Origin of the sequence: Mesorhizobium sp. M0870 (assembly GCF_040319775.1) — a bacterium.
GTDB lineage: Bacteria > Pseudomonadota > Alphaproteobacteria > Rhizobiales > Rhizobiaceae > Mesorhizobium.
Genome location: NZ_JAMYOI010000015.1, coordinates 1 through 57671 on the forward strand (window position 1 = coordinate 1; position 57671 = coordinate 57671).

47 protein-coding genes and 1 pseudogene (1 of these 48 running past the window's edge) are annotated in these 57671 nt (G+C 64.8%); 23 read left to right on the plus strand and 25 right to left on the minus strand.

From position 1 onward, the window contains the following. Positions 1–282 precede the first annotated feature (282 nt). Positions 283–1905: a ribosomal protection-like ABC-F family protein gene (abc-f, locus tag NKH97_RS18905; RefSeq protein ID WP_352773983.1), complete on the plus strand. Its 1623-nt coding sequence runs from the start codon at positions 283–285 to the stop codon at positions 1903–1905. A 3-nt stretch (positions 1906–1908) separates the two neighbouring features. Here the strand turns inward: abc-f and NKH97_RS18910 are convergent, their stop codons facing one another. Further along, positions 1909–2349 (minus strand): lipid-binding SYLF domain-containing protein, encoded by a 441-nt coding sequence (locus tag NKH97_RS18910; protein ID WP_352798404.1) that lies wholly within the window; start codon positions 2347–2349, stop codon positions 1909–1911. 254 nt (positions 2350–2603) lie between these two features. Between NKH97_RS18910 and NKH97_RS18915 the strand changes: the two genes are divergently transcribed. Beyond that, the gene (locus NKH97_RS18915; RefSeq protein WP_352798542.1) at positions 2604–2960 is read left to right on the plus strand and encodes a hypothetical protein; all 357 of its coding nucleotides are present in this window, start codon (positions 2604–2606) and stop codon (positions 2958–2960) included. Between the two features lie 120 nt (positions 2961–3080). Here the strand turns inward: NKH97_RS18915 and NKH97_RS18920 are convergent, their stop codons facing one another. The 6 genes from NKH97_RS18920 to NKH97_RS18945 all read right to left on the minus strand — a co-directional run bounded on the left by NKH97_RS18920 (position 3081) and on the right by NKH97_RS18945 (position 13097). Further along, positions 3081–7958, minus strand: coding sequence for an autotransporter outer membrane beta-barrel domain-containing protein (locus NKH97_RS18920; RefSeq protein WP_352798406.1), 4878 nt, complete (start codon positions 7956–7958; stop codon positions 3081–3083). 606 nt (positions 7959–8564) lie between these two features. Then, a complete protein-coding gene (locus NKH97_RS18925; protein WP_352798408.1) occupies positions 8565–8810 on the minus strand; it encodes a MoaD/ThiS family protein in 246 nt (81 codons plus the stop codon). Positions 8811–8874: 64 nt separating this feature from the next. Next, entirely contained in the window at positions 8875–11136 is a 2262-nt protein-coding gene (locus NKH97_RS18930; protein ID WP_352798410.1) for a xanthine dehydrogenase family protein molybdopterin-binding subunit, read from the minus strand. 1 nt (position 11137) lies between these two features. Then, the gene (locus tag NKH97_RS18935; RefSeq protein ID WP_352773997.1) at positions 11138–11614 is read right to left on the minus strand and encodes a (2Fe-2S)-binding protein; all 477 of its coding nucleotides are present in this window, start codon (positions 11612–11614) and stop codon (positions 11138–11140) included. Further along, positions 11614–12474, minus strand: coding sequence for an FAD binding domain-containing protein (locus NKH97_RS18940; protein ID WP_352798413.1), 861 nt, complete (start codon positions 12472–12474; stop codon positions 11614–11616). The genes NKH97_RS18935 and NKH97_RS18940 overlap by 1 nt, the downstream gene beginning before the upstream one ends. Positions 12475–12668: 194 nt before the next feature. Beyond that, on the minus strand, positions 12669–13097 hold the full coding sequence (locus NKH97_RS18945) for a helix-turn-helix domain-containing protein (RefSeq protein ID WP_502897082.1): 429 nt from the start codon (positions 13095–13097) through the stop codon (positions 12669–12671). On the opposite strand from NKH97_RS18945, the gene NKH97_RS18950 reads away from it, so the two are divergent. Then, positions 12990–14189, plus strand: coding sequence for a flavin-dependent oxidoreductase (locus NKH97_RS18950; protein ID WP_352798415.1), 1200 nt, complete (start codon positions 12990–12992; stop codon positions 14187–14189). The two genes, NKH97_RS18945 and NKH97_RS18950, sit on opposite strands and share 108 nt — an antisense overlap. Before the next feature lie 23 nt (positions 14190–14212). Here the strand turns inward: NKH97_RS18950 and NKH97_RS18955 are convergent, their stop codons facing one another. Continuing rightward, complete coding sequence (locus NKH97_RS18955; RefSeq protein ID WP_352798417.1) at positions 14213–15106, minus strand: LysR family transcriptional regulator; 894 nt, start codon at positions 15104–15106, stop codon at positions 14213–14215. Positions 15107–15205: 99 nt separating this feature from the next. On the opposite strand from NKH97_RS18955, the gene NKH97_RS18960 reads away from it, so the two are divergent. Together NKH97_RS18960 and NKH97_RS18965 are read left to right on the plus strand one after the other, a co-directional pair. Then, entirely contained in the window at positions 15206–15964 is a 759-nt protein-coding gene (locus NKH97_RS18960) for an SDR family oxidoreductase (RefSeq protein WP_352551327.1), read from the plus strand. 54 nt (positions 15965–16018) lie between these two features. Next, positions 16019–16231, plus strand: coding sequence for a tautomerase family protein (locus tag NKH97_RS18965; RefSeq protein WP_352798420.1), 213 nt, complete (start codon positions 16019–16021; stop codon positions 16229–16231). Between the two features lie 274 nt (positions 16232–16505). Here NKH97_RS18965 and NKH97_RS18970 read toward each other — a convergent pair whose 3' ends face one another. Then, entirely contained in the window at positions 16506–17417 is a 912-nt protein-coding gene (locus NKH97_RS18970; protein ID WP_352774011.1) for a transcriptional regulator GcvA, read from the minus strand. Positions 17418–17633: 216 nt separating this feature from the next. On the opposite strand from NKH97_RS18970, the gene NKH97_RS18975 reads away from it, so the two are divergent. Both NKH97_RS18975 and NKH97_RS18980 read left to right on the plus strand, forming a co-directional pair. Then, the gene (locus NKH97_RS18975; RefSeq protein ID WP_128304585.1) at positions 17634–17816 is read left to right on the plus strand and encodes a DUF1127 domain-containing protein; all 183 of its coding nucleotides are present in this window, start codon (positions 17634–17636) and stop codon (positions 17814–17816) included. Next, positions 17813–18703, plus strand: a complete 891-nt coding sequence (locus NKH97_RS18980) for an NmrA family NAD(P)-binding protein (protein WP_128304586.1) — start codon at positions 17813–17815, stop codon at positions 18701–18703. Before NKH97_RS18975 ends, NKH97_RS18980 begins: the two co-directional genes overlap by 4 nt. Positions 18704–18999: 296 nt before the next feature. Here NKH97_RS18980 and NKH97_RS18985 read toward each other — a convergent pair whose 3' ends face one another. Next, positions 19000–20655: an acyl-CoA synthetase gene (locus tag NKH97_RS18985; RefSeq protein ID WP_352798423.1), complete on the minus strand. Its 1656-nt coding sequence runs from the start codon at positions 20653–20655 to the stop codon at positions 19000–19002. A 324-nt stretch (positions 20656–20979) separates the two neighbouring features. Here NKH97_RS18985 and NKH97_RS18990 point away from each other — a divergent pair, with 324 nt between their 5' ends. Beyond that, the gene (locus NKH97_RS18990; RefSeq protein WP_352758582.1) at positions 20980–22074 is read left to right on the plus strand and encodes a KamA family radical SAM protein; all 1095 of its coding nucleotides are present in this window, start codon (positions 20980–20982) and stop codon (positions 22072–22074) included. Between the two features lie 9 nt (positions 22075–22083). Here the strand turns inward: NKH97_RS18990 and NKH97_RS18995 are convergent, their stop codons facing one another. Genes NKH97_RS18995 through NKH97_RS19005 form a run of 3 tightly spaced genes read right to left on the minus strand, consistent with a single transcriptional unit; the run spans position 22084 to position 27313 of the window. Beyond that, positions 22084–22725 carry a 4'-phosphopantetheinyl transferase family protein gene (locus tag NKH97_RS18995; protein ID WP_023813362.1) on the minus strand — a complete coding sequence of 214 codons (642 nt, stop codon included), beginning with the start codon at positions 22723–22725 and terminating at the stop codon, positions 22084–22086. Then, on the minus strand, positions 22725–23210 hold the full coding sequence (locus tag NKH97_RS19000; protein ID WP_023813363.1) for a GNAT family N-acetyltransferase: 486 nt from the start codon (positions 23208–23210) through the stop codon (positions 22725–22727). Before NKH97_RS19000 ends, NKH97_RS18995 begins: the two co-directional genes overlap by 1 nt. Beyond that, complete coding sequence (locus NKH97_RS19005; protein WP_352798426.1) at positions 23207–27313, minus strand: Pls/PosA family non-ribosomal peptide synthetase; 4107 nt, start codon at positions 27311–27313, stop codon at positions 23207–23209. The genes NKH97_RS19000 and NKH97_RS19005 overlap by 4 nt, the downstream gene beginning before the upstream one ends. 381 nt (positions 27314–27694) lie before the next feature. Between NKH97_RS19005 and NKH97_RS19010 the strand changes: the two genes are divergently transcribed. After that, entirely contained in the window at positions 27695–28303 is a 609-nt protein-coding gene (locus tag NKH97_RS19010; RefSeq protein WP_352554584.1) for a BA14K family protein, read from the plus strand. 97 nt (positions 28304–28400) lie between these two features. Next, positions 28401–28748, plus strand: coding sequence for a DUF2934 domain-containing protein (locus NKH97_RS19015; protein WP_352798428.1), 348 nt, complete (start codon positions 28401–28403; stop codon positions 28746–28748). 589 nt (positions 28749–29337) lie between these two features. Here the strand turns inward: NKH97_RS19015 and NKH97_RS19020 are convergent. Genes NKH97_RS19020 through NKH97_RS19045 form a run of 6 tightly spaced genes read right to left on the minus strand, consistent with a single transcriptional unit; the run spans position 29338 to position 34176 of the window. After that, a complete protein-coding gene (locus NKH97_RS19020) occupies positions 29338–30528 on the minus strand; it encodes an arabinose transporter (protein ID WP_352554582.1) in 1191 nt (396 codons plus the stop codon). 29 nt (positions 30529–30557) lie between these two features. After that, the gene (locus tag NKH97_RS19025) at positions 30558–30992 is read right to left on the minus strand and encodes a lipocalin-like domain-containing protein (RefSeq protein WP_206535327.1); all 435 of its coding nucleotides are present in this window, start codon (positions 30990–30992) and stop codon (positions 30558–30560) included. A 60-nt stretch (positions 30993–31052) separates the two neighbouring features. Next, positions 31053–32069 (minus strand): zinc-dependent alcohol dehydrogenase family protein, encoded by a 1017-nt coding sequence (locus NKH97_RS19030; protein ID WP_127296952.1) that lies wholly within the window; start codon positions 32067–32069, stop codon positions 31053–31055. 25 nt (positions 32070–32094) lie between these two features. Next, complete coding sequence (locus tag NKH97_RS19035; protein WP_127296953.1) at positions 32095–32490, minus strand: (R)-mandelonitrile lyase; 396 nt, start codon at positions 32488–32490, stop codon at positions 32095–32097. 19 nt (positions 32491–32509) lie between these two features. Beyond that, complete coding sequence (locus NKH97_RS19040; RefSeq protein WP_352554581.1) at positions 32510–32980, minus strand: cyclophilin-like fold protein; 471 nt, start codon at positions 32978–32980, stop codon at positions 32510–32512. Continuing rightward, positions 32977–34176, minus strand: coding sequence for an MFS transporter (locus NKH97_RS19045; protein ID WP_352554591.1), 1200 nt, complete (start codon positions 34174–34176; stop codon positions 32977–32979). Before NKH97_RS19045 ends, NKH97_RS19040 begins: the two co-directional genes overlap by 4 nt. A gap of 142 nt (positions 34177–34318) precedes the next feature. On the opposite strand from NKH97_RS19045, the gene NKH97_RS19050 reads away from it, so the two are divergent. From NKH97_RS19050 to NKH97_RS19075, 6 genes are all read left to right on the plus strand, one after another. Then, the gene (locus tag NKH97_RS19050) at positions 34319–35212 is read left to right on the plus strand and encodes a LysR family transcriptional regulator (RefSeq protein WP_352798432.1); all 894 of its coding nucleotides are present in this window, start codon (positions 34319–34321) and stop codon (positions 35210–35212) included. A 229-nt stretch (positions 35213–35441) separates the two neighbouring features. Further along, complete coding sequence (minC, locus tag NKH97_RS19055; protein ID WP_352554579.1) at positions 35442–36251, plus strand: septum site-determining protein MinC; 810 nt, start codon at positions 35442–35444, stop codon at positions 36249–36251. A gap of 66 nt (positions 36252–36317) precedes the next feature. Then, positions 36318–37133 (plus strand): septum site-determining protein MinD, encoded by an 816-nt coding sequence (gene minD, locus NKH97_RS19060; RefSeq protein ID WP_013530671.1) that lies wholly within the window; start codon positions 36318–36320, stop codon positions 37131–37133. Continuing rightward, on the plus strand, positions 37130–37402 hold the full coding sequence (gene minE, locus NKH97_RS19065; protein ID WP_024501686.1) for a cell division topological specificity factor MinE: 273 nt from the start codon (positions 37130–37132) through the stop codon (positions 37400–37402). Before minD ends, minE begins: the two co-directional genes overlap by 4 nt. Before the next feature lie 295 nt (positions 37403–37697). Continuing rightward, positions 37698–39902, plus strand: a complete 2205-nt coding sequence (locus NKH97_RS19070; RefSeq protein WP_352798435.1) for a sensor domain-containing diguanylate cyclase — start codon at positions 37698–37700, stop codon at positions 39900–39902. A gap of 326 nt (positions 39903–40228) precedes the next feature. Next, a complete protein-coding gene (locus NKH97_RS19075; RefSeq protein ID WP_352798437.1) occupies positions 40229–41695 on the plus strand; it encodes a coiled-coil domain-containing protein in 1467 nt (488 codons plus the stop codon). A 281-nt stretch (positions 41696–41976) separates the two neighbouring features. On the opposite strand, the gene NKH97_RS19080 is transcribed toward NKH97_RS19075, so the two are convergent. The 6 genes from NKH97_RS19080 to NKH97_RS19105 form a co-directional block, all read right to left on the minus strand. Then, positions 41977–43761: an ABC transporter ATP-binding protein gene (locus tag NKH97_RS19080; RefSeq protein ID WP_352798439.1), complete on the minus strand. Its 1785-nt coding sequence runs from the start codon at positions 43759–43761 to the stop codon at positions 41977–41979. A 9-nt stretch (positions 43762–43770) separates the two neighbouring features. After that, the gene (locus tag NKH97_RS19085; RefSeq protein ID WP_352798441.1) at positions 43771–44805 is read right to left on the minus strand and encodes a glycosyltransferase family 2 protein; all 1035 of its coding nucleotides are present in this window, start codon (positions 44803–44805) and stop codon (positions 43771–43773) included. Between the two features lie 4 nt (positions 44806–44809). Beyond that, positions 44810–45916, minus strand: coding sequence for a glycosyltransferase family 2 protein (locus NKH97_RS19090; RefSeq protein ID WP_352798443.1), 1107 nt, complete (start codon positions 45914–45916; stop codon positions 44810–44812). Further along, on the minus strand, positions 45913–47079 hold the full coding sequence (locus NKH97_RS19095) for an acyltransferase family protein (RefSeq protein ID WP_352798445.1): 1167 nt from the start codon (positions 47077–47079) through the stop codon (positions 45913–45915). The genes NKH97_RS19090 and NKH97_RS19095 overlap by 4 nt, the downstream gene beginning before the upstream one ends. Before the next feature lie 558 nt (positions 47080–47637). Next, entirely contained in the window at positions 47638–48879 is a 1242-nt protein-coding gene (locus NKH97_RS19100) for an ATP-binding protein (protein WP_352798447.1), read from the minus strand. After that, positions 48876–49604, minus strand: a complete 729-nt coding sequence (locus tag NKH97_RS19105; protein WP_127296965.1) for a response regulator — start codon at positions 49602–49604, stop codon at positions 48876–48878. The genes NKH97_RS19100 and NKH97_RS19105 overlap by 4 nt, the downstream gene beginning before the upstream one ends. Before the next feature lie 210 nt (positions 49605–49814). On the opposite strand from NKH97_RS19105, the gene NKH97_RS19110 reads away from it, so the two are divergent. From NKH97_RS19110 to NKH97_RS19140, 7 genes and pseudogenes are all read left to right on the plus strand, one after another. Continuing rightward, positions 49815–50534 (plus strand): hypothetical protein, encoded by a 720-nt coding sequence (locus tag NKH97_RS19110; RefSeq protein WP_352798450.1) that lies wholly within the window; start codon positions 49815–49817, stop codon positions 50532–50534. A gap of 140 nt (positions 50535–50674) precedes the next feature. Then, positions 50675–50902, plus strand: a complete 228-nt coding sequence (locus NKH97_RS19115) for a hypothetical protein (protein ID WP_352798452.1) — start codon at positions 50675–50677, stop codon at positions 50900–50902. Between the two features lie 112 nt (positions 50903–51014). Beyond that, entirely contained in the window at positions 51015–51161 is a 147-nt protein-coding gene (locus NKH97_RS19120; protein ID WP_352798454.1) for a hypothetical protein, read from the plus strand. Beyond that, complete coding sequence (locus tag NKH97_RS19125; RefSeq protein ID WP_031213976.1) at positions 51145–52416, plus strand: efflux RND transporter periplasmic adaptor subunit; 1272 nt, start codon at positions 51145–51147, stop codon at positions 52414–52416. The genes NKH97_RS19120 and NKH97_RS19125 overlap by 17 nt, the downstream gene beginning before the upstream one ends. Before the next feature lie 3 nt (positions 52417–52419). Then, positions 52420–55562: pseudogene (locus NKH97_RS19130) on the plus strand (efflux RND transporter permease subunit). Positions 55563–55574: 12 nt separating this feature from the next. Further along, positions 55575–57065, plus strand: coding sequence for an efflux transporter outer membrane subunit (locus NKH97_RS19135; RefSeq protein WP_352798456.1), 1491 nt, complete (start codon positions 55575–55577; stop codon positions 57063–57065). 166 nt (positions 57066–57231) lie between these two features. Continuing rightward, positions 57232–57671, plus strand: the 5' end (the start) of a protein-coding gene (locus NKH97_RS19140) for a sensor histidine kinase (protein ID WP_352674166.1). It continues 643 nt past the right edge of the window; only the first 440 of its 1083 coding nucleotides appear in the window; the start codon lies at positions 57232–57234; its stop codon lies off the right edge, out of view.

The window sequence follows — 57671 nt, forward strand, 5'->3', positions numbered from 1 at the left end:
CCCGTTTTTTTTTTTTTTTTGGGGGGGGGGGGGGGGGGCCGCCCCCCCCCCCCCCCCGTGGGGGGGGGGGGGCCCCCCGCCCGGGGGGGGGGGGGGGGGCTCTTTTGCAGCGCCGCGCCCCCACCCCGTCCCACCGACCTTGCTTCGCAACGCCGGTGCGCCGACCCTCCCCACAAGGGGGAGGGTGAAGCGCTGCGGCGCTTGCGCCTCTTTCTTTGCGGCCATCCTTCGCGTAAGGCGCCGGGCAAATCCTTTCACGCAAGCATATGGCCCGGACACCGCATGATCAGACTGGAAAGCATCAGCAAGCAGAACGGCCGTCAGCTTGTCTTCATCGAAGCGTCGGCGTCGCTGCAGAAGGGCGAGAAGGTCGGCCTCGTCGGGCCGAACGGCGCCGGCAAGACGACGCTGTTTCGCATGATCACCGGCCAGGAGCAGCCCGACGAAGGCCAGGTGCAGGTCGATCGCGGCGTCACCATCGGCTATTTCAGCCAGGATGTCGGCGACATGGAAGGCCACAGCGCCGTGGCCGAAGTGATGAACGGCGCCGGGCCTGTCAGCGAAGTCGCGGCCGAGATGGCAGCCCTCGAGGCGGCCATGGCCGATCCCGAGCAGGCCGACCGGATGGACGAGATCATCGAAAAATATGGCGAGGCTCAGCACCGCTTCGAGGAACTCGACGGTTATGCGCTGGATGGCCGCGCCCGCGAAGTGCTCGACGGTCTCGGCTTTTCGCAGGAGATGATGGACGGCGATGTCGGAAAGCTGTCCGGCGGCTGGAAGATGCGCGTGGCGCTGGCCCGCATCCTGTTGATGCGGCCCGACGCCATGTTGCTCGATGAGCCAAGCAACCATCTCGACCTGGAAAGCCTGATCTGGCTGGAGTCCTTCCTGAAGAACTATGATGGCGCGCTGTTGATGACCTCGCACGATCGCGAGTTCATGAACCGCATCGTCAACAAGGTGGTCGAGATCGACGCCGGTTCGCTGACCGCCTATTCCGGAAACTACGAATTTTACCAGCAGCAGCGGGCGATCGCCGACAAGCAGCAGCAGGCACAGTTCGAGCGCCAGCAGGCGATGCTGGCCAAGGAGATCGCCTTCATCGAGCGCTTCAAGGCGCGCGCCTCGCATGCCGCACAGGTGCAGAGCCGGGTGAAGAAGCTGGACAAGATCGACCGCGTCGAGCCGCCGAAGCGGCGCCAGACGGTTTCGTTCGATTTCCTGCCGGCGCCGCGCTGCGGCGAGGATGTCGTGACGCTGAAGAACGTCCACAAGGGCTATGGCAGCCGCTCCATCTATGAGGGGCTCGACTTCCAGGTCCGCCGCCGCGAGCGCTGGTGCATCATGGGCGTCAACGGCGCCGGCAAGTCGACGCTCCTGAAGCTGGTCGCCGGCGCTTCCGAGCCCGACACCGGCACGGTGGCGCGCGGGCCAAGTGTCAAAATGGGTTATTTCGCCCAGCACGCGATGGAGGTGCTGGAAGGCGAGCGCACTGTGTTTCAGACATTGGAGGACGCGTTTCCGCAGGCCGGCCAGGCGCCGCTCAGGGCACTTGCCGGCTGCTTCGGCTTTTCCGGCGACGAGATCGAAAAGAAATGCCGAGTGCTGTCAGGCGGCGAGAAGGCGCGGCTGGTGATGGCGCTGATGCTGTTCGACCCGCCCAACCTTTTGGTGCTGGACGAGCCGACCAACCATCTCGACATCGCCACCAAGGAGATGCTGATCACGGCACTGTCGCAGTACGAGGGCACCATGCTTTTCGTCTCGCATGACCGGCATTTTCTGGCGGCACTTTCCAACCGCGTGCTGGAATTGACGCCCGAAGGCATCCACACCTATGGCGGCGGCTATACGGAATATGTCGAGCGGACGGGGCAGGAAGCACCGGGGTTGAGGAGCTAGCCCTTACCGCAGCGAGATGCTCATGCCGCTGAGGTCGGCGTTGACCTGCAGGCCGACCTGCCTGCCCGTCAATTCGAGCCGGGCGCCCTTGTCGTTGCTCATGACGATCACCTGAGCCCCTTTGCCAAGCGCGCCGCCACCGCCTGCCGCACCATAGACCCCGGTCACGTCGCGGGCGCGTCTGATGTGACGCACGGTGCCGCGGAAATATGTCTTGGACACGCCGAAGGCCAGGCCTCCGGACACGGCGCCGATCGAGATCGGGTAGCTCTTGCCATGGAATGTGAAGGTGCCCTTGCCTCCGGAACCACCGACGAAGAAGGCCGCCTTGTAGACGGAGAAGCGGATCGTGCCGCTGTCGGCATGCGCGGCGCTGGCAAAGCCGATGCTCGCGGTGGCGATGGCGGCAACCGCGATGGAACGAAATCCGGATGAAATCTTCATGGTGAGAACTCCTCAATGTCGCCGCTTTGCCGGCCGCAGCGTGGGATCAAAGTTACAACTGAACAGTCTCGCCCGTGATTTGGTTCCAGGCCCCGCGATTTGGTTCCAGGCATGGGTTCGAATCCGGGCGGGCTGGAGGGCCGGGGAGAGGGCGGCGGGTTGAGGAGGGTGGGGAAGGCGCCCGACCGCAGCTATCGCCTTGTGGGATGAAGAGGTCTATGCAGGCCCTCTACAAGGCTCAGGAGAGGCTTCGGATGAGAATCGCAATCTGCCTCGCATTGACTGCGGCAGTGGCCGGATGCGCGACCTCCCCGGTCGACTATGAGGCGTCGCTTTCGCAGCAGGACCAGAAATGGGCTTCGCCGGCATGCCAGCAGGCCCGCATGGCGGCTTCGGATTACGAGGCTCGCGAGAAACAGCATCCGGGGTGGGGATTCGGCGTCTTGCTTGGTCCATACTCGATGGGGCTCGTCGCAGCCATCAAGGAGCATGAGCAGAAGCAACGAAAGCTGTTCGCCCGCGAAGTGCACCTGCAATGTTCAAGCTTGCCGCTGCCGAAGGAACTGCAGGGCGATTTGAACCCTGGCGTGCCGCCGACGAAGTATCCATAGCCCTGCCGCGCCTTCCCGGCCCCAAAGGCACCGGGGCTGCGAAGCGGCGCGAGTGGAGAGCCGCCGTTGGACCTAAGCAGTCATGGCGCGATCAACATCAGCCAGTAAGTGCCAAGCAAGTCACCACTTGACCCGCAAGCCCAGTGAACCGGTCAGCGCATGACTGTCACCGAAGTCTTTGAGGCCCGTCCGGGCGGCGGCTTCGCCGAACACCGAGAACCTGTCGTCGGCCCAGTTGATCGTGCCGCCAATACCGAGGCCGCCCCAGAGTTGCTCGTTGCGGTTCGAAAGGGTGCTGCCGGCGAGGTCGACAGATGAGCCATCCTCAAAGTCGTAATAGAGGTTGGCGATGCCGTAGAGATTCGTGTGGCCGGCGCGGCCCGTGCGGTCCTGCCACTGCGTCTGATGGCCGAGCGAGAGGCCGAGGCGGCCAAGCAGGCTGTCGTTGGTGCCTGGGGTGACCCTCGCGCCAAAGGCGTCGGTGAAGGCGTCGAGGTCGACCGACGACCAAGCCAACTGGGCTTGCGGCGTCAGCGACCAATTGGGATCGAGCATGATGCGTTTGCCCGCTTCGACGCCGAGCGCGTAGCCGACACCGTTGTTGCCGTCGACGAGCCGCTGTCCGGCGGTCGCCGAATCGAGATTGCTGTCGTACCAGATCACCTGCGCCTGGCCGTCGAGGTAGAAGCCTTCCGCGCCGTACCAGGTCAGCGAGCCGGAAACCCCGGTGCCGGTGCTGTCGATCGACCCGCTGCCGAAGACCGACGAGACGTCGGCGGACACGGTGCCATACTGGAAGGCGACGCCGCCGATGAGCTGGCCGGCCGCGCTATCGGACAAAAGCATGTCGGCGCCGGTCTGCAGCCTCCAGGTCGATGTGTCATATGTCGTTGCGGTGGTGGAGCTTTCCGGATCGTAGGAGCCGCTGGTGCCCTCGATCCTGCCCCACAGCCCGATACCGGCCTCGGCCTTCACCTCGTCGGAGATTCCGTCGGCGCCTTGCGCTTCGATGGTCCAGGACCGGTTGCCGAGCCGCTGCTGCAGCGTGCCCAGCTGGTTGAAGGTCTGCAATACGCCCGCATAGGCCTCATAGAGCGGTGCGCCTGCCTGATAGAGCGGAGTTCCGGGTCCACCGCCATCGATCAAGGCAGAACGCAGATACCAGTCGCCGTCGCCGGTCGTGCTCGTGCCGTCCTGGTAGAGCCTGTAGGCATAGGCGCCGCCGACCACCGCCTGATCGCCTTCGAAAGTATAGTTGCCCTTTAGCGAGAAGCTGCCATTCGAGACGCCGCCGACATCGACGATCTTGATGCCTTCGACCGTCTGCGCCCCGCCGCCGCCGAGATTGACAACCTGGAGCGTACCCGTGCCTGACGTATCCCCGGCGATAACCAGCATGTTGGTCTGCGAGTTGTCTGCACCCAGGGCGGTGCCGATGAGAATGTTGCCGCCATTGCCGACATAGTCGCCGCTGACGGTCAGCTTGCTTCCAAGGCTGCCGGCAATGCCCACGGTCCCGGCATTGGTCAGGCCAGCAATGGTCTGCGAAGTGCCGGCGAGATCGAGCGTGGCGCCTGAGGCGACCGAGAACTGCGAGGAGGAACTGAATGCGTTTTCTGCGCCTGCGGCAAGCGTGCCGCCGCTGACCGATGTGGCGCCGGTAAAGCCTGAGTTGCCGGACGCGAGCACCAGGGTGCCCTGGCCGTCCTTGATGAACGTGCCGGCACCCGAGAGCACGCCGGCATAGCTGGAGTTGGCGACCTGGTCGAAGGTGAAGGAGTTGCCCGCGCCGATAGAGACATCGCCACCGAAGCGCTCGGCCGCCGAGACGAGGCCACCCTGGTCGACGGTCCAGTCGAGCAGCGAGGTGCCGGCTAGCTTCAGCGTGCCGGCACCGTCCTTCACCATCGTGCCGGTGCCGGAGATATCGCCGGCAAAGCTGGCATCCGCCACCTGGTCGAACACGACAGTGCCGGAATTGCCGATGTCGCCACGGATCGAAGCCGCGTTGCCGACCAGCGTGCCGGCACTCACCAGCGTGTTGCCGCCATAGCTGTTCGTTTCGGTCAGCGTCAGCGTGCCGGCGCCGGTCTTGGCAAGATTGCCGGCACCCGAGATCGCGCCGGACAAAGTGAGGTCGGCCAAGGTGTCGAAGGTACCGCCGGGCGCCGCAAGCGTGATGTCTCGCGCCGAGGAGAAGACGGCGGTGTTGCGCAGCGTACCGCCGGAGAGGGTCAGGTCGCCGGCGGCGTCGCCGAGATTGTTGTCGGCCGCAACCGAAAGCACGCCGCCCGAGACGGCCGTTCCGCCTGTGTAGGTGTTGGCGCCCGACAGCACCAGCGTGCCGGCATCGGTCTTGGTCAGGCTGCTCGCCCCGGTCAGCACGGAGGCGATGGTGGCGGTATAGCCTGCTCCGGCCAAGGTGCCGTCGCCGACCCGAATGATGCTCTCGCCGCCAGCGCCGGCAAGCGTGATGGCGTCTCCCTCGATGCGATAGCCGTCGGCGGCGAACTGCATTCCGGTGACCGCAAGCTCGCCAGCGCTGTCGTCGGCGCTGACGGTACCGCCAAGTGTCTGGAAGATGGCGAAACCGGGCTGCGGCTTCATCGCGCCTGTCACCAAGCCGGTGCTCGTCGTCCAGTTCGGGCTCGTCGCCGTCCAGGTGCCGTTGCCACCGTCGACCAGATTGTTGTTGGCATTCCCGGCCGCGTCACCGTCCCAGAACAACAGGTCATTGCCGGCGCTGCTGACCAGATTGACCTGGTTGGCGACCGAGGTCTGCACCGTCAGGTCGGCTGTCGTTACGCCGGCCGGCAGATTGCCCAACTCGAGGCCGTTGTCGGTCAGCGCGCCGCCATAATTGATCAGCCGGTAGACACCGGGGCCGAAGCCGCCGACATCGGTAATGTCGAGGCTGCCGTCCAGCGTCAGGTTTCCGGTCACCTCAATCAGGTCATTGACGCCGCCGCCGACAATGCCGGCTTGGCCAAGCTCATAATCAAGGATCGAGCCGGAGCTCAGGCTGAGCGATCCGACCGTGAGGGTGCCAGGGCTGGACCCCGGCGCCAGCATGCCGCCATCGGCGATGATGACCGCGCCGCCGATCGAGCCGGAGCCGCCCAGCGTCGCACCGCTGTTGACCGTCGTCTGCGAGCTGCCGAGCGAACCCTCGACGACAAGCTTGCCGGCCTCGACCGTCGTCGGGCCGCTGAGAGTGCTGGTTCCCGTAAGGCTCAGATTGCCAAGACCCTGCTTGGTAAGGGAGCCGCTGCCATCGATGGAGCCGGCAAAGGTGGCGTCGGTCGGCTGGTCGAAGACGAGCGCTCCGTCGTTGAGGATTCCGCCGGTGCCGAGGCTCGAGGCTTGACCGATCAACGTGCCGCCGGTGATCACCGTGCCGCCGCTGTAGCTGTTCAGGCCGGTCAGTGTCGTGCTGCCCGAGCCCTGCTGAACCACCGCGCCGCTGCCTGAGATCGTACCATCGACGATCAATGCATCTGAGCGGTTGAATGTCAGCGTGCTGTCGTCGAGGACATTGCCGACAATGCTGCCGCCATCGCCGACTTGGAGCGTGCCGTTATTGATGACAGTGCCACCGGTGTAAGTGTTGGCGCCCGACAAAACCATCGTGCCGCCACCGGCTTTCGTGAGAGCGCCTGCGCCGGAGATGACATTGCTGAGCGTGAGGGTCGTGCCGACATCAGTCAGAAACGTTCCGCCTCCTGTCAGGGCGATTGTCCGGCCGCTGGTGATGTCGGCGGTCGTCTGCAGCGTGCCCCCATTGAAGGTCAATCCGCCGGAGGCGGCGCCCAGATTGTTGTCACTCGAAATTTGCAGGGTCCCGCTGCTCAAAGTCCACGGCGTAAGGGCGGTCGTCGTCCCTGTCAGGGTCCAGGTGCTGCTTCCTGTCTTTTCATAGAGCCCGAAGCCGTCGTATTTGGCGCCAGCGCCGATCTTGGACACATCGAAACTGGCGTTGGTACCGCCGCCCAGCTTGAAAGTATCGGCAGTGCTGAATGCAACCACATTGCCGCCGATTACCGAGCTCGCTTGAAGCTCCAGAGAATTAACTCCGCCTGTGAACTCGATAGCCTTGCCGGTGATCGGAGTTCCACCACCGGCGCCGACGGCGCCGCCGCTGATCGTGCCCGCATTGATAACCGCGATGTTGGAGCCCTTGATCCCCGCGGCGCCATCGCCGCCGGCCAAGGAGCCCTGACCGCCACTGCCGCCAATGATCGTCGCACCTTGATTGTTGATGACGGTTCCACCTGAAAGCAGCAGAACAGCGGCGCCACCGTCGCCACCGCCGCCGAGAGTAGTTCTTCCGCCGGCGCCCCCGAGCAGATTCCCGCTGTTCTGGATTGCCCCGCCGCCGATCAGGACGATGGCAGCTGCGCCGCCACCACCACCTGATTGGACCCCAACTGTGGAGAGACTCGTGCCGCCGGTAACGCTGCCGCCCGCCTCTACAAACACGTTTGCGGACGAGAATATGCCGACGCCGCCACCACCGCTGCCGCTTTGGCCACTAGTCCCGCCTCGGCCGCCAGTGCCGCCACTTACCGATCCTGTACCAGTGACGGTAACGTCGGCCGTCGCACTGACGCCCACTCCGCCACCGCCACCGCCGCCGCTCCTGACGACGCCGATCGTACCAGGTGAGCCTGATGCGCCCGCCCCGCCGCTGATGCTGGTGGAAATAGTACCGTCTGTGGAGATGACCAGACCCGTAGCACCAGTCGCACCGGCAACGCCATTAGGATTGCTGGCTGTGGTAGTTAACGATCCCGATCCCCCAGGCGCACCGTTGCCCGTCGTGAGGTCAATGCCGCCGCCACCACCACCGGCAGCCGCCCCATTGGGGATACTCTGACCCGTGGCGCCCGCTAGTGCACCGTCCACACCCCCTTGTCCGGCCCCTACGCCGACGCCATTGCCGCCATCGGCCCGAGCCGGCGCGGCGCTCAGTGCAAGGGCAACAGTTAGGATCGTCAAGGCAGAAGTGCTGGAGCGAAGCGACACGACCTGCTGCAAGCGCGCGAGATGCAAAACCCAAATCCCATCGCGCGCCAACATCCGCTCCGCCATGCCAAAGCTCCCTGATTCCTGAGTGCGCCGAAAGCAGCATGAAAGCTATTCGCCCGCAAGACGTTTATAGTCATGAGAGCTACCAAGAAGCTAACAGTGACCAGTAAAATCAAGTCTGCGACGTTTGAGTGACAGATAATACGTCGATATTAGATCTAGCTTATCAAAGAGACCTTACGGAATCGCGAGAACAATCTCGCCGCATGGGTCTGCAGGGAAATTTTCGGAGCTCCTGGCCCTCAGCGATCCCATCGAGTGAGCTCGAAGGCTGCCCAGCGCAAGCCGGGTGGACAGAGCGTCATCACTGGACCGGGATTTCCCTCTCACGCCATACCCCTGTCGCCGCGGGGGCCTCAGCGATGTCAGCTACTGGGATGCGGCTACAGTCTGTTCGATGACCGACATGAGGCGCGAAGCAGACTTCCTCCCGGTCGGACGCAATAGCGCTTCGTAGAATTACGGTGACAGTGTAAATTACGGCGGCAGTGCACTTTTGCCCCGCCAGCTATCCGCCTACCCCCCAACCAACCTCGGCAACAAAAAAATCTCCGCCCCCTCCGGCAGCTTCTTCGACCACGTGTCCCTATAGATCGTCCCGTCGATCGCAACCGCGATGCCTTTGTCGATCCAGGGCTCGAGGCCGGGATACTGTTCAGCCAGCTTCCTGAACAGCTCCCTTATGTCCTTGGCCTCGATCTCGACCTTGCTGTTGCCTCCGGCGGTCGCGGCGAGCGAGCCCCAGAGCGTTACTTCGACCATTCGCGAGACCCCTATTCGGGATGGAGCATGATGTTATCCGAAAACCGCTCCGCACTTTTCGGCATCATGCTCTAGCCGCCTCGATCGCCGCCAGGATACGCGGCGGCGACATCGGGATATGCGTCATGCGCACGCCCGCGGCGTTCGACACCGCGTTGGCGATCGCCGCCAGCGGCGGCACGATCGACGTCTCGCCGACGCCGCGCACCCCGTAGGGGTGGTTGGGGTTGGGAATCTCGAGGATCTGCGTGTCGATCATCGGCAGGTCCGAGCAGACCGGGATGCGGTAGTCGAGGAAGCCGGCGTTCTGCAGCCGACCGTCCGAGCCGTAGATATACTCCTCGTTGAGCGCCCAGCCGATGCCTTGCGCGGCGCCGCCCTGGTACTGTCCCTCGACATAGGTCGGGTGCACCGCCTTGCCGGCGTCCTGCACGACCGTGTAGCGGATGACCCTGGTGGCGCCGGTATCGGGATCGACCTCGATATCGCAGATATGGGTGGCGAAGGAGACGCCGGCGCCATCGGCGACGAGTTCGCTGTGGCCGGCGATCGGTCCGCCGGTCTTGCCCGACTCGACCGCGATCTCCTTCAGCGACAGCTTGCCGAGATTGCCGTGCTTCTCGCCCTTGGCGATCGCGTGGCCCTTTTCCCAGACCACGTCGTCGACGGCAATGTCCCACATCTGCGCGGCGCGCTCGCGCAGGATCTTGATCGCATTGCGGGCGGCGGAGATCGTCGCCATGGAAGACGAGAAGGTGCCGCGGCTGCCGTCCGTCATGTCGTTGTAGCCGAGGCTGGACGTGTCGGCGACGATTGCCTTGACCTGGGAATAGTCGATGCCGAGCTCTTCCGCCGCCACCAGCGACAGCGACGCGCGCGAACCACCGACGTCGACCGTGCCGACGGCCAGCGAGACAGAACCGTCCATGCCGATGTTGAGGTCGGTGCAGGTCTGGCCACCGAAGTTGAACCAGAAACCGCAAGCCATGCCGCGACCCTGGTTTTTACCCAGCGGCGCCTTCATGTGCGGATGGCTCTTCACCGCCTCGAGCGTCGGGCCGATGCCGATCGGGCCGTAGACCGGACCGTAGGAGGATCTTGTGCCTTCCTGTGCGGCGTTTTTGATCCGGAAGTCGACCGGATCCATGCCGATCTTCTTGGCCAGCTCGTCGACCGCGCTTTCCACCGCGAACGCCGCCATCGGCGCCGAGGGCGCGCGGTAGGCCGCGGTCTTCGGCCGGTTGACCAGCACTTCGTAGCCGACCGTCTTGACGTTATCGAGCTTGTAGCAGGCGAACGCGGTCATGGCGCCGATCTCGGCCCAGGAGCCGGCATACGGGCCGCAGCTGTAGCGAAGCGTCGCTTCGGCGGCGGTGATCGTGCCGTCCTTGCGGGCGCCGATCTTGACGTCGATCGAGGTGGCGCTGGTCGGGCCCGAGGCGCGGAACACCTCGTCGCGGGTCATCACCAGCTTCACCGGCCGTCCGGCCTTGCGCGACAGCGCCAGCGCCACCGGCTCGGCCCAGACATGGGTCTTACCGCCGAAACCGCCGCCGATCTCCGAGGAGGTGACGCGCAGTTTCGAGGCTTCCATGCCAAGCAGCTGGGCGCAGTGCTGGCGGTAGACGAAATGGCCCTGCGTGCAGACCCAAAGGTCGGCGGTGCCGTCGGAACTAAAATTCGCCACGCAGGCATGCGGCTCGATATAGCCCTGGTGCGTCTGCTCGGTCTTGAAGGAACGCTCGACGATGAAGTCGGCGTGGCCGAAACCCTGATGGACATCGCCATGGCCAAACTGGCTGCGCTTGGTGATGTTGGAGGGTTTTACCGGCTTTTCCTCAAGGCCCTCGGTGAAGATGGCATCATTGATCAAGGGCGCCGTGTGCTTCGCCGCCTCGTCGACATCGGTGACATGCGGCAAAAGCTCGTATTCAATCTCGATGAGCTTCAGCGCCTGCCTGGCGGTGCGGGCGTCGATCGCGGCGACCGCGGCCACCGCGTGGCCGTCATAGAGCGCCTTCGTGCGCGCCATGCAATTGTCGAGAACGTCGTACATGGCGGCATCGCCATCGGTGAGGTCCGGCAGGTCGGCCGCGGTGATCACCGCCTTCACGCCGGCGAGCTTCTCGGCCTTCGAAATGTCGATCTTCACGATCCTGGCGTGGGCGTGCGGGCTTCTCAGAACGCGCCCGACCAGCTGGCCGGCCATGTTGAAGTCGGCGCCGTAGCGCGCGCGGCCCGTCACCTTGTCGATGCCGTCGGGACGGATCGGACGCGTGCCGACGGAGGTGAATTTACGTCCGGAAAAACGTGGATCGAAATTCATCTCAGGCTCCCTTCATCACGATGGCCGCGTCCTGGACGGCGCGCACGATCTTGTCGTAGCCGGTGCAGCGGCAGAGGTTCCCGGCAAGGCCGAAGCGGATTTCTTCCTCGGTCGGGTCGGGGTTCTTGGCCAGGAGGTCCTTGGCCGCGATCAGGAAACCCGGCGTGCAGATGCCGCATTGCAGCGCCGCATGCTCGAGGAATTTCTGCTGCAGCGGATGCAGCGTATCGCCATGGGCCATACCCTCGATGGTCTCGACGCGGCGGCCTTCAGCCTCGGCGCCTAACACTAGGCATGAACACACCAGCCGGTCGTCGAGGATGATGCTGCAGGCGCCGCAGTCGCCGGTGCCGCAGCCTTCCTTAGCGCCCGTCAGCCCCAGCCGATCGCGCAGGACGTCGAGCAGCGTCTCGTCCGGCTGGCACAGGAACTCGACGTTGTCGCCGTTGATTGTCGTTGAAACTGCTACACCAGCCATCATTTGCCTCCTGCACGTGCATAGGCGCTCGTGGCGGCCCGCTTGGCCAGCACGCCCGCAACTTTCCTCCGGAATTCGATGGTGCCGCGCTTGTCGTCGATGGGACGGCAAGCCCCTGCGCAGACCTGGGCGAGCCGCTCCAGCGTCGCCTCGTCCAGCTTGGAGCCGATGAGCACCTCCGCCGCCTCTTCGACCAGAAGCACCGTCGCCGCCACGGCGCCCAGCGCCACGCGGGCCGATTTGACCACACCGTGCTCATCGAGCGTCAGGTTCACGCCGGCGCTGACCACCGCGATATCCATTTCGGTGCGTGGAATGAAACGCAGATAGGCATCGCCCGAGCGCGGCGCTTGGCTGTCGAGCAGGATCGCCTCGATGATCTCGCCTTTGGCGAGTGACGTCTTGCCCGGCGCGGTCGGCACGCTCTGCACGGGGATCGTGCGCCGGCCCGCCGGCCCGACGACCACTGCCTTGGCGCCGGCGGCAACCAGCGCCGGCACGCTGTCGGCGGCCGGCGATGCGTTGCAGAGATTGCCCACGATGGTGCAGCGTCCCTGCACCTGCTTCGATCCGATCAGCTTGGCCGCCTCGACGACACCGGGCCATGCCTTCCTGAGCGCGGTGTTCTCCCCCAGGACGGCGCAGGGAACCGCCGCGCCGATGCTGAAGCCTTCAGCCGTTTCCCGGATCTCGCTCAAGCCGTCGATCGCCTTGATGTCGACGATCAGCTCTGGTTCGGCAAAGCCGCCCTTCATTCTGACCAGGAGGTCGCTGCCTCCCGCAAGGATGGCGGCCGTACCAGCCGACCCGGCCAACTGGCCAACGGCATCTTCTATTGAAAGCGGACGTATGTAGCGCATCGTCTCCCCTTGGTCATCGCGATTTCAGCGACCGTTATAAACAGTCTCCTCATAATGGCTATCCGGTTCCTCATCTGCGGCGATTAGGCCAGGCGCCGCAATATCCAGTCCAACAGACGGAAGGTGGCGCGCTGAATGGCAGCAACCGGCTTTGAGACGAGTTTCGTGAAACTTCGGTTGTGGATCAAGTGCGCTCATTCGCTTTTGTCCGCCATTGGACCGGAACGTCCTTTAAGCCGGGCAGAGCCGCTGCCTGGCCGCCCCGGCTGAAGCCCCCTGTGTTCGGCGGCCGCCCGAAACGCCTGCGGCGGCTGGCCAAGGGTACGCAGGAAGGCGCGCCGCATGCGGCCGGGATCGCCAAAACCGGCGGTTTCGGCGATGCGCTCAAGCGGGAGATGGCTGGTCTCGATCGCCGTTCGGGCCGTCTCAAGGCGCATGCGCTCTACGGCTTTTGCCGGCGTGACGCCGGTCTCGGCGGTGAAGGCGCGGGCGAAGTTGCGGGGACTCATGGCCGCGTGATCGGCCAGGCATTCGACGGTCAGCGGTTCGGCCAGGTTTGCCCGCACCCATTCGATCAGCGCGGCGAAGCGGCCGGTGGCGTCGGCATCAACATGCTCCCGCACGCTGTCAAGGAGTTGGCCGGGCTTGGGCTGATGCCGGCGCTCGACGCGGAGGGGGTGAGGACACGCGAGCTTGTCTACACCAACCGCTTCGGCCAGATCGTATGGCAGGAATTGCGCGGCATCGATGCCGGCTATGAGGTTCCGCAAATCAGCATTCATCGCGGCAGACTGCTGGGGCTGATCCACAGGGCCGTGGTGAACAGGCTTGGCGGCGACATCATCAATACGGCAAGCCTTGTCGATGCCTTCGAGCAGAGCGAAGGCGGGGTCGTGGCGCATTTCCGCCGGCATGACGGCTCGCGAGGCGAGGCGCATGGCGACCTGCTCATAGGCGCTGACGGGATCCATTCCGCCGTCCGGGCCGTGCTCTATCCCGAAGAAGGGCCGCCGATCTGGAACGGCACGATGCTGTGGCGCGGCGCCACGCCATGGCCGGTCTGGCGCGACGGGAGCACCATGGCGGTTGCCGGCGGCAATTTCGCCAAGTTCGTGTATTATCCGATCGAACCGGATCGCGAAGAGCCGGAGACCAGGCTGACAAACTGGGCGGTGATGGCCAATACCGGTGATAGCGGCACATCACCGCTGCGTCCCGGCGACTGGAGCCGCCCGGGCGTGATCGACGATGTGCTGCCCTTCGTGCGCGACCGGTTTCAGCTTGATTTTGTCGACCCTGCCTCGATCATCCAGGCAACGGATGGCTTCTACGAATATCCGAACTGCGACCGCGACCCGCTGCCGCGATGGTCGTTCGGGCGGGTGACGCTGCTCGGCGATGCGGCGCATCCCATGTATCCGGTCGGGTCGAACGGAGCCAGCCAGGCAATACTCGACGCCGGTTGCCTCGCGATGCATCTGGCCGCGGGACCAACCGTCGAAGCCGCGCTCGCGCGATATGATGGGGAGCGGCGGCCGGCCACATCGGCCATCGTGCTGGCCAATCGGCAAGGCGGGCCGGAAGCGGTCATAGACTTGGTCGAGGCCCGGGCGCCGCATGGCTTTGATGACATCGACGCCGTCGCTTCGCGCGAAGAACGCAAGAGCGTGGTACGCGGCTATGCGTCCCTGGCCGGGTTTGCAAAACCGAATTGACCGGGAGCGGGCGTTTTTGCGCCCTAGAGATCGGCCTCGGCGAAGATGCGCGAGGCCCAGTCGAGGAAGACGCGCAGGCGTGGCGAGAGCTGACGGTTCTGCGGGTAGAGCGCCGACAGCGGCGTTGGCGATGGCGGATAGTCGACCAGCACCTCGACGAGCGTCCCATCCGCCAGATCCTTTTCGAAGCGATAGCGCGGCGCCTGGATGAGGCCGAGGCCAAGCCGCGCCAGATCGGCGGCGGTGTCGGAATTGTTGGCGGCGACGCGGCCTGGCAGCCGCACCTCACGGATATTGCCGGCGACGGTGAATTCGAACGGAAGGGTCTCGCCAGTGCGCGACGAAACAAAGCCCACCGCCTGGTGACCGTCGAGCGCATCGGGGGAGGCGGGCGTGCCGTGGCGTTCGAGATAGCCAGGGCTGGCGCAGGTGATCTCGCGGATGACAGCCAGCCGCCGCATGATCATGCCGCTGTCGGGTAGCTCGCCGACGCGGATGACACAGTCGACGCCTTCACGCACGAGATCGACCAGCCGGTCGCTTTGGCCGATCTGCAGGTCGATTCTGGCATAGCGGTCGAGGAACTCCGGCAGGCGCGGCAACAGGAATGTGCGGGTGAGCAGCGTGCTGGCGTCGATGCGCAGCAGCCCGAAGGGCTCCGCATTGCGGAAGGCGGCTTCGGCATCCTCGATTTCGGCCAGGATCGACAGGCAGCGCCGATAGTAGGCTTCGCCGTCCTGGGTGGCGTTCACCTGCCGCGTCGTTCGTTCCAGAAGCCGCGCGCCGAGATGCTCTTCCAGTCGCCGGATGGCTTCCGTCGCCGTTGAACGCGGCAGGCCGAGATCGGCTGCGGCAGCGGTGAAGCTGCGCCGCTCCAGAACGCGAACGAAGAGCCGCATCGTGTCCAGTCGATCCATGGCCTTTGTTCGCAGTTTCCGAATAGTGATGTCAATAGGTGGCTATTATCCGGAAAGCGGGCCGGCCTATATCCGTGTCACCAACACGGAGAGACTTCCATGACATCCAATCAAACAGATACGGGTGGCCAAACCAGAACCGCGATCGTGACCGGCGCCTCCAAAGGCATCGGCGCCGCCATCGCACAGCGGCTCGCCCGCGACGGCGTCGCCGTCGTCGTCAACTATGCACGGGGCCGCGCCGAGGCCGAAGAGCTTGTGCGCAGCATCGAAGCCGGCGGCGGCAAGGCGATCGCCGTTCAGGCCGATATCGCCGATCCGAATGGGATCCCGGCGCTGTTCGACGCCGGCGAGAAGGCGTTCGGCGGCATCGACATCCTCGTCAACAATGCCGGCGTCATGAAGACGTCGCCGATGGCGCAGACCGACGATGCTTCGTTCGACACGCAGATCGCGATCAATCTCGGCGGCGTGTTCCGCGGCATGCGGGAAGGCGCGCGCCGGCTTCGCGACGGCGGCCGCATCGTCAACTTCTCCAGCAGCGTCGTTGGCCTCTACCAGCCGGGCTATGGCGTCTATGCCGCCACCAAGGCCGGCGTCGAGGCGATGACCCACATCCTGGCCAAGGAGCTCGGCGCGCGCCGTGTCACCGTCAACGCGGTGGCGCCCGGACCGATCGAGACCGCGCTGTTCACGGACGGCAAGAGCGAGGCGCAGATCGAGGCCATCGGCAAGATGATCCCGCTCGGCCGGCTCGGCCAGCCCGACGACATTGCCGGGCTGGTCTCGTTCCTGGCCGGTCCGGACAGCTTCTGGGTCAACGGACAAATCATACGAGCCAATGGCGGCGTCGTCTGAGCCGTCACCGACCGCTCCACCCCGAACCTGAAATTCCACAGAAAGGAAAAGATCATGCCATTCGCCAACATCAAGTTACCGCAAGCGGCGCTCTCCATGGCGCAGAAGGAAGACCTCATCCATCGAACCACCGCCATGTTCGTCGACTTTTTCGGCGAGGGTGTGCGCCCCTTCACGATGGTGCTGGTGGAGGAGGTCGCCGACGGCGGCTATGGCCGGGCCGACGAAGTGTTCGTCGTGCCGGAAGTTTTTCGTACGAAGGAGTAGCGCAAAGGCCAGCGACAGCTCTGGCAAAACGGGGACCTGAATCCAGATTCTTCAAGATTTGCGCCAGCACCCCCACCCGGACCTTCGGTCCGACCTCCCCACAAGGGGGAGGTAGGGAGCCCAGCTTTTCCGCATTTCCAAAAAGGCGCTGTTCGGCAGGCGGGCAGGGCGCCTTCCTCACCCTCCCCCTTGTGGGGAGGGTCGATGCGAAGCAGCGGGGTGGGGGGTCTGCGCGGCGCTGCAGCGCTTGGGTTTGCAAGCGTAGACCTCCGCTTCAATCGCCCTTCGTCGCACCAATCCAGTCAGCCGCCATTTCGGCAAACAGCCAGTCGCGGAACGCCCTGATCTTCTTCTGACGCAGCGCGCCGTCGCGGTAGACGACGTAGTAGCGCGAGGCGGATTTCAGCGCGCGGTCGAAGGGACGAACCAGCCGCCCGGCGGCGAGGTCGGCCGAGACCAGCGCGCTTCGGCCCAGCAGCACGCCTTCGCCATGCACCGCGGCCTCGACGGCGAAGGTGGCGGAATCGAAGCGCACGCCGCGCTTCGGATCGACATCTGCCACGCCGGCATGTTGCAGCCATGTCGCCCAGTCGATGCGAAAGGCATCATGGATCAATTTGTGATGCCTGAGATCCGCCGGCAAGCGCAGCGGATGTTCGCCTTGCAGCAGTTCCGGGCTGCAGACGGGGAAGACCTCTTCATCGGCGAGAAATTCCGCTGTCACTCCGGCATAGCCGCCCTTGCCGTAGCGGATGGCGATGTCGATGCCGTCGCTGACGAAATCGGAAAGCACGCCGGAGGTCGACAGCCGCACGTCGATATCGGCGTTGGCGCGGTGGAAACGATGCAGCCTCGGCACCAGCCAGCGGCCGGCAAAACCGTCCGAAGTGCTGACATTCAGGATGCCTGTCGTGCGGTCGGGCGTGGCGGCGATGGTGGCGGCGGCGATCTGGTCCAGCGCCGTCCTGACTTCCGATGCATAGGCGGCGCCCACCGGCGTCAGGCGAACGGACCGCGTTCCCCGATCGAAAAGCTGGATGCCCAGCCTGTCCTCGATGTTGCGGATTGCGCGGCTGACCGCGCCATGGGTGACGTTGAGTTCAGCCGCCGCCTTGGAGAAACTCAGATGCCTGGCGGCGGCCTCGAAGGCGGGCAGGGCAGTGAGGGGCGGTAGTCTGCGCGGCATGATCCACCTGTGAGCGTTGCTCACAAATCCTGCACAAAGAGTCGTTTGTCGTCCAGCCCAGAAATGTTCAATCTGTTGGTGTAGCAGCGCATGCAGATCGGATTCTCCATCTCACCGTTGCGCTGAACGACCAGAAACAGTGTGAGCAATCGTCATGCTCGTCCTCCGCGGACGGCGTCGGCACGCTTGCGCCTAGGCAAATACAGGAGACGGACAATGAACCCGACCTTCGAATCCATCGGCGCCGCGATGAGCGGTCTTGCACTCAGAACCGCTGCAGTCGTCGAGCGCCGCCGGGTGCTTCGCCGAGTTTCACGCTTCTCGAATCCTCGCTTGCACGACATCGGCTTCGAGCGCGACTGGGACGGTTCCATCCTGCGCAATGGGAGGGCGATATGACCAGCACCCTGATCATCGGCGCGACGGGGCTGCTGGGTGGCGAGATGGCGAAGGCCAGCGCAGGCAATGGCGATCGCCTGCACGTTCTGGTTCGTCCGGCAACAGCCGGTAATGAAGAACGGCTGCGTTCGCTGAAGGAGCTCGGCGCCAAAATCCATGTCGGCGATCTCGACGACTATGACAGCCTTGTCCGCGCCGCCGGTGCGGTGGATCGCGTCATCAGCTCGGTGCACGTGGATTCGGCCAGCGAGATGACGCTGGTGCGCGCGCTCAGAGATGCCGGCGTCTCCCGCTATGTACCTTCCGCCGGCTTCGGCCTCGACTTTGCCGCCGCTGCACCGGGCTCGGTTCCGCCGCTCGACCTCAAGCGAGCCGTGTTCGACGCGATCAGGCAAGCGGATCTGCCCTATACGGTGATCTACACCAACGGCTTCTTCTCGACCTGGGTGACGACGCTGGGCGACCTGATGCGCTTCGGCTCGTCGCCCTTGCCGTCCGAAGAGGTGACGCTTTATGGCGACGGCAATGTGCCGGCGACGTTTGTCAGCGAGAAGGACATCGCCGCCGTCACCTTGCGCGCGTTGAACGACCCCAGTGCCATCCGCAGCGAGATCCGCATCGCCCAGAACGAGATCACCCAGAACGAAATGATCGATCTGTGGCGCCGGGTGAGCGGCCGCTCGCCGCGCATCGTGCCCCAGAGTGCGGCGGAGCTTGAGGCGATGATCGCATCAGCCCCCTGGCTCGGACTGCTGCGGGCGTTTTGGATACGCGGTGAGACGGCGCTCGAAACGGCCACGCCGGAAGCCGGCGCGCTCTATCCGGAGCTGACGTTCGAGACCATCGAGAGCGCCTTTGTGGCGATGGCGGGCACCGCTGGGCGGTAGGAGCAGAAGCGCGGCGGCGCAACTGCCGATCTCCCCCACTTGTGGCAGGGCTATCGCATATGGAATTCCTGAGATGTCTGCCCGGCACGGACCCCCACCCCTAACCCCTCCCCAAAAGGGGAAGGGAGACTTCCGTTGGCGCTGACCCAGAAGCATCGCCTGTCTTTTCGGCGCCAACAAGAATTAAAGGCACGCGGCAGCATTCCCTCCCCCTTGTGGGGAGGGTTAGGGTGGGGGTTCTTCTTCGCAAGAATCCATATGCGATAGCCCTGCCACAAGTGGGGAGATCGGCCGTGTCACTCCTTCCGCTTCTCCACCTCGGCCTTCCTCAGCAGGAACCGCTGGATCTTGCCGCTCGGCGTCTTCGGCAACTCGCTGACGAACTCGACTTCGCGCGGATAGGCGTGGGCCGAGAGGCGCTTGCGGACATGCTGCGCCAGTTCCTCGGCCAGCGCCTCGCTGCCTCGAAAGGCGGGCGCCAGAACGACGAAGGCCTTGACGATTTCGGTGCGCTGCGGATCGGGCACGCCGACGACCGCTGCCTCGTTGACCGCCGGATGCTCGAGCAGCGCGCTTTCGACGTCGAACGGGCCGATGCGGTAGCCGGCCGAGGTGATGACGTCGTCGGCGCGGCCGATGAAGGAGATCGAACCGTCGGGCTCGAACTCGACCGTGTCGCCGGTGCGGTAATAGCCACCCGCAATGGCAGGGGTTTCGGCCTGATGATAGCCGCCGAACCAGCGCAGCGGCGAGTTGGCGATGTCGACGGCGAGAATGCCGGGCTGGTTGGGGCTAAGCTCGTTGCCGGCCTCGTCGAGCACGACGACGCGGTAGCCCGGCATGGCAAAGCCGGCCGAGCCGTGGCGTACGGGGTGCGACAGGCCGTGATGGTTGTTGACCATCATGCCGTTCTCGGTCTGGCCGTAATGGTCGTGGATGGGGGCGGCGAGATGAGCGTCGAACCAGCGGATCACCTCCGGGTTGAGCGGCTCGCCGGCGCTGCTCACCACACGCAGGCGGCCCTTGACGCGGGCGGCGGCCTCGGGTCCTTCGGCCAGCAGCAGGCGGAAGGCGGTGGGCGAGCCGGCAAGGCTGGTGACGCCGAGGCGCTCGATGATGTCGTAGGTGCTCCTGGCGGTGAAGGCGCCCTCGTTGAAGGTCGTGGCGATGCCAAGCAGCAGCGGGCCTGTTATGGCGTAATAGAGGCCGTAGGCCCAGCCGGGATCGGCGATGTTCCAGAAGACGTCGGCGGGCCGCAGCCCGATGGCATCGCGCATATAGGCGCCGAAGGCCAGCAGCGCGCTGAGCGGCACCGGAACGCCCTTGGGGAAACCTGTCGTGCCCGAGGTCGACATCATCATGAACAAATCGTCGCCCTTGCGCATCACCGGCTGGCAGTCAGGCGAGGCGGCGGCGAAGTCGGCGCGGAAATCGATGTCGCCGGCCGGCAGGGCTTCGCCTGGGGCAAGGATGGTTGCAACCCGAGGGCAATCCTCCACCTGGTCGAGTTTGCCGCGATTGGCAATGTTGGTGACGACGAGCTTCGCGCCGCTGGTCTTCAGCCGGTGGTCGATGGCCTTGGGGCCAAAGGCGGTGAACAGCGGCTGGTAGACCGCGCCGATGCGCCAGGTGCCGAGGATGAGCGCCACCAGTTCGGGAATGCGCGGCAGCATGCCGGCGACGATGTCGCCGGAGCCGACGCCAGCCGCTTTCAGCATGTTGCCGACGCGCGCCGACATCTCCTTGAGATCGTCGAAGCTGAACTCCCGCAGCTCGCCACCGGCGGAGATGGCGCGCAGCGCCAGCCGGTTCTGGCCGGTATGGCGATCGCAGCATTCGATGCAGGCGTTGATGCCCGTCGCGGGATCGCCGTGAAGTCTTGCGATCTCATCGTCGATGCGAAAGCGTGCAATGGCATCGGTATAGCGCGGCAGCGCCGGTGTATTGGTCATGGCAGTCCTCCCTGGCTGCGCCGCATCTCCCCATGCGGCGCTGTCGCGTGTGAACTTGCCCGAAATTGTGGGCGTGGTCGATGCGGCGAAAGTTGGTGGGTGGGAAGGTTGGCGCTTGAACACCCCCCTCTGCCCTGCCGGACATCTCCCCCGCAAGGGGGAGATCGGCGCCTCAACGACATCCAATCTCCCCCCTTGCGGGGGAGATGTCCGGCAGGACAGAGGGGGGTGTGAAGGATCACAGCGCTGACAATCTGCGTGGTTGACCTAATCAGTCATCCAGCGGATAGGTCCGGCCCAAATATACCCGCCCGAGAAACTCCGATGACCACAGACACCAAATTCCACCCCGATACCGCCTGGCAGGCCGAAATTCGCGCCGGCGTGCGCCACGTGCGCGATCTTGCCTCCCTGCCGTTGTCGCCAGCTGAGCGCGCGGCGGCGCAAGCGGCGGCCGCGAACCACAAGGTGCGCGCGCCCAAAGCCTATCTCGACCTGATCGACTGGAACGACCCGGCCGATCCGATCCGGGCGCAGGTCATCCCGTCGCCTGAGGAACTGGAGGAGGTGGAAGGGGAACTCGACGATCCGATCGCCGACCACGACTTCAGCCCGGTGCCGCGATTGACGCATCGCCATGCCGACCGGGTGCTGCTGTTCCCGACCTATCAATGCGCGGTCTATTGCCGGTTCTGCTTCCGCAAGGAATCGCTGACCTCGATCGGCAGGGGTTATACGCGCGAGGCGTTGGAGCCGGCGCTGGCCTACATCGCGGATCACCCCGAAATCCGTGAGGTGATCCTGACCGGCGGCGATCCGCTGTCGCTGCCCGACAAGGTACTGGCTGAAATCTTCGCGCGCATCGAAGCCATTGCGCATGTGCGGCTGCTGCGCATCCATACGCGCGTGCCGGTGGTGCTGCCGTCGCGCATTACATCAGGGCTCGTCGCGGCGCTGCAGGGCCGGCTGATGGTCACTGTCGTCACCCATTTCAACCACGCGCGCGAGATCACCGACGCAACCGAGGCCGCCTGCCGCACGCTTCGGCAAGCCGGCTTCGTGCTGCTGAACCAGAGCGTTCTGCTCAAGGGCGTCAACGACAGCATCGAGGCGCTGGAAGAACTCTGCCGCGAGCTGATGTACCGCCTCGGCGTCAAACCCTACTACCTGCACCATGGCGACCTCGCGCGCGGCATGGCGCACCGACGCACGACGATCGCGCGGGGACAGGCGCTGACTGAAGCGCTGCGGGCGCGGCTGTCGGGCATCTGCAACCCCGTCTATGTGCTCGACCTGCCGGAAGGCGGCGGCAAGGTGCCGATCGGGCCTTGCCATGTCGAGGGACGGGACGGCGAGAACTGGCGGCTGCGCGGGCTCGATGGCGAGGTGAGGGCGTATACGGAGATCGTTGGCGAATAGGGCTGCGCGCTACCGCGCGTTTTTCTCGACAAATGCCAGCACCACCACGCGCGGGGCAACGCAATAGGCGAGGCTGGCCTTGCGGCGCGTCTTCGTCGTTGCGCGGCCTGCGTTCAGGTCGATGGCGATGTCCTCATAGCCCAGCACCTCGCGATCGAGCGGATAGACGGCCTTGTAAACGGCTTCCTTGGCGGCAAAGAGGATGCGGCCGGCAAGATGCCGGTCGGCTGCGTCCGTGCGGTCCGCGGGTGTTGTCACGAGCGCCAAAATGTCATCCGGGAGAGGCTGCGCGGGCTCGACGTCGATGCCGAGCGAGGCGATATCGCCAATCGGTGCAATCGCCGCCACGGCCATGTCGTCGTCGTGCGCGAGCGAACCGGTTATTCCGTCAGGCCAGACCGGCGCGCCGGTTGGCGAGCGCAAGATGGCGACGTCGCCAACGCCAAGCTCCGCCAGCAGTCCGTGCGCGATCCACCGGGCCGCGCCGCTGGCGCGCCGCATGCCAGGCTGACGCGCGGGGATGGAATGCGCTTCCCCAGGCAGCAGATGGGCGTCGTCGCCGTCGCGGATCATCCGGCATCCGATCCGGACTCCCGATGGTGCGATGGCGGCGATCGCTTCGGCCAAGGCGATTTCCTCGGGCAGCCGCATCACGGCTCGTGCGTCCGGGCCGGCAAAGCGAGATCGGCGATCATTTCTCCGTCCTCGTCGAGCCCTTCTTCGACGAAACCGGCGCTGCGATAGAGATTTCGCGCCGCATCGTTCTCCGGTTCGTAGCAGATCGAGACGTGGCTGATGTGGCCGAGCCCCTGTATTTCGACCAGCACTTCGAGCAGTGCGGCCTTGCCGTAGCCTTTGCCCTGAGCGGCGCGGTCGATCATGAAGCGATAGATGCGTGCCTCGTCGTCATCCTCCGGCGCCTCGTACATCAGGAAGCCGACAACACGATCGCCAGCCATGACGACGCGTGGCCTCGCGTCTTCGTCAGTCCCGGCTTCTTCCAGCGAGTCCGCATTGCCGGCGACGAAATCCCTCTGCTCCAGCGCGAGTTCCAGGGCCATGACCTGGGCACGGTTGGCCTCGGTCACGGCAACGAGACGGATATCTCCGGTGTTCAAGCCGATGCCCTTCTTCAAGCCGATACCTTGGAGCCATCGTCGGTGATCGGCTCGACGAAGCGGTGCAGCTTGGCCGGGTTGCCCCGCCATATGGAGTTGGGCTCCAGCTCTTCGCCCTTCATGACGAAGGAGTCGACATCGACCACCGAGCCTTCGCCCATCACGACGCCGTAATGGACAAAGGCTGAAGGTCCGAGCGTGCAGCCCTTGCCGATGCGGATGAAGTCGGACTTGAAGGCGCCTTCCTCCAGCGAATGGGCCTGGATGACGCAGCCTTCGTTGAGGGTCGCGTCGTCGGCGATCTCCACCAGCGAGCGTTCGGTGAGGTTGCTGCCGCCGTCATAGACACGGCTGCCGATCTTGACGCCCAGCATGCGCAGGATCATCGGCCGGAACGGCGTGCCGGCGAACAGCCGCACGATCGGCGAATCCGCCAGCTTCCAGTGGCGTTCGTGGCGCCAGAACGTGACGTCGTAGATCGTCGTCATCTGCGGCTTCAGCCGGCCGAAACCAAGGCTCGCCCGTTCCACGAAGATGTAGAACGGAATGGTGATCGCCGAGGTCAGGAGCACGGCGACGAACAGTGCGACTTCAGCCCATTCGGTATAGTAGTTCAGCGCCCGGTCCCAGATCGCCAGCGTGGCGAACAGCATGACCCATTGCGTTGCCACGAACAGCAGGATCGTCACCAGATTGTGGCGGTTCTTCAACGGGATGCGCCGGCGCCGGTCGTCCTCGTCGATGCCGGCGATGAGTTCCTTGTCGCGGTTCACCATGCGCGGGATTTCAAAGGCTGGCGAACCCAGAAGCCCGACATTCTCGCGCAGCGGCCCGTCGATGGGGATCATCACCTTGGTGCCGAGCAGGACGTTGTCGCCGGTGCGACCGTCCGGCGGATAGTAGATGTTGTTGCCGAGATAGTTGCGCTCGCCGATCCTCGTCGGCTCGAGCCTGAAGGCGGCGGCGGATTTGTGCATGTTGATCATGAACAGCCCGTCCGACACCATGGTCTCGGTGCCGATCTCGCACAGAAGCGGGTTTTCGTGCTGCTGGTTGGAGCCGAAATTGGAGCCGGTCTGCACCACCTTGTTGAGGTTCCAGCCGATCGCTCGCATGTAGTGCACGATCGCCGAGCTGTCGCCGGCCAGCAGGCCGAGCACGCGGGAGTTGCTCGAGAATTCGGCGACAGTCTGCAGCCAGTAGCGGAAGCCGTACAGCGTGTAGGTGCGGCCGGGCTTCAACAGCAGGCTGACCAGGCGCGGCACCAGCGTCGCCGCCAGGAAGGATGCGGCCATGTAGCCGAACAGCGTGACCGTGGTGCCGATCGCGACGACGCCGATGGTTTCCTGGTAGTCGTCGCCGACGTTTTCCCAATAGCTGTGGAATAGCAGCGGCAAGGGAGTGACGATGGCAAACAGCCCGATCAGCTGAACCGCTTCGAACAGGAAGCGCCGGATGTTGGAAGGATCGACATTGCGCACCTTGCAATAGTCGGCCGTGGTCGGCACAGCCGGCGAGCCATGCCAGCGTTCGCCGTCGGGGATGCTTTGGCCGCGGTGCAGCGAGGACGAATGGCCGAGCTGGGCGCCATCGCCGATCCTCGTGTCGATGTCGAGCGTCGAGCCGACGCCGACGAAGGCATCGCGGCCGATGGTCAGCGGCCCGGTGTGGATATAGCCGGACTGCGCCCGGAAGCCGAGGATCATCGATTCCTTGCGCAGGATGGTGTTGGCGCCGATCGAGATGAGATCCGTGCAGACGGGCACGGATTTCGATTCGATGACGGCGTTCTTGCCGAGCCTGGTGCCGAGAAGCTGCAGATAGATGCTGTAGAGCGGGCTGCCGCGGAACAGCACGACCGGCGCGGTGCGGATCAACGTCTTGACCACCCAGAAGCGGAAGTAACGCACGCCCCAGATGGGAAACGCCTCCGCCTTCCAGCGGCCGACCAGCACCCATTTGGCGATAACGGCAAAGCCCGACATGCCGAAGAACACGGCGGCCGAAAGTGCCACGCAGCGCAGATACAGCTGCAGCGGATCGTCGAGCGCGTCATACATCCAGTTGAGGCCGTCATTGACCGCCCACAGGGCGCCATAGCTGTAGAGCGCGTAGAACAGCAGCTGTGCGGCGCCGCAGGTCCAGTAGGCAAGATTCGAGGCCCGGCGGGTGAGGACGGGCTCGTTGGTGGCCGTCGCCATCTCGTCCGCCACGCCCAGGTGAAGCGCCAGCCGCGCCACGGTCGGGTGGAGATAGATGTCGCGCATCGACGCCGTCGCCCATTCCTTCCTGGTGCGCACGCGGGCGCAGAAATGCGCCATCAGCAGCGAGTTGGCGCCGAGATCGTCGAAGAAATTGTCCTCGACGGACACGTCTTCGAATTTCAATACGGCGGCCAGTGCGTCGGCCAGGAAACGCTCGTCGTCATTGCCGGGCGCGACCATGGCGCGATCGCCCGAAAGCCGCACGCTTGTCGGCTTCGGCAGCTGGCGCAAATCCACCTTGTTGGAAACCGTCATCGGGATAACAGGCAGCTCCTCCAGATAGGAGGGCACCATGTAATCGGGCAGGCGCCGCTTCATGGTCCTGGCGAGGTCCGCGCGCGAAATCGCCTTCTGGCCGGCCTTCGCTGCGAAATAGGCGACGAGTTCGACGCGGCCGGGCTCGATCTCCCAGGTGGTGACCGCGGCCTGCGCGATTTCGGGCTGGTCGAGCAGCACCGCCTCGATCTCGCCGAGTTCGATGCGGTAGCCGCGGATCTTCACCTGGGTGTCGATGCGGCCGGCATACTCGATCTCGCCCTGGTCGTTGATGCGGCCAAGGTCGCCCGTCCGGTAGATGCGCTTCGACGGGTTGTTCGGCAGGCCGACGAAATCGGCGATGAATTTCTGTTCGGTCAGGTCCGGCCTGTTGAGATAGCCGACCGCGAGCCCGATGCCGGCAATGCCGATCTCGCCCAGTTCGCCCGGCTCGGCGAGCTGCGGCAGCGAGGCGTCCAGAATGACGATCGAGTATGTCGGCAGCGGCGCGCCGATGGTGACGGGACTGTCCGGCGTCAGCGCGCCCATTGTGGCGGTGACGGTCGCCTCGGTCGGGCCGTAGGTGTTCAGGATCTGCCGCCCCGGCTTCGACCAGCGCACCACCAGATTGTGCGGGCAGGCCTCGCCGCCGACCAGCAGCGTGCGCAGGCTGGGCACATCCGATGTCATCGACGACAGCAGCGTCGGGCTGCAGGCGATGCAGGTGATGTCATGGAGCCGCAGGAAATCGGCCAGTTCCTCGCCCACCAGCGGCATCTGGCCCGGTGCCGGCACCACCGTGGCGCCGGCGACGAACGGCACCCAGATCTCTTCGGAGGAAAAGTCGAAGGCGATGGTCATGCCCTGGTAGACGCGATCGCCCGGCCGGTAGCCGTAGGAGGCGGCGGCGACGCGGATGAAATTGACGAAACTCTGGTGCTTGATGACCACGCCCTTGGGCTTGCCTGTGGTGCCCGAGGTGTAGAGGATGTAGCAGGTGTCGTCTGATGAAGCGGCCTTCGCATTCGGCTTCAGCGGCGCGCCGGACTCTTTGGAGATTTCGGCAGCAGTGCTGTCGATCAGCAGATGCGGGACCGGCAGCTGGCCGGCGCGCGACGCATAGGCGGCGATGGTGACGATCAGGCTGACGCCGGCGTCTTCGATGATGAGCGCCATCCGCTCCTCGGGGAACGCGGTGGCCAGCGGCACGAAGGCAGCGCCTGCCTTCATCACGGCGAGCAGCGCGACATAGGTCTCCGCCGAGCGGTCGAGGATGAGCCCGACGCGGTGGCCCGGCCGCACGCCGCGCTTGACCAGCAGGCGGGCGAACTGGTTGGCCCGGCTGTCCAGTTCCCGATAGGTCCAGACACGCCCGTCGGAGATCACCGCCGGCAGCGCTGCGAACATTTCGGCGAGCTGCTCGAAGACGGTGTCGAGCCGCTCGCCGGGCAGGCCGTGCCGGGCAAAGTCGGCGCCCGTCAGGATCTGCCCGCGCCTGGCTGTCGCGGGGGCCGTTCTTACCAGCGCATCGACACCTGCCAGGCCGCTTTCCAGCCCCGATCGTTCCGCGTCCAGTTCGGCGATATCGACACCGTGATCCATTCCATACTTTCCCGTCCAGGCCGGGCATCGCCCGGCACGGCCATTTTTCCAGTTGTTGTGGGATGCTTATGCCATCCGATCTTTTCGCCAGTTTTTCCGAACTGTTGAATATTGTTTCTGAACTGTGTCTGGGCGGGGGTTTTGGCCCTCTTTGACGGGGCTTGCGGGGGAGGGAAGCCTCCGCCCGTGCGCCCTACGGCGCCCCCCTCTGGCCTGCCGGCCGTTCGTCGTTGGGAAAGCCAAGCAATTGGCTTTCCGTCCGCTACGCGGACCACTTCTCAACCCCCACTTATGGGGAGATTGGCAGCTTCGGCGCCGGCCTTTTTCTGGAACCAGCCTTGAGGCCCCGCATTCTATGAGCAGGGACTTAAGGAGCGTGTCGTGAAAGCGGTTTTGGGACTGGTCTGCGGCTTCGTGCTGACCCTTGCGGTCTTCGGGAGCGGACTGGGCTTCGCCGCCTGGCTGCTTGCCGCGAAGCCGCCGCGCCAGGCAACGGCTACTGTCAGCGTGGCGGAGCTGTGGACCAAGAAGGCGCGGCCGGTGAACAAAGCCGGGCAGGGCCTCGAACGCCTGCCGGCCAAACAGTCCGCGCCGCCCGACATCCCCGCCAAACCGCAGGAAACACCGCCCGACCCCACCGTCACCGGCGCCATCGCGCCCAAGACGACCGAATTGCCGCCTCCGCATCTCGCCTGGTGCGCCAGCCGCTATCGCTCCTACCACCCGGACGACAACAGCTATCTCTCCTACAGCGGGCAGCTGCGCCCCTGCATCTCGCCCTATCTCGAAGCCGCCGGCCAGCTCGTCCAGCCCACTGCCGACGATGGCGACGAAAACGGCGCCGGCCTGGGGGTCTACGCTGCCGACGATGGCGGCGAAGCACTTTCGGCCGACCATGTCGATTACTGCTTCAGCCGCTACCGCTCCTATCGCCCGGAAGACAACTCCTACCAGCCATACTCCGGCGGGCCGAGACGGCAATGCCAGTAGAGCCCGCGCGCCGCCCGGCATGGCGATCCGATCGCGCGGATTTTCCGGAGCGTTCGCATTGGCGCGACGTTCAACCCTGACCTAAGGAGGACTGACCATGAGCGACGACCGGGACGACAGAATTCGTGAGCGCGCCTACCAGATCTGGGAACGGGAAGGCCGCATGCAGGGCGACCCCGAACGGCACTGGCACCAGGCCCAGGCCGAGATCGACCGCGAGGCGGCCCTGCCGCTGACGGCGGACGATGCGCTGCCTCAAACCGGCGAGATCGCCAGCACCGACGTGCTGGAGGTCGAGGCGCTGGCGGTGCGCACCGGCATATCGGGCGACGAGGCACAGGAACTGCTCGACCGCCTCGGCAACGACCGCGCCGCGGTGGAGCAAGCCGCCCGCAGCCTCAAGGCCAAAAGGCGGCGAAACCCCGATGAGGGACTGGCCAAATGATCGAAAGCTGAAGGACGGAAATACCGGCTCCATTCACTCAAGAAGGGCGAAAACGGCGACGCCTCATCATCTTCGGCTCTGTCGCCAATCTTTTTCGCCATGGCCAGAGCCTTGGACTGGTCGTGAGCACGGCCCGCCAACGCGGCTTCTCGAATCGCTCAGGTTGCGACGGGCTGGTCGGTCATCACTTGCGCTGGACCGCGAAAGCGAAAGCCCGCGCCTCTGGCGGAGGACGCGGGCCGATCGGACGGCCGATCTTCGGCAGGCGGTGGAGGGCACCACCTGCCGCACATATCAACAATTAGCTATGACTAATGTTCCGTCAAGCTGGATCTACTTTCGTTCGAATGTCGGCATTGACTGCGATTGCGCCGCTGGCCTGGGCGGGCAGCTTGCGTCGATGCGATAGGAATTTTTTCTTGACCTGTGAGGGCAGTTATGCTACATTTCTGTCTATGGTGCTGACTTGCACCAGCGACCCGCCGCACAGGCGGGTTTTTTGCGTTTTGGCTGGCGCTGCGCCAATTTTCAACGTTGCCAGCGCGAGGTGATCGTAGTTGCGCAACATCCGAGCACAGAATACCCGGCACTAGCGTAGAGCGTTACGGCGACCCAGCAGCAGAGCGATGCCCAACGCCGGAAGCGTCGCCACCGCGACGGCGAAGAAGACGAATTGCAGCCCGGCCGACGCGGCGACCAAGCCGAGCGCTGGACTGCCGAAGCCGAGCGCCACGTCGAGGAAGACGGTGTAGAGTCCCATGGCCAGGCCGCGGCTGCGCGACGGAAGATGGCTTACTGCCTCGGCACCGAGACCGGGATAGACCAGCGAGTAGCCAAGGCCAGTGAGACCCGCTCCAATTGCGGCGACAACAGGCCCGGTCGCAAGCCAGATCAGCATTAGCCCTGCGGCCTCGACGGCGACGAAGATCACAGCGACGCGTGCGCCCCCAAGCCTGTCGGGCAGGTGGCCGAAGCACAGCCTTGCCACGATCAGCGCCGCGGCATAGGCCGTGAAGGGAAGCCAGATCGGCTGCCATCCCCGTTCGGCAAAGAGCAACGCGGCAAAGGCCAGGATTGCGCCATAGCCGAGGCTGCTGAAAGCTGCTCCCACTCCGGGAAGCCAGACCGCTTGAGCCACGCTCGTCCATGACTGCGGCACGCTGCTCGCGGCGGTGCTGGTGCCACGCATCGGCAGGATGGCAAGCAGCGTCGCAAGCGGCAGGACGATGGTCGCGAGTGCGATCGCGGTGAAACCGCTCGCCGCATAAAGCGCAGATCCGACCGGCGCTCCAAGCGCGAGCGCCGCAAACATCGCCGTGCCCACCCAGGCTATGACTTTTCCGGAGTTCTGTCCGCCCGCAAGGGAGAGGCCCCAGGCGACGCCGCCGGTGATGATGAAGCTCTCCGACGCGCCCAATACCGCCCGGCCGGCGAAGAGCGCCGATGCGGACGCTACCGGCCGGTCGAGCAATGCCAGTGAGCCGAGGTAAAATAATCCCGCCAGGGCAGCGGCAATGAGGCCGACGACGACGGCCCGCTTGCCGCCGCGCCCATCGGCATAGTTTCCGGCCCCAATGCGCGACAACATCGAGGCGACGAACTGGCTGCCCGTCACCAGTCCGACCGCGAAGGGGCCGAAGCCGAGTTGCTGATGAAGATGCAGCGGCAGGACGGGTAGCGCCAAGCCGATCAGAAGGAAGCCGGCGAAGACAGCCGCCATGATTGGCACCAGTTCCGCCATCGCTCCATTTCGGTCTGAAGTCCCCGCCACTTTGGCCATCGGCAACACCTTGAACCCAACAGTTCAGATCAGTAGCGTTCGTAGGTCACACGCCAGCCTTCGGCCGGATTGTCCGGCGTGAGGACCAGTTTGTTGTCCGAGACTTCGAATTTGCGTTTCATGCTCTTCCCGACAAGGTTGCGGACTAGGGAGGACTCGATCGTGATGACGAAGGTCTTGTCCTGGTCGTTGATGGCGACGGGCCCGTAATAGGCTTCGTAGCCATTCGCTGTGTAAGGCGTGTCCGGCGCCTTGGCGTCGGGGTTCTGGGCCTGCACCGAGAGGGAGCCGGCCTCGGTGAAGATGACCTGGCCGGAATACGGCACTGGCTTGAGGTTTCCCTCGGCACCGGCCTCGAGCGACCTCATGCGCCATGCGCCAATGATCGGGGACTCTTGCGAGAACGCCGGCGTGGCGACGGAAAGCGCAAGCGCAAGGGCGGCGATCTTCGATCTCATAGTCATATGTCGTTGTTCCTTTTCTGATTTGGCGGGGGGCGGACAGGCCGTCCGCCCAATCTTCGCTCACACGGAAAGCATGACCTTGATGGCACGCCGCTCGTCCATGGCGCGGTAGCCTTCAGCGACCTCTGCCAACGGCAGCTTGAGGTCGAAGACCTTGCCGGGCTTGATCCTGCCTCGCAGTACACGGTCCATCAGGTCGGGCAGGAAGCGGCGCACTGGCGCTGGGCCGCCCATCATTCGCTTTTGGCCGAAGAATAGTTTTTGGCCGTCGAAGCTCACGCCATGCGGCACGCCGACATAGCCGATGGTGCCGCCGGGACGAGAGCAGGCCAGCGCCTGGTCGAAGGATTCTCCCGTGCCGACGCACTCCAGCACGGAGTCCGCGCCGACGCCCTTGGTGAGTTCCTTGATGCGCGTGACGCCTTCCTCGCCACGCTCGGCCACAATGTCGGTGGCGCCAAACTCGCGGGCGAGCTTTTGGCGGCTGGCGTGCCGGCTCATGGCGATGATGCGCTCGGCGCCCATCTCCTTGGCCGCAAGCACGCCCATCAGGCCGACCGCACCGTCGCCGACCACCACCACCGTCGATCCTTCTCGGACCTCGGCCGCGTCGGCCGCATACCAGCCGGTGCCGAGCACATCGGACACAGCCAGCAAGTCAGGGATGAGTTCGGCCGGCGGCACCTCGGCGGTGGCGACCAGTGTGCCATCCGCCAACGGCACGCGAGCGTAAGGCGCCTGCGCGCCCGACATGAATTCGCGCTGCACACAAGACGACTGGAAGCCGAAGCGGCAATGCGGGCAGGTATTGTCGGAAAGGCAGAACGACCCGACGACGAACTGGCCGGGACGGACCGTGCGCACCTCTGCGCCGACCTCGACGACGATACCACAATATTCGTGGCCCATGTGCATCGGGCCGTCGACCGGCTGCAGCCCGCGATAGGGCCACAGGTCCGAGCCGCAGATGCAGCTTGCCGAGAGCTTGATGATTGCGTCCGTCGGCCGCATGATTTTCGGATCGGCGATTTCCTCGCAGCGGATGTCGCCCGGTTTGTGAAGAATGGTTGCGATCATTTTGGTTCCTTTCGAGTGGAGAGAATCAAGCGCCGTAGTCGGCGTCGCTGACATGTTCCAGCCAGTCCACGACCTTGCCGTCCTTGACCTCCTGGAGGGCAATGTGGGTCATGGCGGTCAGAGGCGACGCGCCGTGCCAGTGCTTCTCGCCGGGCGCGAACCAGACGACGTCGCCGGCACGGATTTCCTCGACCGGACCGCCCTCGCGCTGCACGCGGCCAAGGCCGGAGACGACGATCAGCGTCTGGCCGAGCGGATGCGTGTGCCAGGCGGTGCGGGCGCCGGGCTCGAAGGTCACCTGTGCGCCTTGGACCCGCCCGGCATCGAAGGGATTGAAGAGTGGATCGATCCGCACCGTTCCGGTGAACCAGTCAGGTGGTCCCTTGCCGGAAGGCCTCGTGCCAGCGCGAAGAATGTCCATGGTGATCTCCTTTGCGACCTCAAATGCGTTCGACGCGAAGCGGGAACTCGCCGCGAATGTGCAGGGCCTGCTCGCCCTCATCGAAGCGGCCGAGCCTGATCAGCCCGGGATGGCGATAGTCGGCGTGGAACATGGCCAAATTGCCCCAGGGCATGAAATAGCACAGGTCGTAGGGCTGCTCGTTGGCGAACGGGCCACTTCCCTCCTCAGTCAGCTTGCGCGGCAGATAGGCGATCTTCTCGTTATGCGCGTAGTCCTCGATCTTGAGATCGAGCGGCAGCATGGAAAAGAAGTCGCGCGCTGAGGGATTGTCGTAGAGGGTGGCGGTCATGAGGCGGCCGTTGAAGGCCATCCTGATCTTCATGTCGGTGGGCTCCTGGCTGACGGGAGATTGGCCTTCCTGGCTGGCGGCTGCGCGATGCAGGGCCGCCACCGCGAGCGCGGCGCCGAGCAATGTCCGGCGGCTAAGCGGCGCACGCTCGATGGTCATGGCAAAGACTTCCGGGCCATATGGGACGCGGCGAGGGCGGCGAGCGCCGATCCGCAGAGCAGCACCGCGCCTAGAGTGAACGCTCCCCACCAGCCGACCGTATCGAAGAGCGTGCCGCCGATTGCGGCGCCGCCGGTGATGGCTAGCTGAATGACGGCTACCTGCAACCCGCCGCCGGCCTCTGCGTCGTCCGGCAGCGTTCGGCTGAGCCACGTGCCCCAGCCAACGGGCGCGGCCGTGCCGAAGAAGCCCCAGGCAACCAGCAGCAGTGTTGTGGGACCCGGGAGTGCACCGAAAGCGATGAGTGCAGCGGCCAGCGCGGCCATGACCAGCGGGATAACGATGAGGATGCTGAACAGGCGCGTGCGCAAAAGCCGGCCGACGCACCATGTGCCGAGCACCCCCGCCAGCCCCATCGCCAGCAGGACCGCCGAGAGGGCAGCGATGTCGAGCCGGGTGACGCTCTCGAGGAAGGGCCGAAGATAGGTGAAGAGCGCGAACTGGCCCATGAACAGCATCATGATCGACGCCATGCCGATGGCGACTGAAAGACGACCGAGCAGCGCCAGCGGATTGCCAGGGCGCTTCCTCCGGCGCGGGGGCAGCGCCGGCAGGCTGGTCCACTGCCAGGCCAGCGCCAAGAGCCCAAACGGCACGACGAGGAAGAAAGCGCCGCGCCAGCCGACATAGGCGCCAAGAAAGCTGCCCAGCGGCGCCGCGATGGTGGCCGCAATGGCATTGCCCGCGTTTAGCATGGCGAGACCCTTCGGAACCATGTCTTGCGGCACGAGGCGCATGACGATCGCGGTCGACATCGACCAGAACCCGCCGATCGCGATGCCGAGCAGTGCCCGGCCGACCATGAGGAACGCGTAGTTCGGCGCGAAGGTCACAGCCAAACCGGACACGATGAGGAGGAGGGTGAAGCCAGTCACGACCAGTCGGCGGTCGATGCGGCGCGTGAGACCGGCGACCAGCAGGCTGGTCACGACAGCGAAAACGCCCGAAATCGAGATCGCCTGTCCCGCGTGGCCCTCGGTGATGCCGAGATCGGACGCTAGCGGCGACAGCAGGCTGACCGGCATGAATTCAGACGCGATGAGCACGAAAACACACAGCGCCATCGACAACACCGCGCCCCATGCGGCGCGGTCTTCGACAAGCCTTGTGTCGTACGTCGTTTCCACAATTGGCATCCTTGCAAGGCGACCGGGCGGATCAGCCGCCAATCCCTGTCGCGATGCCAAGAAGATATTGCAGAGGAACCCATTTTATTAGGCTAAGTAATCCGCATGGACTTATCTGCTCGTGATATAAATGCCCGAGGGGAGGTGCCCTATGCAGCGCGATGGCATGAAGGATCTGCTATGGTTCGTGGCGGTCGCGCGGGAGCGCAGCTTCACCAAGGCGGCGGCCAAGCTCGGAACCTCGCAGTCGACCCTGAGTTCGACAATCAAGGAGCTTGAAGCTCGTCTTGGCGTCCGTCTGCTGACACGTACGACGCGGAGCGTCGCACCGACCGAGGCCGGCGAGCGACTTTTCCAGTCTCTTGTTCCCCGCTTCGAGGAAATCGAAGCCGACCTTGCAAGCCTGGTGGCCTTTCGCGACAAGCCCTCCGGAACGGTCCGTATCACGCTGTCCGACCATGCGCTCCAGACGACCGTCTGGCCGAAGCTGCAGCCTTTGCTCAGCGACTATCCTGACGTGTGCGTCGAACTCTACAGCGACAACGGCATGAAGAACATTGTGGAGGAGCGCTTCGACGCGGGCGTGCGGCTAGGTGAGAGCATCGACAGGGATATGATCGCGGTTAGGATCGGGCCGGATTGGAGGCTCGTGGCCGTGGCTTCGCCGGAGTACTTTTCCCGCCATCCGGTTCCGACCGCGCCCCAGGGCCTGGTCGATCATGACTGCATCAATATGCGGCAGGCGACGTTCGGCGGATTATATGCCTGGGAATTCGCCAAGCAAGGCCGCGACCTGCGTGTGCGGGTGCAAGGCCAGCTCACCTTCAATTCGTCCATACCCATGATCGAGGCTGCGATAAGCGGTTTCGGGATCGCCTACGTCCCGGAAAACCTCGTCAACCACCATATCGCCACGGGATGCCTTAGGCTCGTGCTTGACGATTGGAGTCCGCCATTTGCGGGCTATCACCTCTACTACCCGAGCAGGCGACAGCTCTCGCCTGCGATGGCGATGATCGTCGAGGCGCTTCGTCATCGCATCTGACCCCCAAGATTGCGCATTGGCAAATGGTGTCCCGCGCGCAAAGCTTTCGTGGCGCGCTGCTGCCTCAAAAACCCGCAGCGCATTGAGTGAAGGAAACGGATCGACTGTCACTGCCTTGGCGTTGGCTGACCTTCCAACTTCTCGCAAATTGGCCCTCATCCCCCTCCCATTAACCTTTCATTAACCATCCTCCCGCTAGCGTTTACCTCTCAGTAAGGATTCGCCAGCCGTGACCTTTGCCGCCCCCCTCGAGGCCAAATCCATTCGTTTTCGTGCCCGCTCTTTCGTCGCTTTCACGTTGACTCCGGAAGCGCCTTTGGACGTGTGGCTCGAGGGGCTGGATCACTGGATCGGCAACTCGCCCGGCTATTTTGCCGGCCGCCCGGTGGTGCTTGATCTCAACACCTTGAAGCCCGATGTCGCCGCGATCGAATCGCTGGTCGGCGTGCTGGGCCATCGCGGCATCCGCATCTACGCCATCGAGCTCGACGGCCACACCGCACTCGAGCCCAACCTGCCGCCGGTGCTGGTCGGCGCCAAGGAAGCGACCACGGATGGGTTGCTGCCCCGCCAGGCGCGGGCGGAGGGTTTCGACAAGGCCGAGGGCAAGGCGCCTGACCAGCACGCCGATGCGGGCAGCGCGGCCAAGGTCGGCGACGGAAAGGCTGGCGCAAGCAAGGCCGGCGATAGCGAGCCGCAGGTTGAAGCTTCGGGTACGCTGATGATCAAGGCGCCGATCCGCTCCGGCCAGGCGATCGTGCACCCGCATGGCGATGTCATCGTGCTGGGTTCGGTCGCTTCCGGGTCGGAGATCATCGCGGCGGGCTCGATCCATGTCTACGGCACGCTGCGCGGGCGCGCTTCGGCGGGTGCGCTGGGCAACAGGGGCGCGCGCATCTTCTGCCGCAAGAACGAGGCCGAGCTGCTGGCGGTCGACGGCTGGTACGTCACCGCCGAGGAGATGGAAGGTGTTTCGCGCGGCAAGCCGGTGCAGGCATTTCTCGACGGGGACGCGCTGCGGGTTTCGACGCTGAGCTGACATTCCTTTCGATATTGGGGCGGCCGATGGCCGCTCGACCAAGAAAACAACAACGGAGGCTTTTCAATGGGCAAGGTAGTGGTGGTCACCTCGGGCAAGGGGGGCGTCGGCAAGACGACCTCGACGGCGGCCCTCGGGGCGGCCGTGGCCAAGACCGGCAAGAAGGTGGCCTTGGTCGACTTTGACGTCGGCCTGCGCAACCTCGACCTGATCATGGGCGCCGAGCGGCGCGTGGTGTTCGACCTCGTCAACGTCATCCAGGGCCAGGCCAAACTCTCGCAGGCGCTGATCCGCGACAAGCGGGTCGAGACGCTGTTCCTGCTGCCGGCCTCGCAGACGCGCGACAAGGATGCGCTGACCGAGGAAGGCGTCGGCGAAGTCATCGACAAGCTGCGCTCGGTGTTCGACTACGTGTTCTGCGACAGCCCGGCTGGCATCGAGCGCGGCGCGCAGCTCGCCATGCGCTTTGCCGACGAGGCGGTCATCGTCACCAATCCGGAAGTCAGTTCCGTGCGCGATTCCGACCGCATCATCGGCCTGCTCGACGCGCGCACCTTGCGGGCGGAGCAGGGCGAGCAGATCGCCAAGCATGTGCTGGTGACGCGCTACGATGCGGCGCGTGCGTCGCGCGGCGAAATGCTGTCCATCGACGACGTGCTGGAAATCCTGTCGGTGCCGCTGCTTGGCATCATTCCGGAAAGCCAGGACGTGTTGCGCGCCTCCAACCTCGGTTCCCCGGTGACGCTGTCGGAGCCGCTCAATTCCGCTGCCAAGGCCTATATCGACGCCGCCAGGCGGCTGGAGGGCGAGGAATTGCCCGTCATCGTGCCCTTCGAGCGCAAGGGCTTCCTCGATCGTCTTTTGGGAAGGAGGGCGGCATGAACCTGCTCGACATCTTCAAGCGGCGCTCCAGCGCGCCGGTGGCGCGCGAGCGGCTGCAAGTGCTGCTCGCCTATGAGCGCCGCAACCGCAGCCAGCCAGACCTCGTCTCCATCCTGCGCGAGGAGATCATGGCCGTCATCGCCAAGCATGTGCAGATCGACCAGGATTATCTGCAGGTCTCTATGGACCGCGGCGAGACCATGTCGACGCTGGAGATCGACATCCAGATCCCCAACAAGAGCGCCGTGCCGCTGGCCATGGCGGGGTGACTTTACCTTCCCCCTTGTGGGGGGCCGAAGGACGGGCGAGACCGGTGGCTCGCCCCGGCAAGTCGATCCGCAAAGCGGATCGGGGTGGGGGTTGGCGCCAGCACCCCCACCCGGACCTGCGGTCCGACCTCCCCACAAGGGGGAGGTGGGGAGCCCAGTCGGCTCCCTCCGCGTGTGGAGCGGCTTCGCCTGCCATCGTTAGGACGTTGATAAGCATTTGGTAATAAAAAGCCGGAAATGAGATGCTGGCTCGATTTGACATGCGCAATGCTGTCGTTCTCGGCGGAGCCATGACATGCGTATCAAGAGCCAGATCATTCTCTCCATGGTGGCCGCCGCGGCCCTGATCGGGCTGGTCGGCGGCGTTGCGATCTTTACGCAGATAGCGGCGACCAAATCGTTGGGGTTGACCGAAGCGACCAACGTCGCGCGGGAATTGGCCGACACCATCGTTTTCAAATCATCCGATGGGACGCCTTCGCTGCTCGAGCGGCCCGAGGCGCTCAAGCAATTCATGGAGCACCAGCACCGCCGCCTGCACCGGGATTTCCTGGTCCTCGACAACAACAAGACCATCCTTGTCCATGCCGCCGACGAAGAGCACCAGGTCGGCGACAAATTCGGTCACGACCCCGGCAACGAAATAGGCCAGACCTTGGCGGATGGCATTCCGCGCAGATTTGTCGACCCGGAGGAAGTCAACGCCATACTGGCCGTTCCGATCGAAAATCCCGAGGATACGATCATCGGCGCCGTGCTGCTGGAATATGACCCCGTTCTGCAGGCCGCCGAACAAAGCACCAACAGCCTGCTCTGGCTGGTTGGCCTCAGCGCGACGGCCGCCGTGCTGGTCGCGGTCGGCTTTGCATGGCTGCTGCTCCGTCGTTTCAGCTCTGGCCTCGGGGACATGATGCGCGGCATGGAAGCGCTGGCGAAAGGCAACGCCATGACGCGCATCAGCCACGCCCGCAACGATGAATTCGGGCAGCTGGCCGATGGTTTCAACACGATGGCGGACCAGCTTGCATCGGCGCGTGCGCATGTCGAGGACATCGTCGAAACGGCTGCCGAAGGCATCGCGGTTCTGAACGGCGACGGCCGCGTCGCCAGCGCCAATCCAGCGGCGGCAACGATGATCGGGCGGCGCGCCGACAAGATCGTCGGGCAGCAATGGGATTCGGTGCTGACGGTTCGCGACCCCAGAGGCGGTGCGTTCGCCGCTGGCGCTTCTCCCATCGAAATGGCGTTAGCCACGGGCCGGCAACACCAGGGCGAAGTGCGCCTGACCAGATCCGACGGCTCGCATCTGCCGGTCATCGCCAGTTGCAGTCCGCTCAGCAGGTCCGAAGGCGGCCTGGTCCTCACGCTCAACGATATCAGCGAGTTGCGCCGCGCGGAAGGAGTGGTCAACGAGCGTGCCGATCAGCTGGCGCTTCTCAACCGCGAACTGCACGACAAGTCCGAAACCACGACCCGTCTGGTGAAGCTTGGCGAACTGCTGCAGGCCTGCGTCACCTTCCCGGAAGCGTTCTCGGTGGTCGGCACGGCCATGGCCGAGTTCCTCGGTGGCTTGAGCGGAACCGTCCACTTGACCAGCGCGTCGCGCAACCTGGTGGAAGAGATGGCGCATTGGGGCGACGTCCGCTCGAGCGCCACGCAATTCGCGCCGGAAGACTGCTGGGCGCTCAGGCGCGGCCAGGAACATGTCGCTGGCCCCGGCATGCTCACGCCGCGCTGCGCGCATATCACCGAGAACGGCAAGAAGGGCTATGTCTGCATGCCTCTGGCGGCCCAAGGCGAGACGCTGGGCATCCTTCATCTGTGCGAGCCGAATGCGGCCGAGAAGCCACAATGGCTGACTGAAAGACAGCAGATCCTGCGCGGTGTCGTCGACACGCTGGCGCTCGCCCTGGCCAATCTGCGCCTGCGCGAGACGCTGCGGCAGCAGTCGATCCGCGATCCGAACACCAGTCTGTTCAACCGGCGATATCTCGAGGAGACGAGCAGCCGCGAACTGCGCCGGATGGAGCGCTCGGGCCAGCCGCTGGTGATCATCATGCTCGATGTCGACCATTTCAAGCAGTTCAACGATACGTTCGGCCACGAAGCCGGCGATCTCGTCCTGAAGCAGGTCGCCGCCACCTTGATCGAGCACGCCAGGGATAGCGATGTCGTGTCGCGCTACGGCGGCGAGGAGTTTGCCCTGGTCATGCCGGGAAGCTCGGTCCAGGAAGGTGCCGAGCGGGCGGAAGCGCTGCGCCAGGCAATCAGGAAGCTTCATTTGACGCATCGCGGCCGAACGCTGGGCACCGTCACAGCCTCGTTCGGTGTCGCCGCCTACCCCGAGCATGGCGTGGGCTGGGCCGAATTGACCAACGCCGCGGATCACGCGCTCTACGAGGCCAAGGGTAGTGGGCGCGACCGCGTCGCCATCGCGCTGGGCAACGCGTCCGGCGAGCGACCTCCGATCCAGTTGGTACCAGCCCCGAAAAGCAGCTGAGACCGTTTGGGGTAGAGCACTCGGCCCGGCCCGCGATAGTCATCCTGCGCCTGCCAAGAGGGATCAGGCAAGTTCTCTCTGCCCTCGAGGTCTCGCGCGCGGGCTCTTCCTGAGCGGCCGCGGTCTTGCCGTCCTTCAGACCTCCACACTGTCAGAGGATCCGGCTCTTTTCGGCTGCGGCATTGGTTGTTCGGGCTATTTCAACCCCCAAATGTCCCAAATTTACCTTTGTGCCGACGGGGCTTCCCCTGCGCAAGCAGCGGATGTAAGGATATATTAGCAATTTGTTAAGTTCGAAGCGAGGTATGCGTAAGGGGAGTTTGGTGATGAACTTCAGAGGCCTGATCAAGCGTGCTGAAGACGTGGATAAAGCGATCCAGGACCTGCAGATCGATTTGGCGGACGCGCTGGATGCAAGTCTCGACGCCGACGACCTGGTGCCGTCGGAGAGCGACGATGTGCCGGATGCCCAGGCGGCACCCGATGACGGGCCACCCCAGGCCGACGCGGCAAATGACGACAACGCCAGCAAGGCCGACGCCGCGGGCGATGCGGACAGTTCCGAAACCGCGCCACGACTGACGGCCCATACACAGACCCGGCTGGCTGCATTGAGTGCCTTCGAGGGTCTCTTCCATGACGCCAGGGACTATCTGGAGGAGATCAACGACAAGCTGTCGGAGATCGGCACCTCACACCATCTGACGCGTGAATTCCTCAACATCCTGCACAGCGACATCCTGCGCGCCAACGAGCTGGAGGTCGCCAATGCCGCCCTGGCCGCCGAACAAAGGGCGCTGTCGGAGAAGCTGCACGATGCGACGAGAAAGCTGCGCGAGCGTGAAGGCGCTTTCGAAGCGCTGCAGCAGCGCGAGACAAGCCTGGTTCAGGACCGGGAGACGCTTCGTGCGGCACTTGCCGCGGTAAGGCTGGAACTCGTGGAGACAGCCAATGCGAGCGCCAAGCGCGAAGCGGAGTTCGGCGACATCGCCAAGCGGCTGACCGCCAGGACAGTCGAGGCCAACAGGCGCTTGCGCGAAAGCAAGATGCTGCGCGAAAAGCACGTCAACCTGTCGCTCGAACTCGACAAGGCGCTGAAGCGGGAATCGCAGGCGCGCCACAGGCTCGACGAGCTGTCGGCGGTCCATGCCAGCGAAGCAGCGCGGCTGGCGGAGCTGCTGGCCGCGCTCGGCAAGAGCGAGAAAGAGGAGATGCGGCTCCAGAAGTCGCTCGAGGCCGCACAGGCGAAGCTGTCGGAAACGAACGAAGCAGCACGCATGATGGAAGGCGACAAGGAAGCCGAGCTGGCTCGCAGCCAGGCGGAAATGCGCGGGTTGAGCTCGGAGATCCAGAACCTGCAATCGCGGCTGGAGCAAACCTCGACCGAAAACAGCGAAGCCGCAGGCGAGATCGCCAGGCTCAAGAGCGAACTGAACGATGCCTTGGCCGAAAAGAAGATCGCCGATGAAAGATTGTCGGCGCTGACCCAGGAGAGCGAAAGCGACAAGATGAGTCTTTCCAAGGTGAACGCCAACCTTTCTCAGCTGACGCTGCAACAGGCGTCCGAACAGATACAGTTCGACGTGCAGAGTCAGGAATGCGAGGACCTCAAAGCCGAAATCGCATCGCTCAATGCCCGGATCAAGGAACTGCTGCCCTACGAGCGGCTCCACAAGGCCACCAATGGCAGGCCGCGCGAGGACGGCGTGGTCGAGATAGCCGGGGCGATGGCGAAGAAAGCACGGACGACGGGCAGGCGGCGCATGCGCAGGAATGTTGGCGCCGTTAGCTGAAGTGTGGCGCTGAAGGGCTTCAGGTGACCCGCTTCAGGTCTTTTGTGCATGGGAGGCCGGCACCTCACCCGGAGAGTAAGCCCAATGGGGCACCGGCCAGGCGGATCGACAGGTCCGCCGCACAGGCAAGGTAGCGCGCCTCGGTCCCGCACGGCATTGGTGCGATCACGGAAGGTGCCAGCGGCACTTCCCCAAGCTTCTGATTCGAACCTTTGCGACGACCCGCCGGCCGGAGGCTGCAAACACGCCCGGGAAACGATCGCGGCCGGCCCGGTGCCTCCTCAGTCGAGCGGCTCGTGCTGATAAAGCTCGTCCATGCTGAGCGAGGCCAGGGCGCCGAAAGGGGCCTGCTTTTTCACGCGGCCGCCGCTCAGGATGACCACGTCGTCGCAGAACGAGATGGTGCTGTGGTGGTGGCTGATGACGATGGTCGTGCGGCGGCCGGCTCTCGACTTCAGGGTCTCGACGATGGCCGCTTCCGACAGCCCGTCCACCGCATTGGTGGCTTCGTCCAGGATGAGGAGATCGGGATCGCGGACCAGGGCTCTCGCCAAGGCGATCCGCTGCCTCTGTCCCGCCGACAGATTGACGCCCCTGTAGCCGACCAGCGTCTCGTAGCCCTGAGGCAGCCTTTCGATGAACTCGTGCGCTTCGGCCAGTCTTGCGGCGGCCTCGGCGTCGCCGGCTGTCGCCGTATCCTGCCCGTAGGTTATGTTTTCAAAAATGCTGCCATCGACCAGTTCCAGTTCCTGACTGGCCAGGGCGATGTGCCGTCGCCACTGGCTGGCGTCGATCCCGTCGAGCGGCGATCCATCGACGAGGATGCTGCCAGTGTCCGGTTCGACGAAGCGGCACAGGAGATTGACGATCGTCGTTTTGCCGGCGCCCGAGCGGCCGATCAGCGCCGTCGAGCGGCCGCCGCGGATTTCGAATGTCGCCGCATGCAGCACGACCTCGCGCCGGTCCGTACCGGAATAGGTGAATGTCACATCGTCGAACTTGATGCCCTGGCGCAGGCCGTGGAACGGCTCGTCGCCTTGCGGCGGTTGCGGCTTGCCGGCGGGATCCAGCAGCCATGTCACCTCTTCGAGCGATCCGCTCAGGCCCTGCAACTGGCTCCACGACCCCTGCAGGGCCCGCATATGCGGCTGCAGCCTGTAGAGCAGGATGACGAAGGCGATGATCAGCGGGAAACTCACCTGCGCCAGCCAGGCGCCGATCACCACCGCCAGGAACAGCATGGCGTGGAGAACCTCCGTCAGCGGCGGCAGCGCTCCCTGGCGCACGAGCAGCGCGAAGGAGGCGCGGCGAACCGCATCCGACGCCGTGTCGAATATCGCCTTTTCCCGGTTCTCCTGTCCGAAGATGCGGATCAGCCGTCCGGCATGCACAAGGTGAAGCATCTGCGAGGCGAGGTGGCCGTTGCGCGAAGCGACGCTGCGGCTGGGCTCCTTCAGATTGGCAGAGAGGATAGCGTGCGCGATCTGGACGAGCGCCAGTCCGAGCGTGACCAGAAGCGTCATGCGCCACGAAAGCAGCAACAGGAAAGCCAACAGGATGATGGCGGCCGATGCGCTGACGATGGCCGACAGCATGATCTGGATCGCATCGGAGGCCCGCCAGGACTCGTTGGAGATGATGTTGAGCAGGCGTCCGGGGCTTTGCCGCAGGAAGAATGGGTAGCCGACCCGCAACAGCTGCTCCGACAGGGCGCCACGGATGGAATGGCTTGCCTTGCCGAAGATGAAGGTCGTCAGCAGCGTGTTGGCGAAGGCGAAGACGTTCTTCAGGATGATCGAGCCGAGGATGGCGACCGAAATGACGATCAGCCGGTCGCGCTCGCTCAAGCCCGATCCGACATGCTGGAGGACAGCGGAGAAGCCGCCCATTCCGGCCGCATCCCCATGTCCCATGATGATGCCCAGCAATGGGATGATCAGGCCGATGCCGAACCCTTCGAGGACGGCGCTGAGCAGGCCGAGTACCACCACCGCCGGAAGCAGGCGCAGTTGCCGCTTTCCGCACGCCCGGAACAGCATCGGCAGGCTTGGCGGCAGCATCGGCATTATAGCGTTTCACCTCGCCTGGGCATTGGCTTGCTGATCTTGCCGCACTGGCTCGGCCCGCGGCCGTCTGGCCAGAAGGAGAACCGCGAACCTGGCCGCGCCGAGCAAATTCATGGCGACGATCGGCCAGTGCGGCAGGTTGAGTTCACGATCGAAGGCGGGGCCTCCCGCCAATTCCCGGATAGCCCCTCTTGCGGCCCAGTAGAAATGGCGAAGCAGCCAGGGCGCATGGCGAATATGCTTCAGGCAGAGCCCGCCATTGCCCAGGCTGTAGTCGCGGTGGAGCTTTTCGATGGCTTTGCGATCCCGCCGGCCATGATGATGGAATATCGTCATATCAGGCACATACTCGACTGCGATGCCGAGCAGCATCGCGCGCACGAGATAATCGGTATCCTCGGCCGACCGCAATGGTCCGCCGGCGCCGAAGCGTTCGTCGAAATAGCCGATGCGGGCCGCGACGTCGCGGTGCATCGTCATGTTGCAGCCCAGCACGAAACCGCCGGGATGAACATCTGGCGTCAGCCGCTCGCGCGCCCACGACCGCTTGATGGTGAACGGCAAATCCCTGGCATCGCCAAGCTCGACACGTCCGCCCCGGATGAGCCATTGTTCCCCGGACGCATAGTGTCGCTCCAGATCGCGCAAATAGTCGCGATGGACCGCGCAGTCATCGTCGACGAAGACCAGCACACGGCCGCGCGCGCGCCGCAGCCCGGCGTTGCGCGCGGCCGCCAGTCCGGGGCGCGGCTCGCAGACCGGCGTGAACGGAATGTCCGACGCAGCGGCGATGCTGGCCAGGCGTTCGGCCGTGCGGTCGCTCGAACCGTTGTCGACGACCACGAGTTCGGCGGCGAAGCCGGCATGTGCGCGGCACGCGGCTTGCACCGACTTGATACAGGCATCGAGCACGGCGACGCGATTGCGCGTGCAGATGATGAAGCTGACTTCCGGCGCCGCTCGTTCCGGGCGGGGACCGGCCGGGGCAGGGCCAAGCGCCGTCGAACGATCGCGCTGCAGAGGTTGGTTGGCTTTGACGATCATGCCCCTAACTCAACCGATGAGACGCCAGAACCGCCGCGGCGGGCGCGGATTTGAAGAAGTATGCCATGGCATCGGCTTGTCTGGCGGCCGACAGCGAGGCAAGGCTGAGCCAGGGCGCCCAGGCGCCGGGCCGCAGCGCATATTGCTCGCGGCGCCGGATGGCATTCCATTTCGCGGTCCGCGTCAGCAATTCATGCGTCAGCGCGGGCTGCTTTTCGTCGGCCACCAGCTGGTAAAGGAAATAGAACAGGTTCAGCGCGCCAGCCTCGAAGCTCGGCCGCGTCGCCGCCGGCAGCGAGCGGATTTCCTCCTCCAGCGCGACGATGAAGCTGGCCGCACGGGCGACCGTGTCGTGGCTGACCGCATCGCCGATGTCGCGCAGGTCCCGCGTGGCCTGCGCCAGGCCCTCGCGCTCGAGGTTCTCGGCCACGATGCGCAAATGCGTCCTGCGCATCTCCTTGACGTGCCGGCTGGTCACGCTTGCCTCATGGACGCGGTAGACGACCAGGTTTTCGGGCATCATGGCTGCCGGGTAGCGGCTGGCCAGCCGCCTGAAAAGATCGAAGTCCTCGGCGTGCCTGTAGGTCTGGTCGTAGTGGAGAACGCCGTCGTCGATGACCTTCCTGTTGTAGACGACCGTCGGGTGCATGAAGATCGTGAAGAACATCGCCAATACAGGGATGCGGCCGAACTGGAACACCGGATCCGGCCTGCCGATGTCGATGCGGCCGCGGATCAACATGTCGACGCCGGCGCCGCAGAAGCCCAGTTCGGGCCGCCGCTCGAACAGCGCCACCTGGCGCGACAAACGCCAGGGATAGGCGACGTCGTCGGCGTCCATCCGCGCGACCAGTTCGCCCCGGGCGAGCGCCAGCCCTTCGTTGAGCGTCGCGACAAGGCCGCGGTTTTCACGCGAGACGATCGAAATGCGGCTATCGGCCTTTTGGCAGCGCTCGAGTATCTCGAGCGAATTGTCGGTCGAACCGTCATCGATCGCGATGATCTCCAGGCGGCCGTAATCCTGCCGCAGGATGCTTCCCAGCGCGGCGGCGAGATAGGGGCCGGCATTGTAGACCGGCAACAGGACCGAGACGAGCGGCGCGGCGGTCATCGTCTTGTATCCGTGCGCTGGAGTTCGAGCGCCGGTGTGCGGTCATCCGGCGGTCCGACGGCCGCCGTCGCGAGCCAGCCGCCATGGCTGCCCTGTGCGGGGCGGGTGCGCGCGACATAGGGGAAGTGGCGCTTCAGGCTGTTGAGCGGCCTCTCGAAAACCACCCAGGAAATCGAGGCCGCGACAATCGTGGCGGCGCTCGCAACCAGGAATCGCCCTGGCCCTTGCTCCGAGACGTTGAGCGGAATCCAGGGCTGCGCCTTGACGGCGAGCGACAGCAATATCGGATGGTAGAGATAGATGCCGTAGCTGATGCGGCCGAGGCCAAGCAGCGGCGGCAGTTCGGCAAGCTTGCCAAGGGGGCCGCCAAGGCCGCGCGAACAAGCCGCGACGATAGCCATCAGCGGCACCAGGGGCAGGACCTGCCGCACGAGCCAGTGGGTCCATTCCAGCATCGGATCGGCAGGCGCTGGCACAAACCACTCGATGACAAGGAATGCGGCCGCGAAGCCAGGCCAGCCCAGTCGCATCCAGTGCGGCAGGGCCGCCCTCCTGGACCGCCAGCAGGCAAGCAGCGCGCCCGTCGCCAGCGCATCCATGGACGCCGGCGGCAGCAGGTCGCGCGCCAGCGCCGGCGTGGCGGTGATCGGCCAATAGAAGCGATAGGCCAGCGACAGCGCGATGACGCCGATGCAGATCTGTTCGAAGCGGCGGCGTGGGGCCAAAAGGACGACCAGCGGCCAGGCAAGATAGAACTGCTCCTCGATGCTCAGGCTCCAGAAATGGCACAGCACCCAAGGGTTCCAGTCATTGCGCAGCGCATACCAGAAATTCGACAGGTAAAGCGCATGCCAGACCAGCGATCCCCTGGATTGGTCCAGGTCGACCAGCCAGACGAAACCCAGGACGGCAAAATAGGGCGGAAATATCCGCAAGCCTCGCCTGATATAGAAGGATCGCAGCGCGGGGCCGGTCTCGAATTCGGCGGCCGAACGCGCCTCCAGGAGCAGGCGCGTGATCAGGAAGCCGCTCAGCACGAAAAACAGCCGCACGCCGATATGGCCCCAGAACGAAGGTCCCTCCGCGAAGAAATGGGAATACAACACCATCGTTACGGCGATGGCTCTCAACGCATCAAGTTGGATGTCACGGGCGCTTCCCATCAGCGGCTTCCGCGGCATTGATGTCCGCGACGTATCCGCCAGCCGGTCGTTTCGGGCACCAGGCCGACGAGATCCGCCAGGGCACCGGCACCGTCAAACCTTCGCTTTGCGGGTCCGATCGCGGCGAGTCCGATCGAGCCGGGCTCGAAATCGACGGACGAACAGCACAAATTGGTCAACGTGCCGGAATCCTCCACAGCGTATGTCCAGTCGCAAACGAACCCCAAAGGAATGGTTCGGCCACCCTATTGTGCGGCGCAACACAAAAAATCTACCGGGATGAAATACTTATGTGAGCAAGCGCTAAAGATTCCTGCTTCGGCTGATTGGAGGACGTCGTAGGCTGACGCAATAAGATAGGCCTAATCATTTGTTAAACCAGGCGAAATTTCGGAGTCTGTGTTTTTTGCCGAGTGGATTGGCTCTGGTTGCGCCGAGAAATGGGCTGGAACCATTGGCTTTGCGCGGTGCAGCATCGTCGCCGTCTTTTTCTTGCCGCAAGGCTCACTGCTCCCGAGGCAGGCATTCTGCCCAACGGGAACTCGCACGTAACGCCCCTCACACTGCCTCGAACACCACCGTCTGTTCCAGCCCGCCGCCCCGGCGGTTTTGCAGCGTCACGATGCCGCCGTAGCGCTCGATGATTTCCTTGGCGATGGCGAGGCCAAGACCGGCTCCGGGGACGGATTGCAGGCGGCCGGGGTCGACGCGGAAGAAGGGCTCGAACGCCTTGTTCAGGAGTTCCGTGGGTATGCCCGGGCCATGGTCAGATATGGTCAGCACGGCGCGATTGTCGGCTACGGCCAGGTCGATGCGGCACGCCTTGCCATGGGTGGCGGCGTTGACGATCAGGTTGCGCAAGGCGCGGCGCAGGCCAAGCGCGCCGGCCCGCACGCAAACCTTGTCCAGGTGCCCGATCGAGACGGCATGGCCGAGCGATACCATCTCGGCTTTGATATCGCGCACCGTCTTTGCCAGGTCGACCGGTTCGACGGCGTCCTGGTTCACTTCTTCGCGCACCAGGCGGATGGCGCTATCGGCGATGCGGTCGAGTTCGTCGAGGTCGTGAAGCCATTTGTCGCGTTCGTCGTCGAGGAATTCGGCGCGCAGCCGCATGCGCGTCATCGGCGTTCGCAGATCATGGCCGGCGGCGGCGACCAGCCGCATTCGGCTTTCCATGGCGGTCCGCAGCCGCGACGAGAGCTGGTTCAGCGCATGCGCGGTGGCCTTGACCTCGGCCGAGCCCACTTCCGGCACCGCCGCCAGCACGCCGTCCGATCCGATCTTGGAGACGGCGGCCTCCAGCATCTCGAGCGGGCGGATCAGCACCGAGGTGAAATAGACCGACACCGCCGTGGCGCCGGCGACGATCAGCGAGATCCAGCCGGCCAAGACCAGCCATTCGCGCCTTGGCGGCTTGAGATGCGGCACCTCCATGATCGCCCAGCGGCGGTCAGGCAGGTGCATCGATGCGATCTGGCCGGGTTCGCCCGTCTTCTCGTTGACGACCGCCGGAAAGTCGAGGCCACGGCGGTGCAGGATGTCATTGAGCATCGCAGTTTCCGCACGAGCCACCTTGCCGCCCGCCGGATGGTCGGCGAGTTGCACCCGCAGGACGTCGGGGATCGGCCCCGGCAAAAGCCGCACCACCAGTTCCATCTGTTGGGCAATCCAGGGCACGGTCAGTTCCGGCGGCGGTCCGCCGCCGCGCACGCTGATGACGGCGGCCGTCGCCAGGCCGACGACGCCGACGATCGAGGCGACCAGCAGCAGGATGAGACGGCGGCGCAGCGAGTTCACGCGTGGCTCTCCACGGTCTCGACGCGCGCGGTGAGTTGGTAGCCGCCATTGCGCACGGTCTTGAACAGCGGCCCGTCGCCGGTGTCGGAAAATTTCCGGCGCAGCCGGCTCACCAGCACATCGACCGAACGCTCCAGCGGGTCGCGCTCGCGGCCTTGCGTCAGGTCGAGAAGCTGGTCGCGCGATAAAAGCCGGCCGGGGCGGTCGAGAAACACCTGCAAGAGGTCGAACTCGGCGCCCGTAAGGTCGACGGCCACGCCTTGTGCATCCGTCACCTTGCGGGTGTCCGGCTCCAGCCTGTAGCCGGCGAAGCGGTAGGTACGCGCGCGAGGGGAGGCGGGCGCCTCCTCGGGAGCCGAGCGCCTGAGCACGGCACGGATGCGGGCAATGAGCTCACGCGGGTTGAACGGCTTGCCGAGATAGTCGTCGGCGCCGAGTTCCAGGCCGATGATGCGGTCGACATCTTCTTTCAGCGCCGTCAGCAGGATGACCGGGATATGCGGCTTGCGGTCACGCAAGGCCCGGCAGATATCGAGCCCCGAGCCGTCCGGCAGCATGACGTCGAGCACGATCAGGTCGAACTGGCCCGCGCCCAGCCTCTGTTCGCATTCGCGCCGGTCCGCCGCAGCTGTGACACGAAAGCCCTGGCTGTCGAGATAGCGCTGGAGAAGCGTCCTGATCTCGCGGTCGTCGTCGACGACGAGGATATGGGGTTGTGACTGCATGACCGTGCCCTTGCCTTGGCCGCGATTATAGGGAGAGCCGCGTCCAAGCGGCACGGAAAATTGCAACTGAATGTTTCCGGCAGGCCGTGGGAAACATTCAGTTACAAATTGCCCTCTTGCGGAAACCTTCGGCAATACGCCGACGCGAAGCGGACAAATACGCTTCCTATCCTCTCATTTGTCCGAAGCATGAGAGAAAGGAACACCGTCATGCGAAGCAGACTTCTTGCGCTCGGCCTGTTTTCCGTCGCCGCAATTCACCCCGTGCTGGCGGCACAGCGCGATCCGGGTGCCGCCCCCGGCGAGCCGCCACCGGTCATGGCCCAGCAGAGTGGGGCAATGCAGGATGGACCCGATCATGGCCCGATGGCCGGACCCGGCCCGCACGGGCCGATGCGGCATGGTCCGCAGGGTTTTGGCCCGCGAGGTTTTGGACCGGAAGGCTTTGGCCCCCGCCGCATGGGTCCGCCGCCGGAATTCATGCTGGCCGCCCGGCTGGCAGCGCTCGAGACCCGCGTCGGCATCCGCTCCGAACAGCTCGACGCCTGGCGCGACTACACCAGCGCGCTGCAGGCCGTGCTGGCGCCGCCACGGTCCGATCATGGGCGGCCCGGTGGTCCTGATGGCTCCGGCAGTCCTGAAGCGAAGGGCTCCGACTCAGCCGGCCCTGACGGCAAGCGCGATCCCTTCGCCTTCCAGGAAAAACTGGCCGACGACGTCACTTCCCGCGCGGTTTCGGCCGGCAAGCTGAAAGACGCGATCGCGGCACTGCGCGCCAAGCTGACGCCCGAACAGCTCGAAATCCTCGCTTCGGCGGAACGTCCCCACGGACCACCCCCCGGTCCCTGGGGCGGTCCGCCGGATGATGCAGCCGGCACCCGAGGCCTGCCCAACGATGGCAGTCCGCCGCCCCAGCCCGGGAACGGCTGAGAACTCTGACCGGCTGCGCCGGCCGGCCCGGTACCCAACCCGTTCTCGGGCCGGCCGGTCTCTTTCAGGGATGGCGGGCGTATCTTCGCCATCCCTGTTTTTCAAATCATGCCCAGTTCAAATCAAACGGAAGCACGACAATGTGGGAAGCCATGATACTGCTGCGGCTGCTCGCGTCCGCCAGCCCGAGATTGTCACTCGACCACGCCGGACGCGGTCTTCCGCTGTCCGGACGCGGCCTGCCACTGGCTCTGCCGGCCGACACGCTGAAAGGCGCGATCCGCCTGCGCTTCGCCGCCTGGCGGCTGTCGCTTCCGCTCTCGCAGCCGCTCGACAACCATGGACATCATGACCGCAAGATCGCGTGAACTCCGGCAAGGCGCTTGGCATGTCCTCGCTGATCGGCATAATGATGTTGGTGGGCATCGCGGCCAGCTACTCGACCTTCGAGCAGCTCCGGCCGACGAGAAGGAGCGCGACATGAGCCGCTTCGAAGCATTGCTCGTCGCCGCCCGCCGACGGGTGCGGCCTATCATCATATGGATCGGCATGCCCTCGACCAAGCGGTCCATTGCCAGCGCGTACGCAACTCCAGGGAAAGATCCAGGCCATGATTTCCAAGTCTAGCCAGCCTCGTTTTTCGGCACGCCGTCTGGCGCCCTGGGCCGCGATGTTCGCCGCCACTCTTCTGCTGGCGTCCTGCTCGCAGGAGGGCAGCGCCCCCGCCGGCATGGGCGCGCCCGGCAAACCGGAAGTCGGTGTCGTCACCTTGCATCCGCAATCGGTGGCGATCACCGCCGAGCTGTCGGGACGCACGGCGGCCTCGCTGGTTGCCGAGGTGCGCCCGCAAGTGAACGGCATCATCCAGCAGCGCCTGTTCAAGGAGGGCAGCGAGGTGGCGGCTGGACAACCGCTCTACCTCATCGATCCGGCGAGCTACAAGGCGTCGTATGACAGCGCGGTCGCCGCACAGCAGAAGGCGCAAGCGGCGGTGCCCACCGCACAGGCCAAGTTCGACCGTTATGCCGGTCTGTTGAAGCAGAACGTTGTTTCCAAACAGGATTATGACGATGCCGCCGCCACGCTGGCACAGGCGCAAGCCGATGTCGCCTCGGCCAAGGCCAGTGCCGAGACCGCGCGCATCAGCCTCGACCGGACCTCGATCACCGCGCCGATCGCCGGGCGCATCGACAAGTCCACGCTGACGCCGGGTGCGCTGGTGACCGCCAACCAGGACACTGTGCTGACGACCATCCGTGCCCTCGATCCCATCAATGTCGACGTCACACAGTCGAGCACCAACCTGCTCAACCTGCGCCAGGCGATCTCGGAAGGGCGGCTGAAGTTCAGCGGCCCCAATGTCAGCGTCAAGCTGAAGCTCGAGAACGGCACCATCTACACACAGACCGGCAAGCTGGAATTCGCCGGCGCCAATGTCGACCAGACCACCGGCACCTTCGCGCTCAGGGCCGAATTCCCCAATCCCGACCGCCTGCTTTTGCCCGGCATGTATGTGCGGGCGCTGGTTGAGGAGGGCGTCGCGCAGAATAGTTTCCTGGTGCCGCAGCGCGCCGTCAGCCGCAACACCAAGGGTGAGGCGACGGCGATGGTCATCAATGCGCAGGGCAAGGTCGAGACGCGCGTGCTCGCAGTGCGCAACAGCGTCGGCAACAACTGGCTGGTGGATTCGGGTGTCGGCGACGGCGACCGCGTCATCGTCGAGGGCATGCAGCTGGTGCGCCCCGGCGGCGACGCGACGGGCGTCGAAGTGACGATCGACGAGACGACAGGCGAGGTCAAGGACCGCGGGCAGGGCACTTCCGCCGCGCCCGCCGCGTCCAACGCTGCCAAACCGGCGCCTGCCGCCGCGACCGGGAACTGAGCGATGTCCGTATTCTTCATCAACCGGCCGATCTTCGCCTGGGTGATCGCCATCGTGATCATGCTGGGCGGGCTCCTGGCGCTCACCTCGCTGCCGATCTCGCAATATCCGCAGATCGCGCCGACGACGGTCAATATCAGCGCCACCTATCCGGGCGCCGACGCGCAGACCGTCGAGAACTCGGTGACCAAGGTCATCGAGCAGGGCATGACCGGCATCGACAATCTCGACTACATGACGGCGACGTCGACCTCGACCGGTTCGGCCTCGATCACGCTGACCTTCACCACGGCTGCCGATCCCGACACCGCCCAGGTGCAGACGCAAAACAAGCTGCAACTGGTGCAGTCGCAGCTGCCGCAGGTGGTGCAGAGCAACGGCATCACCGTCTCCAAATCCTCGACCGGCTTCCTGATGGTCATCGGCTTCGTGTCGACCGACGGCAAGATGAACTCTACCGATCTCGCCGACTATGTCGACGCCACCGTCAACGACACGCTGAAGCGCGTCGAGGGCGTCGGCTCGACGCAGCTGTTCGGCTCCGGCTATGCCATGCGCATCTGGCTCGACCCGGACCAACTCGCCAAATACGCCCTGATGCCGAGCGACGTGGCTACCGCGATCGAGGCGCAGAACACGCAGGTTTCGGCCGGCCAGCTCGGCGGCCTGCCGGCGCGCAAGGGCCAGCAGCTCAATGCCACGGTGACGGCCAAGAGCCGGCTGCAGACCGCCGAACAGTTCCGCAACATCATCCTGAAGAGCCAGACCGACGGCTCGCTGGTTCGCCTCAACGATGTCGCCACCGTCGAACTCGGCGCCGAAAGCTATACGACACAGGCCAATTACAACGGCAAGCCGGCGGCTGGCGTCGCCGTCAACTTGGCGACCGGCGCCAACGCCATCAACACCGCCGAGGCGGTGCGCTCGACGATCGCCCGCCTGAGCTCGACCTTCCCGCAAGGCGTCGAGGTCGTTTATCCCTACGACACTTCGCCTTTCGTGCGGCTGTCGATCGAGGAGGTGGTCAAAACGCTGGCCGAGGCGATCGTGCTGGTGTTCCTGGTGATGTTCATCTTCCTGCAGAATTTGCGCGCCACCATCATCCCGACGATCGCCGTGCCGGTGGTGCTGCTCGGTACGTTCGGCGTGCTGTCGCTGTTCGGCTATTCCGTCAACACGCTGACCATGTTCGCCATGGTGCTCGCCATCGGCCTCTTGGTCGACGACGCCATCGTCGTCGTCGAGAATGTCGAACGCGTGATGCAGGAAGAGGGCCTGCCGCCGAAGGAGGCGACGCGCAAGTCGATGCACGAAATCACCGGCGCGCTGATCGGCATCGCCACCGTGCTTTCGGCCGTGTTCGTGCCGATGGCTTTCTTCGGCGGTTCGACCGGCATTATCTACCGGCAATTCTCGGTGACCATCGTCTCGGCGATGGTGCTGTCCGTGCTGGTCGCCCTTGTGCTGACGCCCGCACTTTGCGCCACGATCCTGCGGCCGCCCAAGGACCATGCGACGCAAACAGGTCCGTTCGGCTGGTTCAACCGGGTCTTCGATCGCGGCACGCTTGCCTATCGCGACGGCTCGCACGGCATCATCAACCGGTCCTGGCGTTTCCTCGTCGTGTTCCTGGCCATCGTCGTTGCCGTGGGCTGGATGTTTGCCCGGCTGCCGAGTTCGTTCCTGCCGGAAGAGGACCAGGGCATCCTGATCACCAGCGTGCAGCTGCCGGTCGGCGCGACGCAGGATCGCACGGAGCGCGTCCTGGCAGAGGTGACCAACCATTATCTCAATCAGGAGAAGGACGTCGTCGACGGGGTGTTCACCGCCTCCGGCTTCGGCTTCGGCGGCGCAGGGCAGAATGTCGGCATCGCTTTCGTGCGGCTGAAGGATTTCGACCTGCGGAAATCGTCTGCCTTGGCCGCACAGGCGATCGCCGGCCGCGCCATGGGTGCGTTCTCCAAGATCAGGGACGCGCAGGTCTTCGCGCTCGCCCCGCCCGCCATCCAGGGCTTCGGCAACACCAACGGCTTCGATTTCTATTTGCAGGACGTCAACGGCGCCGGTCATGACGCGCTGATCCAGACGCGCAACCAACTGCTGGCCCTGGCCGGGCAGAGCAAGGTGCTCGCCAGCACCCGCCCCAACGGCCAGGAGGACCAGCCGCAATTCTCGGTCGACATCGCCAGGAAAAGGCAAGCGCGCTCGGCGTCAGCCTGGCCGACATCAACAACACGCTGTCGACCGCCTGGGGCAGCGACTACGTCAACGACTTCATCGATCGCGGCCGGGTGAAACCGGTCTATCTGCAGTCGGACCCGAACTTCCGCATGCAGCCGGAAGACCTGGACAAATGGCAGGTCCGCAATGCCAGCGGGGCAATGGTGCCGTTCTCCGCCTTTGCTTCCAGCCATTGGACATTCGGTTCGCCCAGGCTGGAGCGCTACAATGGTTCGGCGGCGGTCGAGATCCAGGGCGCGGCGGCCACGGGCATCAGCTCGGGTGCCGCCATGGACGAGATCGACAAGCTTGTCGCGCAACTGCCCGCCGGCTATTCCCACGAATGGACAGGGCTGTCGCACCAGGAGAAGCTTTCCGGCAACCAGGCACTGTCGCTCTATGCGATCTCGGCCCTTGTGGTGTTCCTTTGCCTGGCAGCACTTTATGAGAGCTGGTCGATCCCGTTCGCGGTCATGCTGTCGGTGCCGATCGGCATCTTCGGCGCGCTGCTGGCGGCAAGCCTGTTCGGCCAGTCCAACGACGTCTATTTCAAGGTCGGCCTGCTGACCACGATCGGTCTCGCCGCCAAGAACGCCATCCTCATCGTCGAGTTCGCCATCGAGCGGCAGACCGCCGGGATGGGGCTGGTCGAGGCGACGCTGGAGGCGGCGCGACAGCGGCTGCGGCCGATCCTGATGACGTCGCTGGCCTTCATCCTCGGCGTGCTGCCGCTGGCGATTGCCAGCGGCGCGGGCTCGGGCGCGCAGAACTCGGTCGGCATCGGCGTGATGGGCGGCATGATCGCGGCGACGGTCATCGGCGTGTTCCTGGTGCCGCTATTGTTCGTCACGGTGCGACGCATCTTCAAGGGCCGGGCGGCCAAACCAGATACGGGCAAGACGCCGGTGACGGCCAACCAGCAATAAGGAAAACTTCACATGACAGGCTTGGAACGTGGCTCGATGGCCGCGAGGCGGCTCCTTGCGCCTATGCTTACCGCTGTCCTGCTCGCGGGATGCGTCGTCGGTCCGGATTATCAGACGCCGATATTGGCGATGCCTGCAAGCTGGAGCGGCCAGAAGCCGACAAAGCCTGCCCAGCCGGCGCAACTGTCGAAATGGTGGCAGCGGCTGCGCGATCCCGAGTTGAACACGCTTGTCGAGGAAGCGGTTGCCGGCAATCTCGATGTCGCCACCGCCAAGGCAAAAATCCGCGAGGCGCGCGCCAGCTATCGCCAGAGTGCCGGCACGTTGCTGCCGTCGGTCGACGGCTCCGGCTCGGCGACCCGCAACAAATCGTCCGTGACCACATCAGGCTCGGATGCCACCTACAGCGAGTATCAGGCCGGCTTCGACGCCAGCTGGGAACTCGACCTGTTCGGCGCCAACCGCAGGGGCGTCGAGGCCGCGCGTTACGGGCTGCACGCCTCGCAGGAGGAACTGCGCTCGACGCTTCTCACCCTGGTCGGCGATGTCGCTTCCTATTATGCCCAGGCGCGCGGCTACCAGGCCCGCATCGCGCTCGCCCGCCGTTCGGCCGCGTCGCAAAGGCAGACCGCCGAACTTACCCGCACCATGGCGCAGGCGGGCACGGCGACCGCCGCCGATGTCGCCAAGGCGATGGGGCAGGCAGCGAGCACCGAAGCCGCGGTGCCGACGCTGGAGGCAGGCTATGCGCAAGCCGTGCATCGTCTCTCGGTGCTGACCGGCCGCCCGCCGGCCGCGCTCAGCGACCGGCTGAAGCGGGTCGCGCCAATCCCTGCACCACGCCTGCCGATGCCCACCGGAATTCCCGCCGACCTCCTGCTGTCGCGGCCCGATTTGCGCATGGCGGAGCGCCAATATGCGCAATACACCGCCAAGGTCGGCCAGGCCGAAGCCGCCCGTTATCCCTCGGTCAGCCTGACGGGAGACATCAGCACGGCGGCGCTGAAGCTCGGCGATCTCGGCAAGAATTCGTCGATTGGCTGGTCGTTCGGGCCGACGCTCAGCGTGCCGTTGTTCAATGCCAGCCAATTGCAGGCCGCCGTCGAGGTCGCCAAGGCGCAGCGCGATCAATATTTCATCGCATACCGGTCTTCGGTGCTGACGGCGCTCGAGGATGTCGAGAATGCGCTGGTGCTGTTGTCACAGGAGCGCATCCGGATCGGCAAGCTCGCCTCGTCGGCGAGGTCCTATGGCGAGGCGGCAAGTCTCGAAGGTACGCTCTACAAGGCCGGCGAGACAAGCCTTCTCGATGTGCTCGACGCCCAGCGCTCTCTCTACTCGGCCGAGGACTCGCTGCTGCAAAGCCGCGTCCTGCTGGCGACCAACTACATCGCCCTCAACAAGGCGCTCGGCGGCGGCTGGGACGGTGCGGTCGACAGTACCAAGCCTGAGGTCGTCGACGTCAAAACCGGTCCACGGCTGGCGTCGAAGCCGGCGGCCTGAGCGGTTTCCAAGGCCTCGGTCAAGTATTTCGAGGCGGCTACGCGGATTTCGAGATTGTGCGACACACCGCTCGTGGCGGCGCGTGAAATGCCGCCTCGTGCTTTGGCGATGGCGGCGTGATCGTATCGCTGTTATTGATGGTCATTACACAGCACAGGCGCCGCAGATGACATCCGATACACAGAAGGCCGAAGCGGTCGGGCAGCTGCTCGAAACGCCGGACCTTGCCAGCGCGCTGGAAAGCGAACAGTTCAAGAAGTTCCTCGACCAGGTGCCGATCGCCATTGCCGTCTCGGACCTCGGTGCGAAGGAGCGTGTCGTCTATGCCAATCCGGAATTCGAGAAACTGTCCGGCCTCAAGGCGGCGACGCTCGCTCGGCAACACTGGGCGGCGCTTTCCGGCACCGGCCTGCACAAGCAGAAGGGCCGGCCGCTGTTCGAGGCCGTGGTCGAGGACACCGATTTCATCGGTACGTTCCGGCTGGAGCGGACAGAAGACCAACCGGCGATCGTCGACGTCTATTCCAATGTCATCGAGGACGACAATGGCAAGGCCTGCTTCCGGCTGGTGGCGCTGGTCGACGTCTCTGCCCATGGCGAAACCGA

Bases quoted from the DNA above. Each gene is read 5' to 3' on its own strand.
- NKH97_RS19020 (WP_352554582.1), bottom strand. From the start codon at position 30,528: ATGGCCAAAGTGGCGGGGACTTCAGACCGAAATGGAGCGATGGCGGAA.
- NKH97_RS18935 (WP_352773997.1), bottom strand. From the start codon at position 11,614: ATGGCTGGTGTAGCAGTTTCAACGACAATCAACGGCGACAACGTCGAG.
- NKH97_RS19120 (WP_352798454.1), top strand. From the start codon at position 51,015: ATGAGCCGCTTCGAAGCATTGCTCGTCGCCGCCCGCCGACGGGTGCGG.
- NKH97_RS18960 (WP_352551327.1), top strand. From the start codon at position 15,206: ATGACATCCAATCAAACAGATACGGGTGGCCAAACCAGAACCGCGATC.
- NKH97_RS18910 (WP_352798404.1), bottom strand. From the start codon at position 2,349: ATGAAGATTTCATCCGGATTTCGTTCCATCGCGGTTGCCGCCATCGCC.
- NKH97_RS19105 (WP_127296965.1), bottom strand. From the start codon at position 49,604: ATGCAGTCACAACCCCATATCCTCGTCGTCGACGACGACCGCGAGATC.
- NKH97_RS18915 (WP_352798542.1), top strand. From the start codon at position 2,604: ATGAGAATCGCAATCTGCCTCGCATTGACTGCGGCAGTGGCCGGATGC.
- NKH97_RS18955 (WP_352798417.1), bottom strand. From the start codon at position 15,106: ATGGATCGACTGGACACGATGCGGCTCTTCGTTCGCGTTCTGGAGCGG.
- NKH97_RS19110 (WP_352798450.1), top strand. From the start codon at position 49,815: ATGCGAAGCAGACTTCTTGCGCTCGGCCTGTTTTCCGTCGCCGCAATT.
- NKH97_RS19080 (WP_352798439.1), bottom strand. From the start codon at position 43,761: ATGCCGATGCTGCCGCCAAGCCTGCCGATGCTGTTCCGGGCGTGCGGA.
- NKH97_RS18930 (WP_352798410.1), bottom strand. From the start codon at position 11,136: ATGAATTTCGATCCACGTTTTTCCGGACGTAAATTCACCTCCGTCGGC.
- NKH97_RS18940 (WP_352798413.1), bottom strand. From the start codon at position 12,474: ATGCGCTACATACGTCCGCTTTCAATAGAAGATGCCGTTGGCCAGTTG.
- NKH97_RS19025 (WP_206535327.1), bottom strand. From the start codon at position 30,992: ATGACTATGAGATCGAAGATCGCCGCCCTTGCGCTTGCGCTTTCCGTC.
- NKH97_RS19015 (WP_352798428.1), top strand. From the start codon at position 28,401: ATGAGCGACGACCGGGACGACAGAATTCGTGAGCGCGCCTACCAGATC.
- minE (WP_024501686.1), top strand. From the start codon at position 37,130: ATGAACCTGCTCGACATCTTCAAGCGGCGCTCCAGCGCGCCGGTGGCG.
- NKH97_RS19115 (WP_352798452.1), top strand. From the start codon at position 50,675: ATGTGGGAAGCCATGATACTGCTGCGGCTGCTCGCGTCCGCCAGCCCG.
- NKH97_RS19070 (WP_352798435.1), top strand. From the start codon at position 37,698: ATGCGTATCAAGAGCCAGATCATTCTCTCCATGGTGGCCGCCGCGGCC.
- NKH97_RS19005 (WP_352798426.1), bottom strand. From the start codon at position 27,313: ATGGATCACGGTGTCGATATCGCCGAACTGGACGCGGAACGATCGGGG.
- NKH97_RS19125 (WP_031213976.1), top strand. From the start codon at position 51,145: ATGATTTCCAAGTCTAGCCAGCCTCGTTTTTCGGCACGCCGTCTGGCG.
- NKH97_RS19045 (WP_352554591.1), bottom strand. From the start codon at position 34,176: ATGCCAATTGTGGAAACGACGTACGACACAAGGCTTGTCGAAGACCGC.
- NKH97_RS18965 (WP_352798420.1), top strand. From the start codon at position 16,019: ATGCCATTCGCCAACATCAAGTTACCGCAAGCGGCGCTCTCCATGGCG.
- NKH97_RS18995 (WP_023813362.1), bottom strand. From the start codon at position 22,725: ATGCGGCTGCCCGAGGAAATCGCCTTGGCCGAAGCGATCGCCGCCATC.
- NKH97_RS19040 (WP_352554581.1), bottom strand. From the start codon at position 32,980: ATGACCATCGAGCGTGCGCCGCTTAGCCGCCGGACATTGCTCGGCGCC.
- NKH97_RS19035 (WP_127296953.1), bottom strand. From the start codon at position 32,490: ATGGACATTCTTCGCGCTGGCACGAGGCCTTCCGGCAAGGGACCACCT.
- NKH97_RS18985 (WP_352798423.1), bottom strand. From the start codon at position 20,655: ATGACCAATACACCGGCGCTGCCGCGCTATACCGATGCCATTGCACGC.
- NKH97_RS19030 (WP_127296952.1), bottom strand. From the start codon at position 32,069: ATGATCGCAACCATTCTTCACAAACCGGGCGACATCCGCTGCGAGGAA.
- NKH97_RS19090 (WP_352798443.1), bottom strand. From the start codon at position 45,916: ATGACCGCCGCGCCGCTCGTCTCGGTCCTGTTGCCGGTCTACAATGCC.
- NKH97_RS19095 (WP_352798445.1), bottom strand. From the start codon at position 47,079: ATGGGAAGCGCCCGTGACATCCAACTTGATGCGTTGAGAGCCATCGCC.
- minD (WP_013530671.1), top strand. From the start codon at position 36,318: ATGGGCAAGGTAGTGGTGGTCACCTCGGGCAAGGGGGGCGTCGGCAAG.
- NKH97_RS19075 (WP_352798437.1), top strand. From the start codon at position 40,229: ATGAACTTCAGAGGCCTGATCAAGCGTGCTGAAGACGTGGATAAAGCG.
- NKH97_RS19050 (WP_352798432.1), top strand. From the start codon at position 34,319: ATGCAGCGCGATGGCATGAAGGATCTGCTATGGTTCGTGGCGGTCGCG.
- NKH97_RS19085 (WP_352798441.1), bottom strand. From the start codon at position 44,805: ATGATCGTCAAAGCCAACCAACCTCTGCAGCGCGATCGTTCGACGGCG.
- abc-f (WP_352773983.1), top strand. From the start codon at position 283: ATGATCAGACTGGAAAGCATCAGCAAGCAGAACGGCCGTCAGCTTGTC.
- NKH97_RS18970 (WP_352774011.1), bottom strand. From the start codon at position 17,417: ATGCCGCGCAGACTACCGCCCCTCACTGCCCTGCCCGCCTTCGAGGCC.
- NKH97_RS18925 (WP_352798408.1), bottom strand. From the start codon at position 8,810: ATGGTCGAAGTAACGCTCTGGGGCTCGCTCGCCGCGACCGCCGGAGGC.
- NKH97_RS18975 (WP_128304585.1), top strand. From the start codon at position 17,634: ATGAACCCGACCTTCGAATCCATCGGCGCCGCGATGAGCGGTCTTGCA.
- NKH97_RS19135 (WP_352798456.1), top strand. From the start codon at position 55,575: ATGACAGGCTTGGAACGTGGCTCGATGGCCGCGAGGCGGCTCCTTGCG.
- NKH97_RS18990 (WP_352758582.1), top strand. From the start codon at position 20,980: ATGACCACAGACACCAAATTCCACCCCGATACCGCCTGGCAGGCCGAA.
- NKH97_RS18980 (WP_128304586.1), top strand. From the start codon at position 17,813: ATGACCAGCACCCTGATCATCGGCGCGACGGGGCTGCTGGGTGGCGAG.